The sequence below is a fragment of the Shinella oryzae genome (assembly GCF_023038235.1).
Lineage (GTDB): Bacteria > Pseudomonadota > Alphaproteobacteria > Rhizobiales > Rhizobiaceae > Shinella > Shinella sumterensis.
The window spans coordinates 3253664-3307994 of the sequence record NZ_CP081987.1 but is presented as its reverse complement, the minus strand read 5'-3'; the positions used below and the strand labels follow the sequence as shown (position 1 = coordinate 3307994).

The 54331-nt window shown below is 66.0% G+C and carries 60 protein-coding genes (2 of these 60 cut by a window edge); 37 read left to right on the top strand and 23 right to left on the bottom strand.

Translation table 11 applies throughout. The features are described 5' to 3' along the window. Positions 1–268, top strand: partial view of a VOC family protein gene (locus K6301_RS16120; protein ID WP_247218419.1) — the 3' portion only. Its footprint begins 131 nt before the window's first position; only the last 268 of its 399 coding nucleotides appear in the window; the start codon falls outside the window, past its left edge; the stop codon is at positions 266–268. Positions 269–447: 179 nt separating this feature from the next. Here K6301_RS16120 and K6301_RS16115 read toward each other — a convergent pair whose 3' ends face one another. The 4 genes from K6301_RS16115 to rsmI all read right to left on the bottom strand — a co-directional run bounded on the left by K6301_RS16115 (position 448) and on the right by rsmI (position 4495). Further along, the gene (locus K6301_RS16115; RefSeq protein ID WP_247218417.1) at positions 448–1977 is read right to left on the bottom strand and encodes a YifB family Mg chelatase-like AAA ATPase; all 1530 of its coding nucleotides are present in this window, start codon (positions 1975–1977) and stop codon (positions 448–450) included. 198 nt (positions 1978–2175) lie between these two features. Then, a complete protein-coding gene (gene gshB / locus K6301_RS16110) occupies positions 2176–3120 on the bottom strand; it encodes a glutathione synthase (RefSeq protein ID WP_247218415.1) in 945 nt (314 codons plus the stop codon). Positions 3121–3237: 117 nt separating this feature from the next. Continuing rightward, positions 3238–3606, bottom strand: coding sequence for a YraN family protein (locus K6301_RS16105; protein WP_247218413.1), 369 nt, complete (start codon positions 3604–3606; stop codon positions 3238–3240). Next, complete coding sequence (gene rsmI / locus K6301_RS16100) at positions 3596–4495, bottom strand: 16S rRNA (cytidine(1402)-2'-O)-methyltransferase (protein WP_425475408.1); 900 nt, start codon at positions 4493–4495, stop codon at positions 3596–3598. The genes K6301_RS16105 and rsmI overlap by 11 nt, the downstream gene beginning before the upstream one ends. 261 nt (positions 4496–4756) lie before the next feature. Between rsmI and dnaN the strand changes: the two genes are divergently transcribed. From dnaN to K6301_RS16065, 7 genes are all read left to right on the top strand, one after another. Continuing rightward, on the top strand, positions 4757–5875 hold the full coding sequence (gene dnaN / locus K6301_RS16095) for a DNA polymerase III subunit beta (protein WP_247218409.1): 1119 nt from the start codon (positions 4757–4759) through the stop codon (positions 5873–5875). 206 nt (positions 5876–6081) lie between these two features. After that, complete coding sequence (gene pmtA / locus K6301_RS16090) at positions 6082–6684, top strand: phospholipid N-methyltransferase PmtA (RefSeq protein WP_247218407.1); 603 nt, start codon at positions 6082–6084, stop codon at positions 6682–6684. A 9-nt stretch (positions 6685–6693) separates the two neighbouring features. Continuing rightward, complete coding sequence (locus K6301_RS16085; protein ID WP_247218406.1) at positions 6694–7275, top strand: histidine phosphatase family protein; 582 nt, start codon at positions 6694–6696, stop codon at positions 7273–7275. Positions 7276–7277: 2 nt separating this feature from the next. Next, on the top strand, positions 7278–7976 hold the full coding sequence (gene pyrF / locus K6301_RS16080; RefSeq protein ID WP_247218404.1) for an orotidine-5'-phosphate decarboxylase: 699 nt from the start codon (positions 7278–7280) through the stop codon (positions 7974–7976). A 16-nt stretch (positions 7977–7992) separates the two neighbouring features. Next, positions 7993–8280 (top strand): DUF1330 domain-containing protein, encoded by a 288-nt coding sequence (locus K6301_RS16075; protein WP_134648124.1) that lies wholly within the window; start codon positions 7993–7995, stop codon positions 8278–8280. Between the two features lie 120 nt (positions 8281–8400). Further along, the gene (locus K6301_RS16070) at positions 8401–9381 is read left to right on the top strand and encodes a complex I NDUFA9 subunit family protein (protein ID WP_247218401.1); all 981 of its coding nucleotides are present in this window, start codon (positions 8401–8403) and stop codon (positions 9379–9381) included. A 252-nt stretch (positions 9382–9633) separates the two neighbouring features. Continuing rightward, positions 9634–9783 (top strand): hypothetical protein, encoded by a 150-nt coding sequence (locus K6301_RS16065; RefSeq protein WP_167718928.1) that lies wholly within the window; start codon positions 9634–9636, stop codon positions 9781–9783. A 39-nt stretch (positions 9784–9822) separates the two neighbouring features. Here K6301_RS16065 and K6301_RS16060 read toward each other — a convergent pair whose 3' ends face one another. Further along, positions 9823–10629, bottom strand: coding sequence for an undecaprenyl-diphosphate phosphatase (locus K6301_RS16060; RefSeq protein ID WP_134648128.1), 807 nt, complete (start codon positions 10627–10629; stop codon positions 9823–9825). Between the two features lie 189 nt (positions 10630–10818). On the opposite strand from K6301_RS16060, the gene K6301_RS16055 reads away from it, so the two are divergent. The 13 genes from K6301_RS16055 (at position 10819) to guaA (ending at position 24214) form a co-directional block, all read left to right on the top strand. Further along, on the top strand, positions 10819–11511 hold the full coding sequence (locus K6301_RS16055; RefSeq protein WP_134648130.1) for a glutathione S-transferase family protein: 693 nt from the start codon (positions 10819–10821) through the stop codon (positions 11509–11511). Between the two features lie 10 nt (positions 11512–11521). Beyond that, on the top strand, positions 11522–12667 hold the full coding sequence (queG, locus tag K6301_RS16050) for a tRNA epoxyqueuosine(34) reductase QueG (protein WP_247218399.1): 1146 nt from the start codon (positions 11522–11524) through the stop codon (positions 12665–12667). After that, positions 12664–13539, top strand: coding sequence for an SDR family oxidoreductase (locus tag K6301_RS16045; RefSeq protein WP_247218396.1), 876 nt, complete (start codon positions 12664–12666; stop codon positions 13537–13539). The genes queG and K6301_RS16045 overlap by 4 nt, the downstream gene beginning before the upstream one ends. 362 nt (positions 13540–13901) lie before the next feature. After that, positions 13902–14264, top strand: a complete 363-nt coding sequence (locus K6301_RS16040; protein WP_134648136.1) for a septal ring lytic transglycosylase RlpA family protein — start codon at positions 13902–13904, stop codon at positions 14262–14264. A gap of 73 nt (positions 14265–14337) precedes the next feature. Next, positions 14338–15627: an RsmB/NOP family class I SAM-dependent RNA methyltransferase gene (locus K6301_RS16035; RefSeq protein ID WP_247218394.1), complete on the top strand. Its 1290-nt coding sequence runs from the start codon at positions 14338–14340 to the stop codon at positions 15625–15627. Positions 15628–15820: 193 nt separating this feature from the next. Further along, complete coding sequence (locus K6301_RS16030; RefSeq protein WP_247218392.1) at positions 15821–17098, top strand: imelysin family protein; 1278 nt, start codon at positions 15821–15823, stop codon at positions 17096–17098. Between the two features lie 48 nt (positions 17099–17146). Further along, positions 17147–18682, top strand: a complete 1536-nt coding sequence (locus tag K6301_RS16025) for a di-heme oxidoreductase family protein (protein ID WP_247218390.1) — start codon at positions 17147–17149, stop codon at positions 18680–18682. Next, on the top strand, positions 18682–19809 hold the full coding sequence (locus tag K6301_RS16020) for an imelysin family protein (protein WP_247218387.1): 1128 nt from the start codon (positions 18682–18684) through the stop codon (positions 19807–19809). The genes K6301_RS16025 and K6301_RS16020 overlap by 1 nt, the downstream gene beginning before the upstream one ends. Continuing rightward, on the top strand, positions 19809–20912 hold the full coding sequence (locus K6301_RS16015; RefSeq protein WP_247218385.1) for a DUF1513 domain-containing protein: 1104 nt from the start codon (positions 19809–19811) through the stop codon (positions 20910–20912). Before K6301_RS16020 ends, K6301_RS16015 begins: the two co-directional genes overlap by 1 nt. Before the next feature lie 42 nt (positions 20913–20954). Next, entirely contained in the window at positions 20955–21410 is a 456-nt protein-coding gene (locus tag K6301_RS16010; RefSeq protein WP_247218383.1) for a TspO/MBR family protein, read from the top strand. A 96-nt stretch (positions 21411–21506) separates the two neighbouring features. Continuing rightward, complete coding sequence (locus tag K6301_RS16005; protein WP_247218381.1) at positions 21507–21956, top strand: PaaI family thioesterase; 450 nt, start codon at positions 21507–21509, stop codon at positions 21954–21956. Continuing rightward, complete coding sequence (locus tag K6301_RS16000) at positions 21953–22597, top strand: 5'-methylthioadenosine/S-adenosylhomocysteine nucleosidase (protein WP_247218379.1); 645 nt, start codon at positions 21953–21955, stop codon at positions 22595–22597. Before K6301_RS16005 ends, K6301_RS16000 begins: the two co-directional genes overlap by 4 nt. A 54-nt stretch (positions 22598–22651) precedes the next feature. Next, on the top strand, positions 22652–24214 hold the full coding sequence (guaA, locus tag K6301_RS15995) for a glutamine-hydrolyzing GMP synthase (protein ID WP_247218377.1): 1563 nt from the start codon (positions 22652–22654) through the stop codon (positions 24212–24214). Positions 24215–24279: 65 nt separating this feature from the next. Here the strand turns inward: guaA and K6301_RS15990 are convergent, their stop codons facing one another. The 3 genes from K6301_RS15990 to K6301_RS15980 form a co-directional block, all read right to left on the bottom strand. Continuing rightward, positions 24280–24771 (bottom strand): hypothetical protein, encoded by a 492-nt coding sequence (locus K6301_RS15990; protein ID WP_247218375.1) that lies wholly within the window; start codon positions 24769–24771, stop codon positions 24280–24282. Between the two features lie 88 nt (positions 24772–24859). Continuing rightward, positions 24860–25438 (bottom strand): TetR/AcrR family transcriptional regulator, encoded by a 579-nt coding sequence (locus K6301_RS15985; protein WP_247218373.1) that lies wholly within the window; start codon positions 25436–25438, stop codon positions 24860–24862. A gap of 68 nt (positions 25439–25506) precedes the next feature. Next, positions 25507–26091, bottom strand: coding sequence for a methylated-DNA--[protein]-cysteine S-methyltransferase (locus K6301_RS15980; protein WP_247218371.1), 585 nt, complete (start codon positions 26089–26091; stop codon positions 25507–25509). 128 nt (positions 26092–26219) lie between these two features. On the opposite strand from K6301_RS15980, the gene K6301_RS15975 reads away from it, so the two are divergent. Next, positions 26220–27278, top strand: coding sequence for a M14 family metallopeptidase (locus tag K6301_RS15975; protein WP_247218370.1), 1059 nt, complete (start codon positions 26220–26222; stop codon positions 27276–27278). Between the two features lie 114 nt (positions 27279–27392). Next, positions 27393–28853, top strand: a complete 1461-nt coding sequence (locus K6301_RS15970) for a phospholipase D-like domain-containing protein (RefSeq protein ID WP_247218367.1) — start codon at positions 27393–27395, stop codon at positions 28851–28853. Here the strand turns inward: K6301_RS15970 and K6301_RS15965 are convergent. Both K6301_RS15965 and K6301_RS15960 read right to left on the bottom strand, forming a co-directional pair. Beyond that, positions 28825–29667 carry an endonuclease/exonuclease/phosphatase family protein gene (locus tag K6301_RS15965; RefSeq protein ID WP_247218365.1) on the bottom strand — a complete coding sequence of 281 codons (843 nt, stop codon included), beginning with the start codon at positions 29665–29667 and terminating at the stop codon, positions 28825–28827. The two genes, K6301_RS15970 and K6301_RS15965, sit on opposite strands and share 29 nt — an antisense overlap. An 85-nt stretch (positions 29668–29752) precedes the next feature. Further along, complete coding sequence (locus tag K6301_RS15960) at positions 29753–30232, bottom strand: Lrp/AsnC family transcriptional regulator (protein WP_247218362.1); 480 nt, start codon at positions 30230–30232, stop codon at positions 29753–29755. Positions 30233–30383: 151 nt separating this feature from the next. On the opposite strand from K6301_RS15960, the gene K6301_RS15955 reads away from it, so the two are divergent. From K6301_RS15955 to K6301_RS15945, 3 genes are read left to right on the top strand one after another with little or no spacing between them, the layout of a single operon-like run. Continuing rightward, a complete protein-coding gene (locus tag K6301_RS15955) occupies positions 30384–31553 on the top strand; it encodes an amino acid aminotransferase (protein WP_247218360.1) in 1170 nt (389 codons plus the stop codon). A gap of 7 nt (positions 31554–31560) precedes the next feature. Continuing rightward, positions 31561–32181 (top strand): YitT family protein, encoded by a 621-nt coding sequence (locus K6301_RS15950; RefSeq protein WP_247218358.1) that lies wholly within the window; start codon positions 31561–31563, stop codon positions 32179–32181. 46 nt (positions 32182–32227) lie between these two features. After that, positions 32228–32572 carry an ArsC family reductase gene (locus K6301_RS15945; RefSeq protein ID WP_247218357.1) on the top strand — a complete coding sequence of 115 codons (345 nt, stop codon included), beginning with the start codon at positions 32228–32230 and terminating at the stop codon, positions 32570–32572. Between the two features lie 3 nt (positions 32573–32575). Here K6301_RS15945 and K6301_RS15940 read toward each other — a convergent pair whose 3' ends face one another. Further along, positions 32576–33229: a sulfite oxidase-like oxidoreductase gene (locus K6301_RS15940; RefSeq protein ID WP_247218355.1), complete on the bottom strand. Its 654-nt coding sequence runs from the start codon at positions 33227–33229 to the stop codon at positions 32576–32578. A gap of 146 nt (positions 33230–33375) precedes the next feature. Here K6301_RS15940 and ybaK point away from each other — a divergent pair, with 146 nt between their 5' ends. Both ybaK and K6301_RS15930 read left to right on the top strand, forming a co-directional pair. Then, complete coding sequence (gene ybaK / locus K6301_RS15935) at positions 33376–33849, top strand: Cys-tRNA(Pro) deacylase (RefSeq protein WP_247220639.1); 474 nt, start codon at positions 33376–33378, stop codon at positions 33847–33849. Between the two features lie 82 nt (positions 33850–33931). After that, on the top strand, positions 33932–35176 hold the full coding sequence (locus K6301_RS15930; protein ID WP_247218353.1) for an aminopeptidase: 1245 nt from the start codon (positions 33932–33934) through the stop codon (positions 35174–35176). Positions 35177–35224: 48 nt separating this feature from the next. Here K6301_RS15930 and K6301_RS15925 read toward each other — a convergent pair whose 3' ends face one another. After that, a complete protein-coding gene (locus tag K6301_RS15925) occupies positions 35225–36109 on the bottom strand; it encodes an EamA family transporter (protein WP_247218351.1) in 885 nt (294 codons plus the stop codon). 85 nt (positions 36110–36194) lie between these two features. Here K6301_RS15925 and K6301_RS15920 point away from each other — a divergent pair, with 85 nt between their 5' ends. Next, entirely contained in the window at positions 36195–36677 is a 483-nt protein-coding gene (locus K6301_RS15920; protein ID WP_247218349.1) for a MarR family winged helix-turn-helix transcriptional regulator, read from the top strand. On the opposite strand, the gene K6301_RS15915 is transcribed toward K6301_RS15920, so the two are convergent. The 3 genes from K6301_RS15915 to K6301_RS15905 all read right to left on the bottom strand — a co-directional run bounded on the left by K6301_RS15915 (position 36678) and on the right by K6301_RS15905 (position 40794). Continuing rightward, positions 36678–37268, bottom strand: a complete 591-nt coding sequence (locus K6301_RS15915; RefSeq protein WP_247218347.1) for an NAD(P)H-dependent oxidoreductase — start codon at positions 37266–37268, stop codon at positions 36678–36680. Between the two features lie 7 nt (positions 37269–37275). Continuing rightward, complete coding sequence (xseA, locus tag K6301_RS15910; RefSeq protein WP_247218345.1) at positions 37276–38892, bottom strand: exodeoxyribonuclease VII large subunit; 1617 nt, start codon at positions 38890–38892, stop codon at positions 37276–37278. 69 nt (positions 38893–38961) lie between these two features. Next, positions 38962–40794, bottom strand: coding sequence for a hypothetical protein (locus K6301_RS15905; RefSeq protein WP_247218343.1), 1833 nt, complete (start codon positions 40792–40794; stop codon positions 38962–38964). 112 nt (positions 40795–40906) lie between these two features. On the opposite strand from K6301_RS15905, the gene K6301_RS15900 reads away from it, so the two are divergent. Further along, on the top strand, positions 40907–41905 hold the full coding sequence (locus K6301_RS15900) for a glycosyltransferase (protein WP_247218341.1): 999 nt from the start codon (positions 40907–40909) through the stop codon (positions 41903–41905). Continuing rightward, positions 41902–42291, top strand: coding sequence for a GtrA family protein (locus K6301_RS15895; protein ID WP_247218339.1), 390 nt, complete (start codon positions 41902–41904; stop codon positions 42289–42291). Before K6301_RS15900 ends, K6301_RS15895 begins: the two co-directional genes overlap by 4 nt. Here the strand turns inward: K6301_RS15895 and K6301_RS15890 are convergent. Continuing rightward, the gene (locus K6301_RS15890; RefSeq protein WP_247218337.1) at positions 42249–43049 is read right to left on the bottom strand and encodes a helix-turn-helix domain-containing protein; all 801 of its coding nucleotides are present in this window, start codon (positions 43047–43049) and stop codon (positions 42249–42251) included. The genes K6301_RS15895 and K6301_RS15890 overlap by 43 nt on opposite strands. A 123-nt stretch (positions 43050–43172) precedes the next feature. On the opposite strand from K6301_RS15890, the gene K6301_RS15885 reads away from it, so the two are divergent. Together K6301_RS15885 and K6301_RS15880 are read left to right on the top strand one after the other, a co-directional pair. Next, the gene (locus K6301_RS15885) at positions 43173–43583 is read left to right on the top strand and encodes a hypothetical protein (protein WP_247218335.1); all 411 of its coding nucleotides are present in this window, start codon (positions 43173–43175) and stop codon (positions 43581–43583) included. A gap of 111 nt (positions 43584–43694) precedes the next feature. After that, on the top strand, positions 43695–44720 hold the full coding sequence (locus tag K6301_RS15880; RefSeq protein WP_247218333.1) for a histone deacetylase family protein: 1026 nt from the start codon (positions 43695–43697) through the stop codon (positions 44718–44720). A gap of 43 nt (positions 44721–44763) precedes the next feature. Here the strand turns inward: K6301_RS15880 and K6301_RS15875 are convergent, their stop codons facing one another. After that, positions 44764–45198 carry a GNAT family N-acetyltransferase gene (locus tag K6301_RS15875; RefSeq protein WP_247220638.1) on the bottom strand — a complete coding sequence of 145 codons (435 nt, stop codon included), beginning with the start codon at positions 45196–45198 and terminating at the stop codon, positions 44764–44766. Positions 45199–45209: 11 nt separating this feature from the next. Next, positions 45210–46160, bottom strand: coding sequence for an aldo/keto reductase (locus tag K6301_RS15870; RefSeq protein ID WP_247218331.1), 951 nt, complete (start codon positions 46158–46160; stop codon positions 45210–45212). A 144-nt stretch (positions 46161–46304) separates the two neighbouring features. On the opposite strand from K6301_RS15870, the gene K6301_RS15865 reads away from it, so the two are divergent. After that, entirely contained in the window at positions 46305–47291 is a 987-nt protein-coding gene (locus K6301_RS15865) for a Gfo/Idh/MocA family protein (RefSeq protein ID WP_247218329.1), read from the top strand. 77 nt (positions 47292–47368) lie between these two features. On the opposite strand, the gene K6301_RS15860 is transcribed toward K6301_RS15865, so the two are convergent. Together K6301_RS15860 and K6301_RS15855 are read right to left on the bottom strand one after the other, a co-directional pair. Then, on the bottom strand, positions 47369–47596 hold the full coding sequence (locus K6301_RS15860; protein ID WP_247218327.1) for a DUF2188 domain-containing protein: 228 nt from the start codon (positions 47594–47596) through the stop codon (positions 47369–47371). A 54-nt stretch (positions 47597–47650) separates the two neighbouring features. After that, on the bottom strand, positions 47651–47848 hold the full coding sequence (locus K6301_RS15855; protein WP_247218326.1) for a hypothetical protein: 198 nt from the start codon (positions 47846–47848) through the stop codon (positions 47651–47653). A gap of 357 nt (positions 47849–48205) precedes the next feature. Here K6301_RS15855 and K6301_RS15850 point away from each other — a divergent pair, with 357 nt between their 5' ends. After that, positions 48206–48976 carry a hypothetical protein gene (locus K6301_RS15850; RefSeq protein WP_247218324.1) on the top strand — a complete coding sequence of 257 codons (771 nt, stop codon included), beginning with the start codon at positions 48206–48208 and terminating at the stop codon, positions 48974–48976. Between the two features lie 3 nt (positions 48977–48979). Here the strand turns inward: K6301_RS15850 and lepA are convergent, their stop codons facing one another. Further along, positions 48980–50812, bottom strand: a complete 1833-nt coding sequence (lepA, locus tag K6301_RS15845; protein ID WP_247218322.1) for a translation elongation factor 4 — start codon at positions 50810–50812, stop codon at positions 48980–48982. 61 nt (positions 50813–50873) lie between these two features. Continuing rightward, positions 50874–52124 (bottom strand): MFS transporter, encoded by a 1251-nt coding sequence (locus K6301_RS15840; protein WP_425475353.1) that lies wholly within the window; start codon positions 52122–52124, stop codon positions 50874–50876. Positions 52125–52260: 136 nt separating this feature from the next. Here K6301_RS15840 and K6301_RS15835 point away from each other — a divergent pair, with 136 nt between their 5' ends. Continuing rightward, the gene (locus K6301_RS15835; RefSeq protein ID WP_247218320.1) at positions 52261–52845 is read left to right on the top strand and encodes a helix-turn-helix domain-containing protein; all 585 of its coding nucleotides are present in this window, start codon (positions 52261–52263) and stop codon (positions 52843–52845) included. A gap of 7 nt (positions 52846–52852) precedes the next feature. Further along, a complete protein-coding gene (locus K6301_RS15830; protein ID WP_247218318.1) occupies positions 52853–53380 on the top strand; it encodes a GNAT family N-acetyltransferase in 528 nt (175 codons plus the stop codon). A gap of 779 nt (positions 53381–54159) precedes the next feature. On the opposite strand, the gene K6301_RS15825 is transcribed toward K6301_RS15830, so the two are convergent. Further along, positions 54160–54331, bottom strand: the 3' portion of a protein-coding gene (locus tag K6301_RS15825) for a pyridoxamine 5'-phosphate oxidase family protein (protein ID WP_247218316.1). 545 nt of this gene lie beyond the right edge of the window; 172 of the gene's 717 nt are visible here — the last part of the coding sequence; its start codon lies beyond the right edge, outside the window — the gene reads right to left on this strand; its stop codon occupies positions 54160–54162.

Genomic DNA, 54331 nt, shown 5'->3' with positions numbered 1-54331 from the left:
GGGTTACGGTTTCGCGGGCGGCGGCGACAAGCGCACCATCAAGGAACTTGGCGTCGCTGCGCATCCTCCCGGGCCGGGCTTCCACATCGCCTTCGCCGCGTCGAACCGCGCGGCCGTGGACCGTCTCCACGCGGCCGCACTGGCGGCCGGCGGCACCGACAACGGCGCACCGGGGCTTCGGGCGCAATATGGCCCGGACACTTATGCCGCCTTCGTCATCGACCCGGACGGGCACCGGATCGAGGCCGTCTTCAAGGGGCAGCCGTGACGACACGGCACGCCGCATGACCCGCTCGATACCGCGCGCCATCCTCCCGTTCACGCCGCCAGTCGCGGGCCCGGCGCTAGAGCATTTCCGGTGAACTCCGGTTCACCGGAAATGCTCTAGATTCCTGTTTTTACCGCATTGTCCGACGCCGAAGCGACTTCGCTTCGGCTGGAATTGCTCTAGGCCGCAACCATCCGCTCCCCCACGATGCGATAGGAAATGGCTTCCGCCAGATGGATCCGTCCGACGATCGGGGTTTCGTCGAGATCGGCCAGCGTGCGCGCGACCTTGAGAACACGATGATAGCCCCGCGCGGAAAACCGCATCTTCTCCGCCGCGTCGCGCAACAGTTGGAGGCCCGCCGGATCGGGCTCGGCCATGCGTTCGACGAGGGCGGTGGAGGCGCGGGCGTTGCTGGTCACCCGGGGCATGCCCAGACGGGCGAACCGGTCGACCTGCAGGGCGCGCGCGGCCGCGACGCGCCGGGCGACCGCTTCGCTCGGCTCGGTGGCCACGGGGCGGATGAGATCGCTTGCCGAAACCGCGGGCACGTCGATGCGGATATCGATGCGGTCCATGAACGGGCCGGAGACGCGGGCTTGGTACTCGCTCATGCAGCGCGGCCCGCGCGCGCAGCTGCGTCCCGGCTCGCCCGCCATGCCGCAGCGGCAGGGATTCATCGCCGCGACGAGCTGGAAGGCTGCGGGATAGCTGACGCGGTGGTTGGCCCGCGCGATGATGCATTCGCCCGTCTCGAGCGGCTGGCGCAAGGCATCGAGCGCCTGCGGCGAGAATTCCGGCAGCTCGTCAAGGAACAGCACGCCGTTATGCGCGAGCGACACCTCGCCGGGCCTTGCCCGCGATCCGCCGCCCACAAGGGCCGCCATGGTGGCGGAATGATGCGGTGTGCGGAACGGGCGCCGATCCGAAAGGCGCCCTCCGGAAAGCTGGCCGGCGATGGAATGGATCATCGAGACGTCGAGCAGTTCCGCCGGCGAGAGCGGCGGCAGGATGGCGGCCAGGCGCGCGGCAAGCATGGACTTGCCCGAGCCGGGCGGCCCGACCATCAGCAGATTGTGGTTGCCTGCCGCCGCCACTTCCAGCGCGCGCTTGGCGCTTTCCTGCCCGCGGATATCGGCAAGATCGGGCAGGCCGGCGGCCGCGGCGCGAATGGCCGGCGCCGGGCGCGACAGGACCTGGCTGCCCTTGAAATGATTGGCAAGCGCGATCAGGCTGCGGGGCGCCAGGATATCGAGACCGCCGCCGGCCCAGGCGGCTTCCGCGCCGTTTTCCGCCGGGCAGATCAGCCCCTTGCCCAGCGCATTGGCCGCCATGGCCGCCGGAAGCGCGCCGGCAACCGGCGCGATCGTGCCGTCGAGATTGAGTTCGCCGATGACGAGATAATCCTCCAGCGCATCGCCCGGCACCGCCCCCAGCGCCGTCATCAGACCAAGCGCAATGGCGAGGTCGTAGTGGCTGCCCTCCTTGGGCAGGTCGGCCGGGGCGAGGTTGATCGTGACCCGCTTGGGCGGCAGCGAGAGGCCGGAGGCGTGCAGAGCGGCCTGCACCCGCTCGCGGCTTTCGGCGACCGCCTTGTCGGCGAGGCCGACGATCTGCATGCCCACCTTGCCGGGCGCGACCATCACCTGCACATCGACAGGCACGCCCTCGATGCCCTGAAACGCTATTGTCCCGACACGCGCCACCATGACTGCCCCCGCTCGCTCCAGCCGAAAACGGACCATCAACCCGCCCCAGGGTTGCAACTGCAAATCTGGCATGGAATGCGGAATGAAACAAGAACAATTATAGAACTTGAGCGAGAATTATCCGCGCGCCGGTTGCGGGCGGTTGTATCGGCGGAACAAAGGCGGTGCGGCGGCGAACCGCGGGCCCCGCCGCCGGCGTCAGCGCTTGCTTTCGATGGCGTCCCACAGCAGGGCCGCTATGTCCGCGCCGCCGAACTTCTTCACCTCGCGCAACCCCGTCGGCGAGGTGACATTGATCTCCGTCATGTAGTCGCCGATGACGTCGATACCCACGAGCAGGAAGCCGCGCTCGCGCAGCGCAGGCCCGATGCGGGCGCAGATTTCCCTTTCGCGCGCCGTCAGTTCCGTCGGCTCCGGGCGGCCGCCGGCATGCATGTTGGAGCGCGCATCATGCTCGGCCGGCACGCGGTTGATCGCACCCACCGGTTCGCCATCGACAAGGATGATGCGCTTGTCGCCCTTGCGGACATCGGGCAGGTATTGCTGGGCGATGAAGGGCTCGCGGAACATCTGGCCGAACATTTCGAGCAGCGACGACAGGTTGCGGTCATCCTTGGTCGAATGGAAGACACCGGCGCCGCCATTGCCATAGAGCGGCTTGAGGATCATGTCGCCCATCTCGTCGCGGAAGCGGCGGATCTCGGCGGGATCGCGGGTGATGAGGGTCTTCGGCATCAGGTCGGCGAATTCGGTGACGAAGATCTTCTCCGGCGAATTGCGCACCCAGGCCGGGTCGTTGACGACGAGCGTCTTCGGATGGATCCGCTCGAGCAGATGCGTGGAGGTGATGTAGGACATGTCGAAGGGCGGATCCTGGCGCAGAAGAACCACGTCCATGGTCGAGAGATCGACGCGCTCGGCCTCGCCAAGCGTATAGTGGTCGCCCTTGATGTCGCGCAGCTCCATCGGCTCGACGCTCGCATAGACCTTGCCGTCACGCAGGCTCAGCCGGTCGGGCGTGTAGTGGAAGAGCCTGTAGCCGCGGGCCTGCGCCTCGAGGCTCATGGCGAAGGTGGAATCGCCGGCGATGCTGATGGTCGACACATGGTCCATCTGGACCGCGACGTTCTTGATCTTAGCCATGAAAGGTCCCCTCAGGAATGCCGCACACATTTAGGACGCCGCGGGCGCGAAGACAACGCCGGCCGGAGGCGAAATCCGCGGTGGTGTCGCCTGGATAAACTTCCCGTCTCTTTCTGTTCAGAACGCATCCACGAAATGCCTTGGAAGCCGCCATGGCCGCACCGCGACGATGTCGTAGCGCAGGGAAAGACGGTGGGCGTCGGGCTGGCGGGACAGCCAGATCTCGCTCGCAGCGCGGATGCGACGCTGGGCCGTGCCGGTCACCGCGAAGACGGCGCTGTCGACATCGCGGCGCGCCTTCACCTCCACGCAGACCACCAGATCGCCGCGCCGGGCGATGATGTCGATCTCGCCGGCCTTGGTGCGGTAGCGGATGGCCCGGATGCGATAGCCCTTGGCGAGAAGATAGAGCGCGGCGAGATATTCCGAGACGTGCCCGCGGCGGAAGGCCTTGAGCCGGGTCGGATCCGCCGGCCTATCGCGCATCGCCGTCCTTCAGGTCGAGAAGGCGCTGGTAGAGATCGCGCCGCGGCAGGCCGGTCTGGCGGGCCGCCTCGGTCGCCGCCTTGCCGGCCGGCATGTCCCGGACGAGCTGCGCAAGCAGGCGGTCGACGTCTTCCGCCCCGGGTGCGGCCGCCTCGCCCGGCGGGCCGATGACCAGCACGATTTCGCCCTTAACCGCGCCGGCCTCGGCATAATGCGCGGCAAGCTCGCCCAGCGTGCCGCGGCGGAATTCCTCGAAGGTCTTGGTCAGTTCGCGGCAGACGCAGGCCGGCCGGCTTTCACCCAGCACATCGGCCGCGGACACCAGCGTGGCGGCGATGCGATGGGGCGATTCGAAGAAGAGAAGCGTGGCGGGAACGCCGGCAAGCTCGGCCAGCCGGTCGCGCCGGGCCTTGTCCTTCGATGGCAGGAACCCTGCGAAGAAGAAGGCATCGTTCGGAAGACCCGCACCGACAAGGGCGGCCAGCGGCGCCGAAGCGCCGGGAATGGGCACGACACGGTGACCAGCCTCGATGGCGAGCAATGCGAGGCGATAGCCGGGGTCGGAGACGAGCGGCGTGCCGGCATCCGACACCAGCGCGACGGATTTGCCCGCATCGAGCGCCGCGATCAGGCGCGGGCCCACCTCGTCGGCATTGTATTCATGATAGGCGTAGGGCCGGTTGACGATGCCGTAGCGGTCGAGCAGCACGCGGGTGACGCGCGTGTCCTCGCAGGCCAGCACATCGGCGCCGGCCAGCGTTTCGAGCGCGCGAAGCGTGATGTCGGAGAGGTTGCCGATGGGGGTCGCCACGAGATAGAGCGCCGGCTCCAGCGGCCGGGCGGGCACCACGGCATTGTGCAGGCGGAACGTCCTGCCGCCTTCGCCCATCCCGCTTGCCACGCTTTCGTCCCGCATCGATCCCACGCCTTTCCGGCCGCGTGAACGGCCGTGCATTCCACCCCTTATGGTCGAGCACCGGCACGCTCGCAAGAGACGACGGTTGACTATCGCGTGTCGCGCACCGTTAGCACTTGCAATCCGTCGCGAAATTCTGCCATTTTGCCCGTCCCATCTTTCCGGCCTGGCCGGAATTTCAAGGCAATGCCGCGCCGGTTTCCGGCGTGCCAGCGGTCGAAAGCGGTACAGTTCATGCGCATTACTCTCGAGCGGTCCAATCTCCTGAAGTCGTTGAACCACGTTCATCGCGTGGTCGAGCGGCGCAACACGATCCCGATCCTCTCGAACGTTCTGCTGCGCTGCGACGGCGCCAGCCTCGACATGAAGGCGACGGACCTCGACCTCGAGATCACCGAGGCGACGCCCGCGCAGGTCGACCAGGCCGGCGCCACGACCGTTCCGGCCCACCTGCTCTACGATATCGTGCGCAAGCTTTCCGACGGTTCGGAAGTGGCACTCGCCACCAATGCCGACGGCTCGTCCATGTCGGTCACGTCGGGCCGCTCGAAATTCTCGCTGCAGTGCCTGCCGCAGTCCGATTTCCCCGATCTCACCGCCGGCAGCTTCTCGCACACGTTCCGCCTCAAGGCGACGGACCTCAAGATGCTGATCGATCGCACGCAGTTTGCGATCTCGACGGAGGAAACCCGCTATTACCTCAACGGCATCTTCATCCACACCATCGAGAGCGGCGGCCAGCTGAAGCTGCGCGCCGTCGCCACCGACGGCCACCGCCTCGCGCGCGCCGACGTGGAAGCGCCCTCGGGCTCCGAGGGCATGCCCGGCATCATCATCCCGCGCAAAACGGTCGGCGAGTTGCAGAAGCTCGTGGACAATCCCGAGCTCGTGGTCACCGTCGAGGTGTCGGATGCGAAGATCCGCTTCACCATCGGCTCGATCGTGCTGACCTCCAAGCTGATCGACGGCACGTTCCCGGATTACCAGCGCGTGATCCCGACCAACAACGACAAGGAACTGAAGATCGACTGCCAGTCCTTCGCGCAGGCCGTCGACCGCGTCTCCACCATCTCGTCGGAACGCGGCCGCGCCGTGAAGCTGGCGTTGGCCGAAGGGCAGCTGACGCTGACCGTCAACAACCCGGATTCGGGAAGTGCCACGGAAGAACTGCCCGTCGGCTACGACAACGATCCGCTCGAAATCGGCTTCAACGCGAAGTACCTGCTCGACATCACCGCGCAGCTTTCGGGCTCGGAAGCCGTGTTCATGCTGGCCGATCCGGGCTCGCCGACGCTCGTGCGTGATCTCGCCGGCGACGACGCGCTATACGTTCTGATGCCGATGCGCGTCTAGGGCCGATCGCGCGGCATCGGGAAACCGTTCAGGAACCCGCTGGCCGCCGGCGGGTTCTTTTTTACCCGATCGCTGACCGGAAACGCCTGACAGCGACGCAATCAGACTTGTTTTTGACGCAAACCGCGTCGCATATTCGCCGGGCCGTTGAGTCGAGGGGGAACAACCCGCCAGCGGCTTGCGGATGAACCATGAAGGGGAACGACATGACGCTTCGCATGAAGGTGAAGGAACGCTTCGGCAAGAAATTCGACGACGAGATCCGTTTCTTCAAGGGTTGGGTGAGCAACACCAAAGCGGTCGGCGCGATCATCCCGACCTCTTCCGTCACCGCCCGGCGGATGGCGAGCGTCGTCAACCCCGCCTCCGGCCTTCCGGTCCTCGAGCTCGGCCCGGGCACGGGCGTCATCACCAAGGCGATCCTCGGCGCGGGCATCGCCCCGGACAAGCTGGTTTCCGTGGAATTCTCGACGGATTTCTACAACCACCTCGTCGAACGCTTCCACGGCGTCAACTTCATCAACGGCGACGCCTTCGATCTCGACAAGACGCTCGGCGATCTCAAGGATATGACCTTCGACAGCGTGGTTTCCGCCGTGCCTCTGCTCAATTTCCCCATGCACCGCCGCGTGGAACTGATCGAGGACCTCCTGTCGCGCATCCCGGTCGGCCGGCCCGTCGTGCAGATTTCCTACGGTCCGCTCTCGCCCGTCGTCGCCATGCCGGATCGCTACCAGATCAGCCATCTCGACTTCGTCGTGCGCAACATCCCGCCGGCGCAGCTCTGGACCTACCGCCGCACCCATTGAGGTGTTGCGGTGTTCGCCGTCTACATCACCCATCCGCAGGTTGCCATCGACCCGGCCGTGCCGGTGCCGGACTGGGGCCTTTCCGAAAAGGGGATAGAGAGGGCGCGGCTTGCGGCTTCCTCCGGCTGGGCGGCGCAGATCGGCCGCTTTGCCGCGAGCACCGAGCGCAAGGCCATCGAGACGGCCGAAATCCTCTCCACCAGGCGCGTCGCGATCGAGACGGACCACGCCATGGGCGAGAACGACCGTTCCGCCACCGGCTACCTGCCACCCGACGCCTTCGAGGACGCCGCAAACTGGTTCTTTGCGCATCCTGAGGAGAGCTTCAAAGGCTGGGAGCGGGCGGTGGATGCGCAGGCGCGTATCGTTATGGCCGTCGAGCGGGCGCTGGCCGGGCACGATCCCTCCGTCCCCATCGCCTTCGTCGGCCATGGCGGGGTCGGCACGCTGCTCAAATGCCACCTCCAGGGCAGGCCGATCGCGCGCGACCGGGACCAGCCCGCCGGCGGCGGCAATCTTTTCGCTTTCCGGCTTGCGGACCGCACCGTCACATGCGACTGGACGGCAATGGAATCTTGGAAAGGGTTTTGACCATGTCCGCGCGCGACCGCCTGATCGTTGGCCTCGATGTACCGACCATCGCGGAGGCGGAACGGGTGGTCAGGACATTGGGCGACACCGCCCTCTTCTACAAGATCGGCTACCAGCTGGTATTCGCCGGCGGCCTGGAATTCGCCCGCGATCTTGCCAAGGACGGCAAGAAGGTCTTCCTCGACATGAAACTGCTCGACATCGACAACACCGTGGCCAAGGGCGTCGAGAACATCGTGAAGATGGGCATGTCGATGCTGACTCTGCATGCCTATCCGAAGGCGATGGCCGCCGCGGTCGCCGCGGCAAAGGGCTCCGATCTCTGCCTGCTCGGCGTCACCGTGCTCACCTCCATGGATGCCAAGGACGTCATCGACGCCGGCTATGAATACGATCCGCACACGCTGGTGCTGCGCCGCGCCGAACAGGCCCGCGTCGCCGGCATGGGCGGTGTGGTCTGTTCCGCCGAGGAAGCGCGCGCCGTGCGCAAGATCGTCGGCGCGGACATGGCCATCGTGACGCCCGGCATCCGCCCGGCCGGTGCCGAGCCCGGCGACCAGAAGCGCGTGATGACGCCCGCCGATGCCTTGAAGGCCGGCTCCAGCCATCTCGTCGTCGCCCGCCCCATCGTCAAGGCCACCGATCCGCTCGCCGCTGTCAAGGCGATCCTCGCCGAGATGGACGGTGCGCTGACGGCATAACCACAGGGAGAGAACCATGGCGAAGGGTTACTGGATTGCACGGGTCGATGTGCGCGATGCCGAGCGCTACAAGGATTATGTCGCCGCCGCCAAGCCGGCCTTCGAGAAATACGGTGCCAATTTCCTCGCCCGCGGCGGCGCTTTCGAGCCGCTGGAAGGCCAGGTGCGCGCCCGCAACGTGGTGATCGAGTTCCCCTCGCTCCAGGCCGCCGTCGACTGCTACAATTCGCCGGAATACCAGATCGCCGCCGCCATCCGGCAGGAAGTGGCCGACGCCGAGATGGTCGTCGTCGAGGGCATCTGAGCATCCGGCGGGCCGACGCCTGAAAAACCGGCGCGCGAGACGCTTCGCCGCGCTTCACCTTGCCGATGCTTTGGGATATGTAGGCCTCACCTACCGATCCTATTTCTCAGGAGCAGCCTCATGACCTTGTCCAACCTTCCGCCGCTCGTCACCGTCTTCGGCGGCTCGGGCTTCGTCGGGCGTCATGTGGTGCGTGCGCTGGCGCGCCGCGGCTACCGCATCCGCGTCGCCGTGCGCCGTCCCGATCTCGCCGGTTTTCTTCAGCCGATGGGTGGCGTCGGGCAGATTTCCTTCGTCCAGGCGAACCTGCGCTACCGGCTGTCGGTCGACCGCGCGGTGGCGGGCTCGGACCACGTCATCAACTGCGTCGGCCTGCTTCTCGAAAGCGGCCGCAACACCTTCGACGCGGTGCAGGATTTCGGCGCGCGCGCCGTCGCCGAGGCCACCCGCGCGGCCGGTGCGACGCTGACCCACATCTCCGCCATCGGTGCGGATGAAAAATCCGCCTCCACCTATTCCCGCACCAAGGCGCGCGGCGAGGCCGCCGTGCTGCGCGCGGTTCCGGATGCCGTCATCCTGCGCCCGTCCATCGTCTTCGGTCCCGAGGACGGCTTCTTCAACAAGTTCGCCACCATGGCGCGCTTCTCACCCGTCCTGCCGTTGATCGGCGGCGGCCACACGAAGCTCCAGCCGGTCTATGTCGCCGATGTCGCCGAGGCCGTCGCGCGCTCCGTCGACGGCACGATCGCACGCGGCCGCATCTATGAACTCGGCGGCCCGGAGGTCCTGACCTTCCGCCAGTGTCTCGAGACCATGCTGCGCGTGACGGACCGCAAGAACCCCTTCGTCTCGCTTCCCTTCGGCGTCGCGTCGCTGATCGGCTCCATCGCCTCGCTGGTGCCCTTCGTGAAGCCGCCGCTCACCTCCGATCAGGTGACGCTGCTGCGCGCCGACAACATCGTCTCGCAGGCCGCCATCAGCGAGGGGCGCACGCTGGAAGCCATCGGCATCGAGCCGGCGCTGGTGGAAGCCATCCTGCCGAGCTACCTCGTCCGCTATCGCCAGCAGGGCCAGTTCACGCGCCTCGACCGCACCGCCTGAGCGCGGATTTCCCACAGGAAAACGGCCGCCGTGCGAGGTCTCGCGCGGCGGCCGTTTCGTTTCTCGCAGGGGGCTTTGCGGCCGCTGTTGCACTTATGCAGCGGTTAAAAAAAGCGTTGCGGCATTTACGCGGGATTCAGCATGTCGCGATATTGCTTGTGTCAGGGTCAGAGAATAAACACCGCCCCCGTCGCGTCCTGCAGGAAAGCAGCGTGCGGCGTATTTCAGCACCTCGAGAGGCTTTCGGCGCAAATGGGCAAGGCAATTGCAATCTTCTTCGGATTTTCGGCTCTGATCATCGTGGCCGGATCCTTTGCCGCGCCCACGACGGTTTCCGCCGGCAAGCACGGCTGCACGCCGGCCTACGGCGTCGATCCCTGCACGACCTCGTCGGTCAAGTAAGCTTCGGCCCGCCTGAAGCGACCGGCCGAAGCCGGTCTTTCAACCCCAGATCAGAAGGGCAATCAGGCCCAGCGTTCCCACGATGATCCGCCAGATGGCGAAGATCGTGAAGCCGCGGCGCGACACGAAGTCGAGCAGCGAGCGCACCACGAAAAGGCCCGCGATGAAGGCCGCGATAAAGCCGACGCCGATGATCAGGATGTCGTCGGAGGACAGCGCGTCGCGGTTCTTGTAGAGGTCGAGCGTGAAGGCGCCCAGCATGGTCGGCATCGCCAGGAAGAACGAGAACTCCGCCGCCGAACGCTTGTCCGTGCCCATCAAAAGCGCGCCGGCAATGGTGGCGCCCGAGCGCGAGGTGCCGGGGATCATGGCAAGGCACTGGCAAAGGCCGATCTTGAAGGCGAGCGACGGCGGGTACTTCATCGCATCCGTATAACGGGGCTGAAGCGGCATGCGGTCGATGACGTAGAGGATGACGCCGCCGATGATCAGCACGATGCAGATCAGCATGGGCGTTTCGAACAGCACCGTCTTGATGAAATCGTGCGCGAGCATGCCGATGACGACGGCCGGCAGGAAGGCCACGAGGACGCTGATGACGAAGCGCCGCGCCTCCGGGCTCGACGGCAGCGCGACGGCGACCTTCCAGAGCTTTGCCGCATAGACGGACAGGATCGCCAGGATCGCGCCGAGCTGGATGAGCACGGCGAAGGTGTTGCCCGGCGACTTGAAGCCGAGGAAATGCCCGGCGAGCAGGATATGGGCGGTCGAAGACACCGGGATGAATTCGGTCAGGCCCTCGATAAGGCCGAGGATGAGGGCGCTGACGATGGACTGGTCTGCCATGAAACTTCCTTGAGTCTTTGGGAGGAAAGGCGAGAAGCGAAAGCGGGCTTGCAGCACGAGGCCCGATTCGCTTGTGTTTGTACCACCAAATTTCTATAGGTTCGTCAAATCAGCCGTGGCCAAATCAGTTCCGCATGAGTCGGCGGGCCCGGCGCATTCCTTTCCGCACGATGAGTAAAAGCCGCGTTCATGCCAACACTCTATCATCACCCGATGTCTGCCGCCTCCCGCTTCGTCCGCCTCATCCTTGCGGAATACGGGTTCCAGACGGAGCTCGCCGAGGAGCAGCCCTGGGAGAACCGGCGCGACTTCCTCGCGCTCAACCCGGCCGGCACGCTTCCCGTCTATGTCGATGACAGCATGCGCGCGCTCTGTGGCGCTAGCATCATCTCGGAATATCTCGACGAGACCCATGGCGTCCTGAAGCGCGACCGCCGCCTGCTGGCGGAAGACCCGTTCCAGCGCGCGGAGATCCGCCGCCTGACCGAATGGTTCCTGCAGAAGATGGAGCAGGACGTCACGCGTCCCCTGGTGCGCGAGCGCATCTTCAAGCTCCAGATGACATCGGACCAGGGCGGCGGGCCGCCCGACAGCAAGATCCTGCGCAACTCGCGCGCCAATATCCGCCAGCACATGAAGTACCTGTCCTGGCTGGCCGGCTCGCGCACTTATCTGGCCGGCGACCGCCTCTCCTATGCCGATCTCGCCGCCGCGGCCTGTCTTTCGGTTCTCGACTATATGGGCGAGATCAACTGGACCGAGGCGCCGCAGGCCAAGGACTGGTATCAGCGGCTGAAATCGCGCCCCTCCTTCCGGCCGCTGCTGGCCGAGCGCGTGCGCGGGGTCACGCCGGTCTCGCATTACGCGGACCTGGATTTCTGAGGACCTGATCATGTCGGGCGACGAGAAGATCCGGCGCCGCCTGACCGATTTCATCAAGGCGGAAACGGCCGACAAGGGGTTCGACCTCTGTCGTATCACCGCACCGGATTCCATTCCGCAAGCGCCTGCCCGGCTCGCCGATTTCCTCGCCGCCGACTACCACGGCACCATGGACTGGATGGCGGAGACGCAGGCCCGCCGCGCCGATCCGCGCGTCCTGTGGAGCGACGTGCGCTCCATCGTGCTGTTCGGCATGAACTACGGCCCGGCGCATGATCCGCGCGACGTGCTCGCCCTGCCGGACCGGGCGGCGATCTCGGTCTATGCGCAAAACCGCGACTATCACGACATCATCAAGGGCAAGCTGAAGGAAGTGGCGACCCGCTTTGCCGCGCGCGGCGGAGAGGACGTCAAGGTCTTCGTCGATACAGCACCCGTCATGGAAAAGCCGCTCGCCGCGGCCGCGGGGCTCGGCTGGCAGGGCAAGCACACGAACCTCGTCAGCCGCACGCATGGCTCCTGGCTCTTCCTCGGCAGCCTGTTCACCACCGCCGACCTCCTGCGCGACGAACCGGAGCGCGATCATTGCGGCTCCTGTCGCGCCTGTCTCGACGCCTGCCCGACGGATGCCTTTCCTGCGCCCTACAAGCTCGATGCGCGGCGCTGCATCTCCTATCTCACCATCGAGCACAAGGGCGCGATTGCACCCGACATGCGCGAGAAGATCGGCAACCGCATCTATGGCTGCGACGATTGCCTCGCCGCCTGCCCGTGGAACAAGTTTGCGGCGGCGGCCTCGGAAATGAAGCTCGTCGCGCGCGAGGAGCTGAAGGCGCCCGCCATCGCCGATCTGCTTGCGCTCGACGATCCGGCGTTCCGCAGCCATTTCTCCGGTTCGCCAGTCAAGCGCATCGGGCGAGACCGCTTCGTGCGCAACACGCTGATTGCCGCCGGCAATTCGCGCGACCGCGGCCTGATCGCCGCGTGCCTCCGTCTCGCCGACGATGCGGCGCCCATGGTGCGCGGCATGGCCGCATGGGCGCTGTCGCGGCTGATGGATGCTGGCGAATTCGCAAGATTTGCGGCAGGAAGGGTCGAAGACGCGGACGAGGACGTGCGCGCGGAATATGAGAGAGCAAAGGCAGACGCGCGTTGAAGCACCTCCTGATCCTCGGCGCCGGGTTTTCCGGCAAGGCCATCGCCGAAACCTTCCGGGCGGCGGGCTATACGGTTTCCGGCACCACCCGCTCCGAGGAGAAGGCGGAAAGCCTCCGTGCGCTGGGTATCGAACCCGTCCTCTACGACGGCAACGACCTGTCCGATGCGCTCGTCGCCGCCATGGCGCGCGCCACGCATGTCGTGCAGTCCATCGCGCCGGGCCGGGATGGCGACCCGTTGTTTCGTGCCGGAAGCCCCGCGCTTTCCGCATTGATGCCGAAGCTGGCATGGGCGGGCTATCTCTCCACCGTCGGCGTCTACGGCGATCACAAGGGCGCCTGGGTGGACGAGGACACGCCCTTGAACCCGGTCTCCACCCGTTCCATCGAGCGTGTCGAGGCCGAGAACCACTGGCTCGCCTTCGGGCAGGCTTCCGGCCTCCCGGTCGCGGTGCTGCGCCTGTCGGGCATTTACGGGCCGGGCCGCAACGCGCTGCGCAACATCGAGGACGGCACCGCCCGCCGCCTCATAAAGAAGGACCAGGTGTTCAACCGCATCCGCGTCGAGGATATCGGCGGGTCGGCCCTCTTCCTTGCAGACCGGAGCCTTGGCGGCATCTGGAACATCACCGATGACGAACCGGGCCCGCCGCAGGACGTCGTTGCCGAGGCCGCCCGCCTGATGGGCTATCCCGTGCCGCCGGACATTTCTTTCGAAACGGCGGAACTTTCTCCCATGGCGCGGTCTTTCTATGGCGAGAACAAGCGCGTTTCGAATGCGAAACTGCGCGCCGCGGGCTTCGGTTTTCAATATCCGAATTACCGCATTTCGCTTGCCGAACTCCATTCCTCCGGCCGCTGGCGCGGCTGAGGGCCGGAGGCGGCGAGCCTGTCCTTTTGCGATTTCATGCAACCTGAAATTTATCTGCCACATTATTGCCGCCGAATTCCTGTGCGATTCCGGCGGATATTGAAAGTTTTTTCCGAAAAATTGCTCTAATGCCGGAAGACCATTCCGCTTTTCAAGTCGAAACAGTTTATCGACTGATTCCAAAGAACTTTTCCAAAGCCATTAACGAAGGTTAAAGATCCATCGCGGGCGATGGACTGTATATCCGGCGGGCTTGCGCCAGCAAGTGTGGCCGGTTGAGGCACGTTTTTGCCATTTTTGCTTCCTCATAGGGCGCCGGTCACAGCGAAAGCCTACAACCTGCCCTGAAGGTCCACCGATATATGACGTCCAAGCTCTCCAGCATCGCCATTGCCGCGCTCGTCGCCGCTTCCTCTTCCTTCGTGTCGTTCTCCGATGCGCAGGCCGCCGGTTGTGGCCGCGCCTCCTGGTATGCGCTGCACTCGCGCACCGCCTCGGGAGAGCGCATGAACCCCAACCTCATGACCGCCGCCCATCGCAGCCTGCGCTTCGGCACCAAGGTCAAGGTGACCAACGCCAACAACGGCAAGAGCGTCGTCGTTCGCATCAACGATCGCGGCCCGTTCATCCGCGGCCGGGTTCTCGATCTCTCCAAGGCGGCCGCTTCCAACATCGGCATGATCCGCTCCGGCCATGCCAAGATCTGTTACGAGGTCATCGGCTGATCCCGAATTCTACCGGCTCCGGCTTGCTCTTGCTGCATTCCGCCGCTACCACGACGCAAAACGGAGTAAACGGATGCGATTGGGTGGGCGGCTCTCGGGAGCCATCGAGGTTTTGACGGATATCGAGACGCGGCGACGCCCCGTCGCCGATGCGCTCAAGGACTGGGGCCTCTCCCATCGGTTCGCCGGCTCCGGCGACCGCGCCGCCATCGGCAATATCGTCTACGACGCGCTGCGCATGAAACTGTCGCACGCCTATCTGATGGACGATGACAGCCCGAACGCGCTGGGCCACGCTGTCCTGCTGCGCCAGTGGGGCCTCACGCCCGAAACCCTTGCGGCGGAATTCGACGGCGACCGCTTCGCGCCGGAACCGCTCGGCGCGGAAAAGCTCGCCGCCTTCTTTGCCCGCAATCTCGACGCTGCCGCGCCCCACGTTCAGGGCGATATCCCCGAATGGATCCAGCCCGCCTTCGAGACGAATTTTGCCGCCGACTGGCTGGATGAGGCCAAGGCGCTCGCTGGCCGGCCGACGCTCGACCTTCGCGCCAACACGCTCAAGGCCGACCGCGAGAAGGTTCTGAAGGCGCTGGAGCGCAACGGCGCCGTCGCCTCCGCCATCGCCCGCCAGGGCATCCGCATTCCTGCCGGCGAGGGCGCCTCGCGCCTGCCGAACGTCACCGCCGACCTCGCCTTCCAGAAGGGCTGGTTCGAGGTGCAGGACGAGGGCTCGCAGATCGTCGCCGATCTCGTCGTGCCGCGCGAAGGCGAGCAGGTGCTCGATTTCTGCGCCGGCGGTGGCGGCAAGACGCTTGCCATGGCCGCGGCCATGCACAACAAGGGCCAGGTCCATGCCTATGACACGGACCGCAAGCGCCTTGCCCCCATCATCGAGCGGCTGAAGCGTGCCGGCACCCGCAATGTCCAGGTCCACGAGGACCTTTCCAGCCTCGCGCCCCTGAAGGACCGTTTTGACCGCGTGCTGGTCGATGCGCCGTGCACGGGCACGGGCACCTGGCGGCGCCGCCCCGATACCAAGTGGCGTCTCACCGAAAAGAACCTGGAGGAGCGCCTTGCACAGCAGCGGGAAGCGCTTGCCAATGCGAGCGTCTTCGTGCGCCCCGGCGGTTTCCTGTTCTACGTCACCTGTTCCATCCTGCCGCAGGAGAACGAGGCGCAGGTCCACGCCTTTTGCGAGGACCATCCCGGCTTCGAAATCCTGCCGGCCACCGAGACCTGGAGCACGCTTTTCGGCAAGGACAAGCCGCAGCCCCGCTCGCGCGACGGCAAGACGGTGACGCTGACCCCGGCGACCACCGACACGGACGGTTTCTTCTTCTGCGCCATGGCGCGCAAGCCCTGAAGATTGCGTTGTGTCAAAAGCGCGGAACAGCTTGAAACCGTTCTAAACTATACACTTTGACACTAGTTTTTATTTGGTCCATGACATCAAGGCCTGAACAGACCCGGCCCCGGTTTTGAGGGCCGTCCGGACTGCGGCCATCGGCTGCTGCCCGGCGTCGGGGGACACGCCAAACAGGACACCAGGAGACGTCATGACCACTTCCTTCCTTCGCGCGGCCGTCTTTGCACTCGCCACCGCGACATCCGGCCTTGCCATCGGCACGGCGCATGCGGCTGCCGATCCGGCCGCCATCGTCAAGCATTATGCCGAGATCGCGCACGCGAAGTTCTCGGACTCGCTCGATGCCGCCAAGGCGCTCGATGCCGCCGTCGACGCGCTGATCGCCAAGCCGAGCGACGAAACGCTGAAGGCCGCGCGCGCGGCATGGCTCAAGGCCCGCGTGCCCTACCAGCAGACGGAAGCCTACCGCTTCGGCAACCCGCTCGTCGACGAATGGGAAGGCAAGGTCAACGCCTGGCCGCTCGATGAAGGCCTGATCGACTATGTCGACGCGAGCTATGGCACCGAGAGCGACACCAACGCGCTTTTCGTCGGCAATGTCATTGCCAATCCGAAGCTCGAAATCGCCGGCAAGACCATCGACGCCACGACCATTACGCCCGAAGTCCTGCAGGAACTGCACGAGGCCGGCGAAGTCGAGGCGAATGTGGCGACCGGCTACCACGCCATCGAGTTCCTGCTGTGGGGCCAGGACCTGAACGGCACCGGCCCCGGTGCGGGCAACCGCCAGGCCAGCGACTATGACACGGCCAATTGCACCAACGGCAATTGCGACCGCCGCGCCGCCTACCTGAAGGCCGCCGCCTCGCTGCTCGTCACCGATCTCGAGGAAATGGTCGCCGCCTGGGCGCCGGAGGGCGACGCCACCAAGAACGTGACCGCCGACCCGAAGGCCGGCATCACCGCCATGCTGACCGGCATGGGCTCGCTCTCCTATGGCGAGCTTGCCGGCGAGCGCATGAAGCTCGGCCTCCTGCTGCACGATCCGGAAGAAGAACACGATTGCTTCTCCGACAACACGCACAACTCGCATTACTATGACGTCGTCGGCATCCAGACCGTCTATACGGGCGAATATACCCGCCCTGACGGCACCAAGATGACCGGCCCGTCGCTGCACGAGCTCGTCGCCGAAAAGGACGCGGCACTCGACAAGGAGATGACCGAGAAGCTCGACGCCAGCCATGCAGCCTTCAAGGCGCTGGTGGACCGCGCGGAAGGCGGCGAGGCCTATGACCAGATGATCGGCGAGGGCAATGCCGAGGGCAACAAGGTCGTGCAGACCGCCATCGACACGCTGGTCGACCAGACCAAGACGATCGAGCGCGTCGTTGCGTCGCTCGATCTCGGCAAGATCGAGCTTGAAGGCTCCGACAGCCTGGATAATCCTAACGCTGTCTTCAAATAAGAAAGAAGGCGGGCCGCCGTTCCCGGGAACGGTGGCCCGATTTCACGCATGACGAAACGCCCTGCCCGCCGTCTGCTCGCGGTTTTCGCCGCGGTCGCCGTGTCGGCGGGCGTTTTTGCGCTGGGGGCGGCGCATTCCTCCGGGCGCGCCCGTGACGATCTCTCCGCAAAGGACGAAAAGCGCGTCGAGGCGGCGACTGCACTCACCACCGATTTTTCCAAGGCGGAGCAGTACGAGGCGATGTCCGGCGGGGCCGCGACGTCGCTCGCCCGCACGGACATCAACAGCTTCTCGCATTTTTCCGAAAACATCACCTTCGAGGAACGGGAGAGCTTCAAGCTCGGCAACGCTCTCTTCCAGAAGCTCTGGGTCTCCTCGCCCTCCTCAACGCAGGCCTCCGACGGGCTCGGCCCGCTCTACAATGCGCGCTCCTGCCAGACCTGTCACATCCGCGACGGCCGCGGCCATCCGCCGGAAGGCGCGGCCGATGCCACCTCCATGTTCCTGCGGCTTGCCCGTCCCGCGCGCGCGCAAGACGAAAAGGCGGCCCTCGCCAGTTTCGGCCAGATGAGCCTGCCTGATCCCATCTACGGGCGCCAGCTGCAGGATCAGGCCGTGCCCGGCCTCAAGGCCGAGGGGCGCATGGCCGTCACCTATACCGAAGAACCGGTGACGCTTGCCGGCGGCGCAGTGGCTATGCTGCGGCGGCCCCATTATTCCGTCACCGATCTCGCCTATGGCGATCTCGACCCGGCCACGACGCTCTCGCCGCGTGTCACCCAGCCGATGCTCGGCCTCGGGCTGATCCAGGCGATCCACGAGGCCGATATCCGCGCGCTTGCCGACCCTGACGACGCGAACGGCGACGGCATCCGCGGCCGCGCGGCCATCGCCATCGATCCCGCGACCGGCAAGCGGGCGCTCGGCCGTTTCGGCTGGAAGGCGCAGTCCGCCACGGTGCGCCGGCAGAGCGCGGAAGCCTTCGCCTTCGATATCGGCATCTCGACGCCGGACGTGCCCTTGCACCAGGGCGATTGCACGCCCGCGCAGGCCGCCTGCCTGGAGCGGCCAAACGGCGTGCAGCCGCGCCTCGGCGACGTGGAAGCGCCGCCGCCGGTCATGGACCTCGTTACCTTCTATGCCGAAAACCTCGCCGTGCCCGCCCGGCGCAAGGCGAGTTTCCCCGAAACGCTGGCCGGCAAGCGCGTTTTCTACGAGACAGGCTGCGTGTCCTGCCACCACCCGAAATTCGTGACGCGGCGCGATGCCGACAACAAGGCCCATGCCTTTCAGTTGATCTGGCCCTATTCCGATTTCCTGCTGCACGACATGGGCGACGGCCTTGCCGACGGGCAGGCTGTCGGCCTTGCCACCGGCCGCGACTGGCGCACGCCGCCGCTCTGGGGCATCGGCCTTACAAAAACCGTCAACGGTCATACGTTCTTCCTGCATGACGGGCGCGCCCGCAACCTCACCGAGGCCATCCTCTGGCACGGCGGGGAGGCACAGACGGCGCGCGACCGCTTCGCCGCGCTGGAAAAACAGGACCGCGACGCCCTTCTTAAATTCCTGGAGAGCCTCTGATGACCCGGCGCCTGTCCCTTGCCCGCTTCCTGCCCATGCTTGCGGGCGGTCTTCTTTTGTCGGCCACGCTTCCGGCGCTGGCGCAGGAGGGCACCGCGCCCGTGCCGCCTGACCTCACCGACGAGAATGTCGTCGGCGTGATGACCAAGGCTGTGGACGAGGTCATCCGGCCTGGCTATCGTGCCTTCCACACCGCCTCGGGCGCGCTCGCCAAGGCGACCGACGCCTTCTGCGCGGCCCCGTCCGCCGAAACGCGGCAGGCGGTCGATACGGCGTTTCGCCAAGCCGTCGTCGACTGGGGCCGCATCGAGATCGTGCGCATCGGCCCCGTGCTCGACGACAACCGCTTCGAACGCATCCTCTTCTACCCCGACCGCAAGAGCACAGGCCTAAAGCAGGTGCAGGCGCTTCTTCAAAAGCAGGATCCGGCGGATGCCGATGCCGCCACGATGGGCGCCAGAAGCGTCGCCATCCAGGGTTTTGGCGCGCTGGAATTCGCGCTCTACGGCACGGGCGCCGACGCGCTGATGACCGGGCCGGACGGCTTCCGCTGCCGCTACGCCGCCGCCGTCGCCAGCCATATCGAGAAGACGGCGGGGCAGTTCGTCGCCGCCTGGGATGCACCCGACGGCGTGCAGCAGCACTGGAAACATCCCGGCCCGCAGAACCCGGTCTTCCGCACCGGCCGCGAGGCCATGACCGCGCTCCTCGGCATCCTCGTGCATGGTGCGGAGGCGGTGCGCGACCAGCGCATCGAGACCTTCTACCGGCACGGCGGCATCGCACGCCCGAAATCGGCGCTGTTCTGGCGCTCCGGCAACACCTGGGTGTCGATCGGCGCCAATATCGAAGGGCTGCGCGCGCTGTTCGACACGTCGGGCATGGCCGGCCTTATCGATCCCGGCTTCGTTTCCATCGGCGGCAATATCGATTTCGTGCTGAAAGCGCTGGCGCGCGTCACGCCGACCATCGATCCGGATATCGAAAAGGCCGTATCGACGCCCGAAGAGCAGCAGAAGATCGCTTTCCTGCTCGTCAATTCCCGTGACCTCATCGAGCGGTTGAACGGCGAATACGGCACGGCCATGGGGCTGGGCGCCGGCTTTTCCTTCGCGGACGGCGACTGATGCGCGCGGCGGGCCGGTCCAGTGCGACCATCGAGCGCCGCGCCTTCCTGCGCATGGCGGGCGTGGCCTTCGTCGCCGCGCTCGCGCCGCGCCCGTCCTTCGCCCTGTCGCGCACCGATGCGGTCTTCGCCTCCGGCTACCGCGACCGCGACGGCACGTTCGGCATCGCCGTGCTTACCGAGGACGGCACCGTCATCGACCGCACGCCGCTTCCCGCCCGCAGCCACGGTATGGCCTTTTCGCCCGCAACCGGCCATCTCGTCGCCTTCGCACGGCGGCCCGGCACCTTCGCGCTGGTGATCGACCGCACGGGCAGGGCCGAGCCCGTTACCATCGCGGCCGCTGAGGACCGGCATTTCTTCGGTCACGGCTGCTTTTCGCCGGACGGGCGGCTGCTCTATGCCAGCGAGAACGATTTCGACAACCGCCGCGGCGTCATCGGCCTTTACGACGCCCGCGACGGCTATCGCCGCATCGGCGAATATCAGACCTACGGCATCGGCACCCATGATCTCTCGGTCAGCGACGACGGCAAGCTGTTGATCGCGGCCAATGGCGGCATCGAGACCCACCCGGATTTCGGCCGCACCAAGCTCAATCTCGACCATATGGAGCCCTCGCTCGCCCTGATCGACGCGGCGAGCGGCGCGCTCATTGAACGCCATGCCCTGCCGGAAAAGCTGCGCCAGCTTTCGACCCGCCACATCGGTCTCGACGACAAGGGCCGCATCTGGTTCGCCTGCCAATACGAGGGGCCACGCAACGACCTGCCGCCGCTCGTCGGCCATTTCGGCAAGGGCGAGGACGTGACATTCCTCTCGCTGCCGGCGGAAACGACGATCGGGCTTGCCAACTATGTCGGCGCCATCGCCGTCAACCGGAGCGAGGGCCTCGTCGGCCTCACCTCGCCGAACGGCGGGCGCTTCGTCGTGCTGGAGGCCGACAGCGGCCGGGTCATCCGGGACGAGGCCGTCGCGGATGCGGCCGGCATCGCCGCCGCGCCGCACGGTTTTGCCGTCTCCTCCTATGACGGCGACTTCGCCGGACGGCGCGAGCCCGTGGCCTGGGACCAGCACATCGCGAAACTCTCGGCCATCAGCTGAAGCCATATGGACGATGCGCCGGAGCGCGCTACTTTGCGCAGCATGAGCAACAAGACCCTGACCTATCTCGTCTTCATCGTCGTCGTTCTCGGCGGCGGCCTCTTCATCGGCGCCAACAACGTGCCGGGCGAATGGTATCAATCCCTTGCCAAGCCGTCGTTCAACCCGCCGAACTGGGTCTTCGCGCCGGTCTGGAGCATCCTCTATGTCATCATCGGCGCGGTCGGCGCGCGGACATGGCTTTCCTTCCGCCGCACGATGGCGATGCGGCTGTGGTTTGCCCAGCTCATCCTCAACTTCGCCTGGTCGCCGCTGTTCTTCGGCCTGCGCGATCCCTCCTCCGCGCTCATCGTCATCCTCGGCCTCTTGGTCGCGGTCATCGGCTTCATGGCTGCCTCCTGGCGGCAGGATCGCACGGCATCCCTGCTGTTTACGCCCTACCTTGCCTGGGTCGCCTTCGCGATGGCACTCAACACCGCCATAGTCGTGCTGAACTGACACGCGTTCCATCATGACGCTTGCAGTGCAGCATCGGCCATGCAACCTTCCGCCTGTCTCGCTTTCGGCCGGCGCGCCGGCAACCGTGTGAGTATCATGACAGGCTTTCCACCGTCGGGTTTCGCCGACCGCATCGCCAGGAGTTTCGAGCGTCAGGCCGCCATGCGCCTGATCGGCGCTGAGCTCACCCGCGTTTCCCACGGCACGGTGGAAATCGAGCTTCCCTTCGACGAGAAACTGACGCAGCAGCACGGCTTCCTGCATGCCGGCATCATTTCCGCCGCGCTCGATGCGGCCTGCGGCTACGCTGCCTATTCCGTCATCGATCCCGATGCCTCGATCCTCACCATCGAATTCAAGGTCAACCTGATGTCGCCGGGGCGCGGCGAGCGCTTCCTGTTCCGCGGCGAGGTCACCAAGCCGGGCTCCAACATCATCGTCGCCGACGGGCGCGGCTATGCCGTGTCCGATGGCCCGGCCAAGCTGATCGCGTCCATGACGGGCACGATGATGGTGGTACGCGGACGCGAGGACGTTGCAGGATGAGCTTCACCATCAAGTCCGTCGGCAACCATCGTGTCCTCTATGTCATGGCCGTGAATGCCGAATACGGCCCGCATCTGAAATCGCGCATCACGCCGCTCCTGACCGGCGTCGGCCCCGTCGAGGCCGCCGTGCAGCTGACCTTGGCGCTCAGCCATCTCGCGGCGGAAGCGCGCCTGCCGGATTTCGTCATCTCGCTCGGTTCGGCCGGCTCCGCCACGCTGAAGCAGACGGGCATCTACCAGGCGACCTCGGTGTCCTATCGCGACATGGACGCCTCGGCCATCGGCTTCACCAAGGGCGCCACGCCCTTCCTCGCCCTGCCGGCGGAGGTGCCGCTTCCCGCGCGCATTCCCGGTATCGCCGAAGCACGGCTTTCCACCGGCGCCAATATCGTCTCGGGCGCCGCCTATGCCACCATCGATGCCGACATGGTGGAGATGGAAACCTATGCGTCGCTGCGCGCCTGCCAGGCCTTCGGCGTGCGGCTCATCGGCCTGCGCGGCATTTCCGACGGCAAGACCGAGCTCAGCCATATCGGCGACTGGACGCAGTATCTCGGCGTCATCGACGAAAAGCTCGCCGTGACGGTCGACCGGCTGGAAGCGTCGTTGCGCGACGGCACGATCGTGCTGAAAGGCTGAAAATCCGGCCTGTCCCCGGTTGCGCGTCGCACGGATATTCATTAAAGGCTCGCCATGACCCAGACAGCCCATCCCGACAGCGTTCTCATCATCGATTTCGGCAGCCAGGTGACCCAGCTCATCGGGCGGCGCGTGCGCGAAGCAGGCGTCTACTGCGAGATCATCCCCTTCCAGTCGGCGGAAGAAGCCTTCCACCGCATGAAGCCGAAGGCGATCATCTTTTCCGGCGGCCCCGCCTCGGTTCTCGATCAGGGCAGCCCCCGCGCGCCGCAGGTGGTCTTCGATTCCGGCCTGCCGATCCTCGGTATCTGCTACGGCCAGCAGACGCTGAGCCTGCAGCTCGGCGGCACCGTCGAAGGCGGCCATGCCCGCGAGTTCGGTCGTGCCGATGTGGAAATCCTGAAGTCCAGCCCGCTTTTCGAGGGCTTCTGGGAGGTTGGCAACAAGTATCCGGTCTGGATGAGCCACGGCGACCGCGTCACCGTCGCGCCCGAAGGCTTCGAGATCATCGGCACCTCGGAAAACGCGCCCTTCGCCATCTGCGTCAACGAGGCGAAGCGCTACTACACCACGATGTTCCACCCGGAAGTGGTGCACACGCCCGATGGCGCCAAGCTGCTCTCCAATTTCGTGCACAAGATCGCCGGCATCAAGGGCGACTGGTCGATGTCGGCCTACCGCGCCCGCGCCGTGGAAGCGATCCGCGAACAGGTCGCCGACAAGCGCGTCATCTGCGCGCTGTCGGGCGGCGTCGACAGTTCCGTTGCGGCACTGCTCATCCATGAGGCCGTCGGCGAGCAGCTCACCTGCATCCTCGTCGACCACGGCCTGATGCGCAAGAACGAGGCGGCCGATGTCGTCGCCATGTTCCGCGAGCACTACAACCTGCATCTCATCCATGTCGATGCCGTCGACCGCTTCGTCGGCGAGCTGGAAGGCGTTTCGGATCCCGAGACCAAGCGCAAGATCATCGGCCGCCTGTTCATCGAGGTGTTCGAAGAGGAAGCGAAGAAGCTCGGCGGCGCGGAATTCCTCGCGCAGGGCACGCTCTATCCCGATGTCATCGAAAGCGTGTCGTTTACCGGCGGCCCTTCGGTCACGATCAAGTCGCACCACAATGTCGGCGGCCTGCCCGAGCGCATGAACATGAAGCTCGTCGAGCCGCTGCGCGAGCTCTTCAAGGACGAGGTGCGCGTGCTCGGCCGCGAACTCGGCCTGCCCGACTCGTTCATCGGCCGCCACCCGTTCCCGGGTCCGGGCCTTGCCATCCGCTGCCCGGGCGGCATCACCCGCGACAAGCTGGAGATCCTGCGCGAAGCCGACGCGATCTACCTCGACGAGATCCGCAAGGCGGGCCTCTACGACAAGATCTGGCAGGCCTTCGCCGTGCTGCTCCCCGTCCAGACCGTCGGTGTCATGGGCGACGGCCGCACCTACGAATTCGTCTGCGCGCTGCGCGCCGTCACCTCCGTCGACGGCATGACCGCCGACTTCTACCACTACGACATGAACTTCCTCGGCCGTGCGGCAACCCGCATCATCAACGAAGTCCGCGGCATCAACCGCGTCGTCTACGACGTCACATCGAAGCCGCCGGGCACGATCGAGTGGGAATAATGGTTTTGTCCCGGCGATAATCTCCCATCGCCGGGACAAACGTTAGCGGGCCATGGCTTTGCGGCTCATGCGCCCACGACAACCCTGTTCTGCCGCCGCAGGAAAAGGATCTGCGCGGCCAGGCCGATGATCAGGATGGCGAGCAGCGTCGCCTGTGCGCCGAGCAGCAGCGGCGAATTCAGATTGGGCGCCAGCGGGTGTCCGTCCGGAACCCGGCGCAGGATTTCGGTAATGGTCGGCAGCATCAGAAGAAACGCGCTCAGGGTGAGACAGATCGTCTCGACATATCGCGCAAGGCGCGTCGGGCCGAACAGGCGCTGCGCCCCGTAACCTGCGGCCAGGAACAGAATCGTCGCGCCGGCGATACCGTAGCTCACGGGCTGGTGCGCGACGAGGAAGGCGGTCAGAGCGCCGATCAGCATGGAAACGAGATAGACCATGCCCGCGCGCGAGCGCGGGACGACGCGGCCGTGCCGGGCGAACATATAGAGCGCCACGGGAATGGCCGGCAGGCTGCCGAGCGTGTGGACCCAGCCGAGGGGAGAAATTCCGAACATCAAACTGTCCTTTCTGGTGTGAGCGGTTCAGCTATCTACTAGTTGGTAGGCGATTGATGTAAGCATCATGCCATTGGATTTATCGGTTTCAGGCGGCGATGCGCTCCAGCAGGGAGCGGGAGACCGTGGCGAACGCGGCAGGCTCGCCATAGGCGCGCGCCGAAAGCATCGCACCGTGCACGGCGGCCATGAACAGTTCCGCATTATCGCCAGCCGTGCCGGCCAATGTAAAGCGGCCCTCTTCGGCGCCGCGCGCGAGCACGGCGGCGAGCCAGCCCGAGAGGTGCCGGAAATGGCCGCGCACTTCGAGCGCCACCGCCTCGGGCAAAAGCTGCATCTCGGTGGCGAGCAGCGCGCAGACGCAGAAGGGATGGGACGCATCCGCAATGCAGGCCTGCCAATAGCCGAGATAGGCTTCGACCTGCGCGCGCGGGTCGACGACAGCCTGTTCCAGGTTCGCCAGCCCCTGTCGCACCTCCTCGCGATACTGCGCGACGACCGCCCGGACGAGATCGGCCTTCGCCGGAAAATGATGGTGGATGCTGGCCTTGCGGATGCCGACGACGGCGGCGATATCGGCATAACTGAAACCGTTATAGCCGCCGCGCACGAGGAGCGTGCGGGCGCAGCGGAGAATGTCGTCGGCGGTGGAAGGAAGATTGCTCATGCCGCAACCTACCAACTAGTAGGTCGAAATGCAAGTCCCATCATCCTGCCGCATCGCCGTCGACGTTCCTAGAAGCCGAAGGACTGCTGCGCCGGCGCGGGCGGTGCGAAGGAGATGCCCTCCAGCGCCAGCATCTTCAGCTTGGAGGATGAGCCGCCCGGCGCGGAGAAGCCGCCGACCTTGCCGCCGGCGGCCAGCACGCGGTGGCAGGGAATGATGAGCGCGACGGGATTCTTCGCCATGGCCTGGCCGACCTCGCGCGCCATTTCCGGGCCAGCACCCAGATCGCGGGCTATCGTGCCGTAGGTCGTCGTTCCGCCCCATGGCACCCGGCGCGCGGCTTCATAGACCTTCAGGAAGAAATCGCTCTGGCCCGTAAGGTCGAGCGCGACGCCGTTAAAATCGACCGCCTCGCCTGCGAAATAGCGCCTCACCGCATCCACGGCGCGGGCGACATCCGGCGGCGGCGCGCCGGCCTCGGCCCCTGCGTCAGTCTGGATCTCGGTCTCTGGCAGGCGGCGCAACAGCAGGCGGCGCGTCGTCGCGGCGTCCTCGCCCGGCAATTGGAAGCGCACGATGCCGGCCGCGGTCCAGGCGATGCCGCAGGGGCTGCCAGCCGTGTCGAAGATCAGATAGCGGATATCGCCGGGCATGATCGGTTCCTTTCCGTTTCACCGAAGATCGGGCTTTGGCCCGCCGCTTTCAACCCGATTCTTGCCGGGCTTGCGGAACGCGCCGTCCCTTCGCATAACCGGGCGAAACGAAGCAGCGAGGGCATGACGTGGAACGGACAGAGATCATCATCGGCGGCGATACGGCCGGCATCGAATGGCGCGCGCCGGTCTTCCGCTTCGAGGGCAGCGATGCGACGGCGCCCTCCGTCTATATCCAGGCCGCCCTCCACGCCAATGAACTGCCCGGCGTCGCGGTGGCGCATTTCCTCCTCGAAAAGCTGCGCGCGGCGGATGCTGCGGGCACCATTCGCGGCGACATCACCGTCATCCCGCAGGCCAATCCGATCGGGCTTGCCCAGTCGCATTTCGGCGAGATGGAAGGCCGGTTCGACCTGGGTTCGCGCACCAATTTCAACCGGGATTTCCCGCTCGTGGCGCTGGCAGAGCGCGATACGCTCATCGCCGACCTGGACCGCCGCAGCGCCGTCGACCGGCTGAAGCGCACGCTGCTCCACACCGCACTCGGCCACGACCTCGTGCTCGACCTGCATTGCGACGACGAATCCCTGCAATATGCCTATATCGACGATGCCTTCTGGCCGGAGGCGGCCGATCTCGCCGCAGCCCTCGACATGCAGGCGGTCTTCCTTTCCGATGGCGAAAGCACCGCCTTCGAGGAAGCCGTCGGCCATGCCTTCAAGCATCAGGGCGGCGACAAGCTGAAAACCGTGCCCGGACGCCTTTCCGTGACCGTGGAACTGCGCGGCCGCCGCGACGTCTATGCCGGCATGGCCGCCCGCGATGCCGACGGCCTCTGGGCCTTCCTCGCCGGGCGCGGTGTCGTCGCCGATCCCGCGCTCAGCGTGCGCGCCTATACCGGCCCGGCCGTGCCGCTCGACAATATCGAGATGGTCAAGGCGCCCGCGCCCGGCACCATCCTCTTCCACCGCGATATCGGCGAGACGGTCAAGGCGGGCGACATCCTCGCAACCCTCATTACCCGCCCCGGCGAGGCGGACGGCACGATCACCTTGGCCGCCCGCCATGACGGGCTGATCGCCACCCGCAGCTCCGCCCGCTATGCGCGGCGCGGCGACGACCTCATGAAGATCGCCGGCCACGAGGCGACGCGACGCGATCGCAAACCCGGCACGCTGGAGGATTGACGCCAGGGCGGAAAATCTTTCCGCCAAGCGGCAAAACACCCTCTCGCATTCGCATCATCCGGGGCAATATATAGCGGGGCGGGCTTGCCGCCCGCGGGATGAGCCGAACGCATCATGTTTGACACTTTCGCCGCCTATTGGCCGCATATCCTCGTCGCGCTGTCCATCGCGCTGGGCGTTCCGGCCGCGATCCACGCGACCATGACGAAGGAGGAGGTGCGCGCCGCCATCGGCTGGGTCGGCGTCATCGTGCTCTCGCCGGTCGTCGGCGCGCTCATCTACTACGTCGCCGGGGTGAACCGCATCCGCCGCAAGACGCTCAGCCTGAGCCGGGAGGGACTGCTGGCCTCCGGCTGGGAGCACCGCGCCGAATACGACGTGTCCAACGAGCATGTGCAGGTGGCCTTCGGCGGGGCGCTCGCCGCCATGCAGCGGCTCGGCGACACGGTCGGCCGCTTCCGGCTGACCTCGGGCAACCGCATTAGCCTCCTGTCGAGCGGCGACGAGGCCTACGCCACCATGCTGGCCGCCATCGATGCCGCCGAACGCTCCATCCTGCTGGAAACCTACATTTTCGACCGGGACGATGCCGGCGGCCGCTTCGTGGCGGCACTTGCCGATGCGGTGGAACGCGGCGTAGAGGTGCGCGTGCTGATCGATGCCGTCGGCGCGCGCTATTCCATTCCCTCCGTCGTGTCGGAACTGAAGCGGGCGAACGTGCCAGTCGACGTGTTCAACGGCAATATCGTCATGGGCCTCCGGCTGCCCTATGCGAACCTGCGCACCCACCGCAAGATCCTCATCGTCGACGGCAGCGTCGCCTTCACCGGCGGGCTCAACATCCGCGCCGGCTTCTGCACGGAATTCGCCGGCGCGGCGGCGGCGCTCGATACGCATTTCCGCGTCACCGGCCCCGTGGTGGGCGATCTCTTCCGCCTCGCCTACGAGGACTGGCGCTTTTCCGGCGGCGACGAGCTTTCCGGCGAGGCCTGGCATATCGCACCGCCGCCGGATGCGCCGGGCAGCGGCATGCTGGCCCGCGTCGTACCGTCAGGGCCGGACAAGAGCCTGGAAACCAACCATCGCGTGCTGATGGGCGCGGTGTCCGTCGCCAAGAAGCACATCCGCATCATGTCGCCCTATTTCCTGCCCGACCGCGAACTGATCAGCGCCATTCTCACGGCCGCGCGGCGCGGGGTCAGGATCGATATCGTCGTGCCCTATTCCAACAACCTGAAACTGGTCGACCTCGCCATGAGCGCCCAGTTCGACCAGATGCTCAAACACGGCTGCCGCATCTGGCGCGCCGCCGGCGTGTTCAACCATTCCAAGCTCACGGTGGTCGACGACGCCTGGACCTATATCGGCTCGTCGAACATCGATCCGCGCTCGCTCCGGCTGAATTTCGAGGTGGATATCGAGGTGGTGGATAAAGGCTTCGCCAGCCTCATCGGCGAGCGCATCGACACCGCCCTTGCCGGTGCCCACGAGGTGACGCTGGAGGAAATCAGGGCGCGGCCCTTCGTCCAGCGCCTCGTCGAGCACATTACCTGGCTTGGCTCGCCCTATCTGTAGGGTCCGCCGCGCGGCTCGACACGGCTTCCAGGTCGATATGCGCCTTGATCGGCAGGTGGTCGGAGGCGATGCGCGCCAGCGGCGTGTCGTGCACTTCCACGGAGGTGACGAGGTCATGCGGATGGCCGAGCGCCCGGTCGAGCGCCAGAACCGGAAAACGCGAGGGAAAGCTCGGCACCGCGCCCGACGCCGGGTCGAAGGTCGGCTGGAGGCGTGCGAGCGAGGAGCGCCGTCCGACGCGCCATTCGTTGAGATCGCCGACGAGCAGCGTGGGCATGGCCTCCTCCTCGGCCACCGAAGCGAGGATTGCCATGGCCTGCTGCTCGCGCGAGCGCTTGAGCAGGCCGAAATGGGCGGCGACGAGCCGGAGCTTGCCGCGCGGCAGGTCGAGCGTCACGACGAGCGCGCCGCGCGGTTCCACGCCCGGCAGCTTCAGTTGCCGGACGCCGCCCACCACGCCCTTGCGCATCATGATCATGTTGCCGTGCCAGCCGTGGCCGGAGGACGAGAGTGATGTGATCGGCACCGCCACCAGCCCGCAATCGCGCTCCAGTGCCTCGAGGTTCAGCAGGCCCGAGCGCTCGCCGAAACGCTTGTCCGCCTCCTGCACGGCGATCACGTCCGCGTCGATCTCGGCAATCACGCTTGCCGTGCGTTCGGGATCGAAGCGCCGGTCGACGCCGATGCATTTGTGCACGTTGTAGGAGGCGATCACCGTGTCGCCCGGGCGATTGCTTTCCGGCGGCCGATGACCGCGGCGATTGCGGATGGCCGTCAGCAATGTGGCGGATGTCGTCCTGCTGTTCCTGTCCAATGCACCTTCCTCGTGGCACCCATTCATCATATGGGCGCGCGCGCCTTTCCGGCAACAGCCCGGCGGCGGGAAGGTTCCGGAAAAATCACGGCAGCGGGCTCACCTGCATCTTCGGGCTGTCGAGCAGGATGGTCGAGCGCAGCGTCTTGATCTCGCCCATGCGCTCGAATTCGCTCCACAGCAGCCGACGGTAATCCCCGGCGTCCTTCACGGCGATCTTCAGCAGGAAATCGAAACTGCCGGCAACCGTGTGGCATTCCACCACCTCCGGCATGCGCCGCACGAGATCGATGAACCGTTCGCCGACACGCGGGCCGGTGCGCTCGAGCGACACTTCCAGAAAGGCCTGGAAGCCGATGCCGGCAGCACGCGGATCGACGATCACCGTGTGCCGGATGACACCGCTCGCTTCAAGCCGCGCAAGCCGGCGCGACAGCGGTGCGGGCGACAGGCCGACCTTTTCGGCGAGCTGGTTGTTGGAGAGGCCCGCATCCTCGACGAGCAGACGGATGATGCGCCTGTCCGTCTGGTCCAGCACGACGTCGTCGGCAATCTTTCTGTCCATATCGGCCCCATCAGCAAAAACCGGGATCAATCTAGCTGAAATGCGCAAGAAGATAAAAGTACCTTGCGCGATGCCCGCAAAATCATGGTCGATTTTGCGGGACGTTTCCCCTACACCACGACCATTGCCACCCCAGACAGGATCCCCTGACATGTTCGATGCCCTCGCCCGCCAGCCCGACGATCCGCTGCTTGCGCTGATCGGCCTTTTCCGCACGGATGCGCGCGTCGGCAAGGTGGATCTCGGCGTCGGCGTCTATCGCGACGAGACGGGCGCGACCCCGATCTTTCGCGCCGTCAAGGCCGCCGAGCGCAGCCTTGTCGAGACGCAGCCGACCAAGGCCTATGTCGGCCCCGAGGGCAACCCGGTCTTTCTCGATCATCTCTGGACGCTGACGACGGGCGAGGCCGGCAAGGGCCGCGCCACCGCCGCCCTCCAGACGCCGGGCGGATCCGGCGCGCTTCGCCTCGCCGCCGATCTCATGGCGCTCATGGGCACCAAGCGCATCTGGCTCGGCCTGCCGAGCTGGCCGAACCATGCCGCGATCTTCAAGGTCGCCGGGCTGGAGGTCGTCGGCTATCCCTTCTTCGACGTCCCCTCCCAGACCGTGCTGTTCGATCGCATGATGGAGGCCCTGTCCGGGGCGTCTGCCGGCGATGCGGTCCTCCTGCATGCCAGCTGCCATAACCCCACCGGCGCCAACCTCACCGGCGACCAGTGGCGCGCCGTCTCCGATCTCATCGCCGCGCGCGGCCTGCTGCCGCTCGTCGACATCGCCTACCAGGGTTACGGCCGCGGGCTGGAGGAGGATGCCGCAGGGCTGCGCACGCTGCTTTCAGCCGTTCCCGAGACGCTGGTTGCCGTCTCCTGCTCCAAGTCCTTCGGCCTCTACCGCGAGCGCACCGGCGCGATCTATGCCGCCTGCGGCAATGCCGAAACGGCGCTCTCCGTGCGCAGCAACCTCGCCTCGCTCGCCCGCACCAACTATTCCATGCCGCCGGACCATGGCGCGGCCGTGGTCGCCACCATTCTCGGCGATGCCGCGCTCAAGGCCGACTGGATGGCGGAACTGGAAACCATGCGCCAGCGCATCACCTCGATCCGCGAACGCCTCGCCGCCGGCCTTTCCGCCCGCTGGCAGGTGCTGACGGCGATGCGCACGCAGGAAGGCATGTTCTCGCTGCTGCCGCTGGAAGAAGCCGACGTCATGAAGCTGCGCGCCGAGCACGCCCTCTACATGCCCGCCTCCGGCCGCATCAACATTGCCGGCCTCAAGTCGGCCGAGGTCGATGCCGTCATCGAAAAATTCCTGAGCCTGTGAGGCCTCCATGACGACCGGGACCCCGACCTCGCCGGAACGGCACTCCGTCTATGAGGATATCATCGCCATCCTCATCGGCACGCTGTTCGTGGCGCTCGGCGTTGTGATCTACACCAAGGCCGTGCTGCTGACCGGCAGCACGTCGGGTCTAGCGCTCCTGCTGCAATATGCGACGGGCATCGGCTTCTGGTGGCTGTTCTTCCTCATCAACCTGCCGTTCTACGTGCTGGCGGTGAAGAAGCTCGGCTGGGCCTTCACGCTGCGCACCTTCTCGGCGGTCACGCTCGTCTCCGTGCTCAGCCGGCTGACCTCCGAGCTCGTCGGCTTTTCCCATCTCGATCCGCTCTATGCGGCCGTCATGGGCGGAGCGCTCGCCGGCACCGGCCTGCTCATCCTGTTCCGCCACCGCACGGGGCTCGGCGGGATCAACGTCCTCGCCATCTACCTGCAGGATCGCTTCGGCCTGCGCGCCGGCTATTTCCAGCTTGCCGTGGACCTCGCCATCCTCGCCGCCGCCTGGTTCGTCATCCCGGCCGACCGGCTCGCGCTGTCGCTGATCGGCGCCGTCATCGTCAACATGACGCTCGCCATCAACCATCGCCCGGGCCGCTATCTGGGCGTGACGTGAGCGCCGTCGCGGCTTAAGAAGGCGCAAACGACAGAAGGAGGCATGCGTGACCGTCACCATCTACGGCATCAAGAACTGCGACACGATGAAGAAGGCCCGCACCTGGCTGGACGCCAAGGGGGTGACCTACCGGTTCCATGACTACAAGGCCGAGGGCATCGACGCGGAGAGCCTGAAGCGCTGGGTGGACACGCTCGGCTGGGAAACCGTGCTCAACCGCTCCGGCACGACCTTCCGCGCCCTGCCGGATGCCGACAAGCAGGACCTCGATGCCGGCAAGGCCGTCGCCCTGATGCTCGCCCAGCCCTCGATGATCAAGCGCCCGATCCTCGATCGCGACGGCGCGCTGACCGCCGGCTTCAAGCCGGAGATCTACGAAACCCTGTTCTGAGCCTCAGTCGTCAGAGTAGCGCTCCTCGGCCCAGGGATCGCCGCGCATGTGGTAGCCGTTGCGCTCCCAGAAACCGGCCTGGTCGCCGGGCAGGAAGTCGATGCGCGTCAGCCATTTGGCGCTTTTCCAGAAGTAGAGGTGCGGCACGACGAGCCGCATCGGACCGCCATGCTCGACGGAGAGCGGCTGGCCCTCCCAATGGGTGGCGAGGATGGCGTCCTCGGCGGCGAAATCGGCAAGCGGCAGGTTGGTCGTGTAGCCGTCATAGCTCGTCAGCATCACAAAATGCGCCTCCGCCCGCGGCATGACGAGCGCCAGCAGGTCGCGCGTCGCCACACCCTGCCAGCGGTTGTCGTAGCGCGACCAGGTGGTCACGCAGTGGATATCGGTGAGCCGGTCGCTCTGCGGCAAAGCGAGGAAGGCCGCCCAGTCGAAGGACATCGGGTTTTCCGCGCCGCCCTTCACGTCCAGCCGCCAGCTTTCCGGCCGGATCACCGGCTGCTGGCCGAGGTCGAGCACCGGCCAGTTCTTCACGAGATGCTGGCCGGGCGGCAGGCGGTCGGTCTCGGGGCGGGTGATGCGCCCGGTGAGGAACCGGCCCTCGCCCGCCCACTGGCGCTTGGTGCGGGTGAGCTTGCTCTCGTCGTCGTCGCTCATGGCGCTCTCCTGTTGTCCGTCCGAGAGTTGGGAATGCGCGGCACGCTGTCAAGATGACGCGGTGCGACGGCCCGCGCATTGACAGGCAGGCCCGCCACCTGCCACCCATGGCAGACATTCTCTTCAGCTTCGATGACGGCAGCCCCATGTCCAAGACCACGCGCGCCACCCAGGCCCTCAGCAAGGCCGGCGTTTCCTTCACCCTCCACACCTACGATTACGACCCCAGTGCCGACCGCGTCGGCCTCCAGGCGGCGGAAGCGATCGGCGAGCACCCGTCGCGCGTCCTGAAGACGCTGATGGCTGAGGTGGACGGCAAGCCGGTCTGCGTGATCGTGCCCTCCGACCGCGAGGTCAGCATGAAGAAGCTCGCCGGCGCCTTCAAGGGCAAGTCGGCCGCGATGATGAAGCCGGCGGACGCCGAGCGGCTGACCGGCTTCGTGGTGGGCGGCATCAGCCCCTTCGGCCAGAAGAAACAGGTGCCGACGGCCATCGAGGCGGAGGCGCTGGCGCATGAGGCCGTCTATATCAACGGCGGCCAGCGCGGCCTTCAGGTGCGGCTTGCACCGCGCGACGTGGTGGCGGCGCTCAAAGCCATCGCCGCGCCCGTGATTGCCTGAGACACCTTCTCATCTTCCCTCCTTCTCATTGCCCCTTTGGCACACTAAGTTTGCCCTATCCATCGCAACAGACAGGCATGCCATGACCCATCCCGCCTCCCCCGTCGATCCCGTCAAACTCGACAAGCTCGCCGAAGTGGCCGTGCGCGTCGGCCTCCAGCTCCAGAAGGGGCAGGACCTCGTGATGACGGCGCCGATCGCCGCCCTGCCGCTGGTGCGGCTCATCACCAAGCACGCCTATATGGCCGGTGCCGGGCTCGTCAGCACCTTCTATGCCGATGAGGAAGCGACGCTTGCCCGCTACCGCCACGCGCCGGACGAAAGCTTCGACCGCGCCGCGGACTGGCTCTACGAGGGCATGGCCAAGGCCTATGCCAATGGCGCGGCGCGTCTCGCCATTGCCGGCGACAACCCGATGCTGCTGGCCAACGAGGACCCTTCCAAGGTCGCGCGCGCCAACAAGGCAAACTCCATGGCCTACAAGCCGGCGCTGGAGAAGATCGCCAATTTCGACATCAACTGGAACATCGTCTCCTATCCCAACCCGTCCTGGGCGAAGCAGGTCTTCCCTGATGACCCTGAAGACGTAGCGGTCGAAAAGCTCGCCAACGCCATCTTCGCCGCGTCGCGCGTCGATGTCGCCGACCCGGTCGCGGCCTGGGCCGCGCACAATGCCAACCTCGCCAAGCGTTCCGCCTGGCTGAACGGCGAGCGCTTCTCCGCCCTCCACTTCACCGGCCCGGGCACCGACCTGACGGTCGGACTGGCCGACGGTCACGAATGGCACGGCGGCGCCTCCACGGCCAAGAACGGCATCACCTGCAATCCGAACATTCCCACCGAGGAGGTCTTCACCACGCCGCATGCCCTGCGCGTCGAAGGCCATGTCTCCTCCACCAAGCCGCTTTCCCACCAGGGCACGCTGATCGACGATATCCGGGTGCGCTTCGAGGGCGGCCGCATCGTCGAGGCGAAGGCGTCGAAGGGCGAAGCGGTGCTCAACAAGGTTCTGGATACCGACGAGGGCGCGCGCCGGCTCGGCGAAGTGGCGCTGGTGCCGCATTCCTCGCCGATCTCGGCGAGCGGCATCCTGTTCTACAACACCCTGTTCGATGAGAACGCCTCCTGCCACATCGCGCTCGGCCAGTGCTATTCGAAGTGCTTCCTCGACGGCGCGAGCCTGACACCGGAACAGATCCGCGCGCAGGGCGGCAATGAAAGCCTCATCCACATCGACTGGATGATCGGCTCCGACAAGGTCGATATCGACGGCGTGCGCGCCGACGGAAGCCGCGTGCCCGTCATGCGCGCCGGCGAATGGGCCTGACCCCGACAGGACACGAAACGGCCGGCGTTGATGACGCCGGCCGTTTCCTCAATGCGCCGGGCTTGTCGCGCGCGGCAGCGGCGCGGGCGCGGCCTGTGCCTTCTGGCTGAGCCAGACACTTCCCAGGATCACCAGCATTCCGGCAATCTGCAACGGGCGCAGGTCCTGCCCGAGCAGCGCCCAGCCGAGAACGACCGCCACCATCGGGCTCAGGAAGCCGAGCGGCGAGATCGTCGCCGGGCCGAGCTGCGACAGGCCGCGGAACCAGACGATATAGGTCAGCGCCGCCCCGATCACGCCGAGATAGAGGAAGCCGATGAGGTTATCCGCCGTCGGCACCGGCAGGGCCGGCTCGAGGAGCAATGCGACGGGCACCAGGAGCAGGCCGCCCGCCGTGAGCTGCCAGGCGGTGAAGGTGAGCGGCGGCACCGGCGGCTGCCAATGGCGCGACAGCACCGTGCCGAAGGCCATCGACACCGCGCCTGCAAGACCCGCGAGAACGCCGATCGGATCGAGGCTTGCCGCCGGTGTCAGCACCAGCAACGCAACGCCGCCGATGCCGCCCAGACCGGCGAGCACCGCAAGCGGCCGGACCGCCGTGCCCATCACCGCGCGGGACAGTGCGAGCACGATGAGCGGCTGGATCGCACCCACCGTCGCCGCTACGCCGCCCGGCAGGCGATAGGCCGAGACGAAGAGCATGGCCCAGAAGAACGAGAAGTTCAGCGCGCCCAGCAGGAAGCTGCGCGGCCACCAGATCCCGCGCGGCAGTTGCCGTACGATGATCAGGAGAAGGAGGCCGGCGGGCAGGGCCCGCAGCATGGCGACCGTCAGCGGATAGCCGGCAGGAAGCAGCTCCGTGGTCACGATATAGGTGCTGCCCCAGATGGCGGGGGCAGTTGCCGTCAACAGGATGTCGGAAGCGCGGGACATGAATTTATCTCTAAACAAAGAATCTTGATATCAAGATATATGGGATTATCTTGACGTCAAGATAATTTATCTCTTTAGTCGCGCCATGGATCACGTCGACAGAATTACCGCGCAATGGAACCGCGAACGCCCGGACCTCGACACCGGGCCGATGGGCCTGCTCGGCCGCCTCGCGCGCCTGCGCAACCACCTTGCCCGCGAGACGGAAAAGGTCTTCGCCGGCCACGGCATCAACATGGCGGCCTTCGACGTGCTGGCGACGCTTCGCCGTTCCGGCGCGCCCTACAGGCTGTCCCCGGGCGATCTCCTCGCCACCACCATGGTCAGCTCCGGCACCATGACCAACCGGCTCGACCAGCTGGAAAAGGCGGGCCTCATAGAACGCACGCACAATCCGGACGATCGGCGCGGCGTGATCATCGCGCTTACGGACAAGGGACTGGCGCTGGTCGATGCGGCGGTCGAAAGCCATGTGCAGAACCAGCACCGGCTGGTCGCCGCGCTGAGCGCCGACGAACGCGACGCGCTCGACGGCCTGCTCCGGACCTTCCTTTCGAAATTCGAATGATCAGATGCGGCCGACGAGCTTTTCGACGCGCGCGACATGCGCCCTGCGCCTGCCCTCGTCCACGCGGTCCATGTCGTAGAGATTGACCATGCGGAAATCGAGGCCTTTGGCGCAGAAGGCGGCGATGCCGCGCTTCAGCAGCCGCCTGACCGGATTGCCCATATAGAGGTTGACGACCCACCAGGGCGAGCCCGTTGTGGTGAAGGCCCAGAACAGGCGGATATTGCCAAGCCGCGGCCGGATGCGCCCGCCGGCCGGATCGTTCTCGAAGGCGACGCCGGGCACGAAGACCCGGTCGAAGAAGCCCTTCAGGATGGCCGGGAAATTGAACCACCATTGCGGGAAGACCAGTATTATCCCGTCCGCCTGCTTCAGGCGCGAGACGAAGGGCTCGGCCTCGGCGGGGTCGTAATCCGGCGCGAAGTAGCGCGCCCGCTCGCTTTGGCTCAGCCGCGGATCGAAATCCTCGCGATAGAGGTCCAGCAGGTCGACCGTATGACCGTTTTTCGTCAGCGTCCTGCGCGCCGTTTCCGCGATGCTTGCGGCGAAACTGTCTTCCAGCGGGTGGGCGAGCACGAGCAGGATGCGCATGGCGGCCTCAGAACAGCGAGCCCTGGCGCGGCGCGGGTTTTGCCGCGTCCGTTTCCGGTCTGGCCGGCTTCTTGCGCTGCGGCGCGCCGCCGCCGCCTGAACCCGTGCCAGAGCCCGTAACAGGGCCCGTGACGGCATCGACCACGCCGTCGGCGAACTCGATGGCGATGGCGCGGCCGGGGCCGAGTTCGCCCGCCCCCTTCACCGGCGCGCCGTCCTCGTCGCGCACCAGCGCATAGCCGCGCTTCAGCACGTTGCGGTAGGAGAGCGATTGCAGCACGCGGTCCTGCGCCTGCAAGAGCGCGCGCCGGCGCGCCAGATCGCCGGCAAGCGCGCTTTCGCCGCGCATCGCGAGGCCCTTGAGCCTGTCGCGCGAACGCTCGGTCTGCGTCGTGATGCGGGCGGGTGTCGCCCGCAGGGACACGTCGAAGGCCGAAAGCCGCGCGCGCAGCTGGTCGAGCCGACGCTCGATCACGCGCTCGGCCCGCAGCAGCCGCTCGTCGACGCGCTGTCGACGCTCGGCGATGCGCGTCACCAGCATGTCGGGGCGCAGATGCGCCGCCACCCGCTCGAAGCTGCGGCGCTTGTTGACGGTGTTCATGTGCAGCCCGCGGCCGAGACCGGCGGCGGCTTCATCGAAGCGGCGGCGCGGCAGGGCCAGAAGCTGGTCGAGCGAGGGCAGCGCGCGGGCAAGCGCGCGCACGCCCTGGCGACGATTGTCCATCTGGCGCGCCATCGCGCCGCCGAGCCGTGCGGCAAGCGAGGCGATCTCGGCCTGGAGATCGGCCTTCACGGGCACCGCCATTTCCGCCGCCCCCGTGGGGGTGGGCGCGCGGCGGTCGGCGGCGTGGTCGATCAGCGTCCAGTCCGTTTCATGCCCGACGGCGGCGATCAGCGGGATCCGCGAGGCCGCCGCGGCCCTGACGACGATCTCGTCGTTGAAGCTCCAGAGGTCCTCCAGGCTGCCGCCGCCGCGTGCGACGATCAGCACGTCGGGCCGCGCGATCGGCCCGCCGGGCACAAACGCATTGAACCCCTCGATGGCGGCGGCCACCTCCTGGCCCGATCCCTCGCCCTGCACCTTGACCGGCCAGACCACGACATGAACCGGGAACCGGTCGGCGATGCGGTGCAGGATATCGCGGATGACGGCGCCGGTCGGCGAGGTCACGACGCCGATCACCTTCGGCAGGAAGGGCAGCGGCTTCTTGCGCTCCGCATCGAACAGGCCTTCGGCGGCGAGCTTGCGGCGGCGTTCCTCCAGAAGCGCCATCAGCGCTCCCGCGCCGGCCGGCTCCAGCGTCTCGATGACGATCTGGTATTTCGAGGAGCCCGGGAAGGTGGTGATCTTGCCTGTCGCGATCACCTCCATGCCCTCTTCCGGCTTGAAGCGCAGGCGCGAGAAGCTGCCTTTCCAGACGACGGCATCGATGCGCGCCCGATCGTCCTTTAGCGAAAAATAGGCATGCCCCGATGAATGCGGGCCGCGATAGCCGGAAATCTCGCCGCGCACGCGCACCTGGTCGAAGGCCTGCTCGACCGTGCGCTTGATGGACCCGGACAGTTCCGACACCGAGTATTCGGCAAGGTTGCTGGGCGAATCATTGTCCGAAAAGAAGCTCATGCCGCCAAGTCTAGTGCGTTTGCCGGCAGATGACAGGCCGGTGCGGGCCATGTCCCCAGCGCAGTGCCGCTATTGCGGCCTTACCCGAAAGAGCTGCAAGGCGGCGTTCTCGGTTCCCGCGATCGGCTCCAGGTAATCCGGCACCCGCCCCTTCAAAAGATCGGCATAGAGGCCTTCGGGCTCCGCCTTGGCGAGGTCGCGGGTCTGGGTGTCGTCGGGGCAGAAGGCGACGAGCGTCACATGCGCGCCGCGCAGGAAGGCTTCCGCCTGGTGCGGGTTGGACAGGCCGATATGCAGCTCCGTCAGCATGCCGCCCTGGTTGCGGTGGTAGGGCGCCGAAAGCACCCGGTGCGGCGTGTAGCGCAATATCTGCACGCCGAGATTGGACGGGCCGGACACGACGCCCGCCGGCTCGCCTGCCAGCGGCGCGATGGAGGACTGCGCCGTGCAGGCGGCACGCACCTTCGCGGTGCCGGCAAGGCCGGCCTGCAGCTTCTCCTGCGAGCGGCCGGGCAAAAGCGCGCCGGCAAGCGCCCAGGTCGCGGGCACGGCGGCGAGCGTCAGGCCGGCAAAGGCGAGGCCGAGCCCGAGGTTTCTCGGATGGGCGTTCGAGGCCCGGCGCAGGTCGGCGATGGCAAAGCCGAGCGGCAGTGCCGACACCAGGTTGCTGAAGATCGCGCCGCGGATCTGGATGAGCGAGACCGCGAAGGCGACGCCGATCAGCGCCAGTATCGTCAGGTGCCCGCCCACGGCCTCGCCACGGCGGATGCGCCACAGGCAGACGACGAGCGCGAGCAGGGCCGGCGCGTAATAGGTCCCGATGGAGGCCGGCTCCAGCCGGAACTGCGCGACGGCCGACTGCGCCTCGATGACGCCCGACAGCCAGAAAGTCTTCAGCAGCGGATCGAGCGTGTCGAGCGGATTGGCGAGGCAGCCGGGCGCGATGACGAGGACCGCGCCTGAAATCACCGCACCGCCTATGGCGAGGGCGGCGAGCCGGCCGCCGAAGGCCCGGTTGCTGGTAAGGGATGCGACCAGGAACAGCATCGCACCGCCGAAGGTGGCGAGCGCATAGAAGCCGTAGGACAGGCTGTCGCAGGTCACCTGCGTGTAGCGCGACGGCGCGACCGTGGCGAAGAAGGCGAGCGTCACCGTCGCCGCCAGCGCCAGCCCGAAGGCGGCCGCGGCCGCACGAAATGCCGCGCCCAGCCAGAGCCAGCGCAGCGCCACGACGAGGCAGACCGCGCCGATCAGCGGCGTGGTTTCCGCACCGATGGCGATGGCGAAGCCCGCCAGCGCGCCGGCCACCGCATGGTCGCGTGCACGCAGGCCCGGATCGAGCAGCATGGCGGCAATGCCGGCGACGATGGCGAGCTGCACATTGTGGTGGTCGATCGACCCCGGCTGGAAGCGGTTGAGCGCCACGACGAAGATCGTCGTCAGGATCAGCGTCGCATGCATGGCGGCGGTGCCGCCCAGCCGGGAGCCGGCCAATCCCATGAAGAACAGCACCGGCACGACCAGCGTGAGCGGCCAGACCGCCAGCGCCAGCGCTTCCGCGCGCGGCTGTTCGACGAAAAGCGAGAAGAAGCCGATCAGGTTGGCGATAGGCAGGTCGATGAACCGCGACCAGTGCATGAAGGTGCCGCCGTCGAGGCCGAGGCGATATTGCGTCATGTCGAACCAGCCCTGGCCGGCCATGAGGTCGCGCACCATGACGAGGCGCATCGTGTCGTCGTTGTCGGCGCCGACATAGTCGGTGGCAAACGGCAGCGAGACGGCAAGCAGGAGCACGATGGCGATGGCGGCGTAGAGCGCCAGCACGCCTGTCGTCATGCCCTGGCGGCGCGGCGGCGCGACGGCGGCTGCGAGCGGCAGGGCCGAGGGCGTGGTTTCCGGCATGTCCTGACCCTTTCGTGCAGCGTTCGAAGCCGCCCGAAACCTAGCCTTAACCTTCTCAAGAAATAGTAAAACGGCGCCCGCATGAGGCGGCGTGGACGGGAGACTGCACCCCATGACGGAAGCCCTGATGGAAGACCTCGATATCGCCGTGCTCCTGCCCTGCTACAACGAGGCCCAGACGATAAGCGACGTCGTCGCCGCCTTCCGCGCCACGCTGCCGATGGCCCGCATCTACGTCTATGACAACAATTCCACCGATTCGACCGCGCTGCGGGCCGCCCTTGCCGGCGCGACCGTCGTGCGCGAGCGCCGCCAGGGCAAGGGCAATGTGGTGCGCCGCATGTTCTCCGACATCGAGGCCGACATCTACATCATGGCCGACGGCGACGGCACCTATGCCGCTTCCGATGCGCCGGAACTCATCCGCACGCTGATCACCGAGGGCGCCGACATGGTGGTGGGCACGCGCCGCGGCGTGCGTGCCGATGCCGGCCGCCAGGGCCATGCCTTCGGCAACCGGATCTTCAACACGCTCTACCGTTCGCTGTTCGGCAACGATTTCTCCGACATCTTCTCCGGCTACCGCGCCTTCTCGCGCCGTTTCGCGAAAAGCTTCCCGGCCGTTTCCGGCGGCTTCGAGATCGAGACGGAGATGTCGGTGCATGCCTCGCGGCTGCGCCTGCCCGTGGCCGAGCTGGAGCTGGATTACGGCCGGCGCCCGGACGGCTCGCATTCCAAGCTCTCCACCTTCCGCGACGGCGGAAAGATCCTGTGGATGTTCGCCATGCTGATGAAGGAAACCCGGCCCTTCACCTTCTTCGGCGCGATCAGCGGCGGCTTCCTTCTGGCAAGCCTGATCTTCATGGCGCCGGTGCTGGTCGCCTATTTCGAGACCGGCCTCGTCGAGCGCATGCCGACCTGGGTCTTCTCGCTCGTCCTGATGCTCATTTCCTTCCTCGTCTTCTCCGCCGGCATGATCCTCGATTCGCTTGCCCGCGCCCGCGCCGAGCAGCTGCGCATCCACTACATGAACCTGCCGGCCGGTCATGCCGGCCATCGCCATCGCGCCCCCGCGACGCAGCATCCCGCGGAGCGGCCGCGCGCGGCATGAGGCGTCTCCTGCTCTTCGCGGCCACCGGCATTGCCGGTTTCCTCGTCGACGCCGGCACGCTGGCGCTGCTGTTGTGGGCCACGCCGCTCGGGCCGCTCACGGCACGGCTCATCGCCATCGCGCTTGCCATGCTGTTCACGTTCTGGGTGAACCGCACCATTACCTTCGGTCGCAGCGCGCGTGGCCTCGTGGCGGAAGGCGCACGCTATGGCGGGGTCGGCCTCTTGGCCTCCGTACTGAACTATGCGCTCTATTCCGCCCTCGTCGTCGCCTTCCCGACCTTTCCCCCCGTGCTTGCCGTCGCCGTGGCCTCGCTTTGCGCGATGGCCTGGTCCTTCCTCGGCTATTCCCGTTTCGTCTTCGGCCCCGCCCCACCCTCGAAATGAGCTCGCGTCTCCGCATCCGCGGGGAAGAAGCTTTCGATGAGCACGCCCTGCACGAGGGCATCCTGCGCGGAGCCGAAGGAGGTGAGCGTGGTGATCCAGCTGAAGTGCTTCGCGCCGATCCGCATCTCGATCGGCAGCACGGGCAGCCGTTCGGTGGCGGGAAAATCGTCAAGCGCCGCCCGGACATCGTCCGCCGCCGCCAGCCGCTCGATGCGTTTGAGGAGCGGGCTGCGCGGTCCCTGGAGACGGGCTTCCGCGCGGATGCGGTTGACGAGGTCGGCGGCCGAGCGCGGCCAGTTCACGACGATGGAGCGCAGCGGCGTGGGGCCGAGATAGGCATCGAGAAAATTGTCGCCGGGCGAAACGGCAATCCCCGCCATGCCGGCAAGGCCCATGAAGGCCTGGTTGGCCGTCAGCACGTTGTATTCATGGTCGAACACCACGCCCGGATAGGGATCGTGCCGGTCCAGGATGAGGCCGATGGCCTCGACCACCGCCGCCGGAAGGGCGGCGAGGCTGGCCGACGGCGTCGTGGCGAAACGCGGCCGGAAGCCGGCGGCGGAAAACAGCGCGCCCTGGTCGCGCGCGGGAATGTCGAGCACGGCCGAAAGCCGCAGGATCATGCCTTCCGACGGGCGCGAGCGGCCGGTTTCCAGAAAGGACAGATGGCGCGCCGAAATGCCGGCCTCGCTTGCCAGCTCCAGCTGGCTCATGCGGCGGTGGCCGCGCCATTCCCTGAGATGATCGCCGAATTCCATGCTTTCCTCCAGACCGGCGCGCAGTAAACAGGAGGTGGCGCATGATTTCCATTACCTCCGAGGTAATTGGTTTGCTGCACCATGGCCGGCAGGATGGCGCCATCGACAACGAAGGAGCCCATCATGTTTTCCGCCCTCAACCGCAATCTCCTGCAATCCGTCCTCTTCGCCGACGGCGTCTTCTCGCTGGCCGTCGCCGTCCTGTTCTTCGGGATACCAGGCCCGGTCGGAGCGCTCGTCGGACCGTTCGCCACGCCCGCGCTCGTCGCCGGACTGGCGGCATTCTTCCTGCTGTGGGGCCTGTTCCACCTCGCGCTCGGGCGGCAGGTGCCGCCTTCGGCCACCGCGGTCCGCCTTGCCATCGCCGGTGACGGGCTGTGGGTCGTCGGCAGCATCGCCGTCCTCGTCGCCGGCCGCGACGGCCTGACGGTGACGGGCATCGCCTTCATCGCCGTGGCCGCCGTCGCCGTCGCGGATATCCTGCTTCTCAAGCAGATCGGCCTTGCGCGGCAGCAGCGCGCCGCCGTGGCCTGAAGGCCGGTGCGGATGAAGGGGAAACAGAAAACATCTCCCCTTCATCCCGCCGATTCCCCTTGTGTAAAAAATGCACTACCGTCGCGCCCGAATGAAAATGGGGAGCCCTTCATGCGCGTTATCTTTTCCGAGGACCACAAGCTCAGGAACGCCCGCAGCGAACTTCACGGCGGCGAGCTGGTGCCGCCGTTCGAGGCGCCGTTCCGGGCAGAATGGATCCTGGCGGCCGTCAAGGATGGTGGTTTCACCGACATCGCCGCCCCTGACGATTACGGTCTCGAAACCGCGCTGAAGGTGCACGACGCCGGCTACCTGTCCTTCCTCGAAACCGCCTGGGACCAGTGGAAGGCGGCCGGCTACCGGGGCGAGGCCATCGCCACCTCCTTCCCCGTGCGCCGCACCTCGCCGCGCATTCCCACCCAGATCGACGGCCTGCTCGGCTACTACTGCAACGCCGCCGAGACGGCGATCTCGCCGGGCACCTGGGAGGCGGCGCTTTCCTCCATGCGCACCGCGCTGACGGCCACCGATATCCTCGCCTCCGGCGCAAAGGCCGCCTTCGCGCTCTGCCGCCCGCCGGGCCACCATGCCGGCATCGATTCGTTCGGCGGCTACTGCTTCATCAACAATGCGGCCGTGGCCGCCCAGCGGCTGCTCGACAAGGGCGCGAAGAAGGTCGCCGTTCTCGATGTCGACTTCCACCATGGCAACGGCACGCAGGACATCTTCTACGAGCGCGACGACGTCTATTTCGCCTCGCTGCACGGCGATCCGGCCGAAGCCTTCCCGCATTTCCTCGGTTATGCGGAGGAGACCGGCAAGGGCGCCGGCGAAGGCACGACGCAGAACTATCCGCTGCCGCCTGGCACGCCCTATGCCGTGTGGGAGCAGGCCCTGCACGACGCGCTGAAGCGCATTTCCGCCTTCGGCGCGGAGGCGATCGTGCTGTCGCTCGGCGTCGACACCTTCGAGAAGGACCCGATTTCCTTCTTCAAGCTGACGTCACCGGATTACGTGACGATGGGCCGGGCGGTCGCCGCCAGCGGCGTGCCCGTCGTCACCATCATGGAAGGCGGTTACGGCGTGCCGGAAATCGGCCTCAACGTCGCCAACACGCTGAAGGGCATCGCCGGCTGACCGGCCGGCATTGGTGTCGAACCGGCCCCGATGCGGGGCCGGCCTATGTCTTCAGGCGGTAGCGCACATAGCCGTCGGCCGGGGCATAGCTGTCGTAGAGCCTGCGGGCGCGGGCATTGTCGCCGTTGGTGTGCCAGTAGATGCCGCGCCAGCCGTGGCGTTTCGCAAGGGCGATGAGATCGTCCACCAGCGCCCGGCCGATGCCCTTGCCGCGCACCGTCTCATCGACATAGAGGTCCTCGAGATAGCCTTCCGGCGCGATGTCCCAGGTGCAGTCGTGATAGTGGTGGATGGCAAAGCCCACGAGCTGCCCGTCCCCTTCCGCGACACGCATGGTGACCCGCGAGGAGGGATCGAGGATGCGCGCCCAGGTGAAGGCCGTCACCTCCTCCGGCACGCCGGCCGCGTAGAAGGTGAGATAGCCGGCCCAGAGCGCCCGCCACGCCGTCTCGTCCGCTGCCACCGCGTCGCGGATCATCAGGCCGGCGGTCACGCCCCTGCCCTGTCGAGCAGCGCGACCTGATCGGCCGAGAGCGAAAGCGATGCCGCCCTGGTGAGGCTCGCCAGCTGCGAAAGGCTGGTGGCGCTGGCGATCGGTGCGGTCACGGCCGGCTTGGCCATCAACCAGGCAAGCGCGATTTCGGCAGGCTTCGCGCCGGTCTCGGCGGCCACCTGGTCGAGGGCGGCGAGGATGCGCAGGCCCTTGTCGTCGAGGTAACGCTGCGCGGCCTCGCCGCGCGCCGTGCCTTCCGTGTCCGCCTTGCTGCGGTACTTGCCGGTCAGGAAGCCGGACGCGAGGCTGAAATAGGTGATGACGCCGATATCCTCCTTGCGGCAGAGATCGGCAAGCGCGCCTTCGAAACCGTCGCGGTCGTAGAGATTGTATTCCGGCTGGAGCACCCCATAACGCGGCAGGCCCGCCTTGTCGGCGGCGTCGAACGAGGCCTGCAGCTGGTCCGCATCGAGGTTGGAGGCGCCGAAGGCACGCACCTTGCCGGCGGCGACAAGGCTCGCATGCGCTTCCAGCGTTTCCTCATAGGGCGTCGCGTCGTCCGGCCAGTGCGAGAGATAGAGGTCGATATGGTCGGTCTGCAGGCGCTTCAGCGAGGCCTCGACTTCCTCGAGGATCCACGACTTGCGCAGGTCGCGCCGGCCCTGGCCCATATCAGAGCCGACCTTGGTGATGATCACCACCTTGTCGCGCGCCACGCCCGTGCGCTTCAGCCACTTGCCGATGATCGTCTCGGACTCGCCGCCCTTGTTGCCCGGCACCCAGCTCGAATAGACGTCGGCCGTGTCGATGGCGTTGAAGCCGGCATCCGTGAAGGCATCCAGGAGGTCGAACGAGGTCTTCTCGTCGGCCGTCCAGCCGAAGACATTGCCGCCGAAAACCAGCGGTGCGATGGACAGGCCGGTCTTGCCGAGGGGTCGAAACTGCATGGGATCCTCCAGGGTACGTTCTCAAATCGTTGCGCCGAACATAGGACGCCGCGGCGGGCTTTGCACGCGGCGCGGCGGATTTTTCCGAACTTGCAGGCGGACGGCGGCGCGACTAGTCTCTCGCCGCAATCAGGGAGTGACATCATGCTGCGTTTCGGAATCCTGTCGACGGCCAAGATCGGCCGCGAACTCGTCGTGCCCGCCATCCAGGACGCGGAGAACTGCGTCGTCACCGCCATCGCGAGCCGCGACCTTTCCAAGGCCCGCGCCATGGCCGACCGCTTCTCCGTGCCGCATGCCTTCGGCTCCTATGAGGAGATGCTGGCCTCCGACACGATCGACGCCGTCTATATCCCGCTGCCGACGGCGCAGCATGTCGAATGGTCGATCAAGGCGGCGGATGCCGGCAAGCATGTGCTGTGCGAAAAGCCGATCGCGCTTCACGCCGGCGAGATCGACGCGCTGATCGCCGCGCGCGACCGCAACAAGGTGCTGATCTCCGAAGCCTACATGGTCACCTACAGCCCGGTCTGGCGCAAGGTGCGCGCGCTCCTTTCGGAAGGCGCCATCGGCCGCCTGCGCCATGTCCAGGGCGCCTTCACCTATTTCAACCGCGATCCCGGCAACATGCGCAACGTGCCGGCACTCGGCGGCGGCGGCCTGCCCGATATCGGCGTCTACCCGACGATCACCACCCGCTTTTCCACCGGCAAGGAGCCGGTCCGCGTGCAGGCCACGACCGACCGCGACCCGGAATTCGGCACGGACATCTATTCGAGCGTGCGCGCCGATTTCGGCGATTTCGAACTGTCCTTCTACGTCTCCACCCAGCTCGCCCAGCGCCAGGTCATGGTGTTCCACGGCGACAAGGGTTTCATCGAGGTCAAATCTCCGTTCAACGCCGACCGCTACGGCGCCGAGGAACTCGAACTGACCAACCAGAACCACGCCGAAAGCCAGATCTTCCGCTTCCAGGATGCCCGCCAGTACCGCCGCGAGGTCGAGGCCTTCAGCAAGGCGGCGCGCGGCGAAAACGAGGAGATCGTGCCGCTGGAAAGCTCCGTCAACAACCAGAAGCTCATCGACGCCATCTACCGCGCCAGCGAAAAGGACGGCTGGGAGGCGGTATAACTACGGGTTTCGCTTCCGAGCCGTAGAGGACCCTCTCACCAAGCCAGAGGGTCCTCTATGGTATGCGCTTTCTCCGTTCAGCCCTTCGGAGGATAAGGGTCACTGCCATAGGAGTTACGTTCGCGAATGCGACCGTTTTCTCCATGGATCAGCATTTCAGTTCCCTGATTCTGCGCGATACCGCGTGCGATGCCTATTGCTTCGCGCTGGGTTTCGACGACCTTGGTCGCGCGCTCGGAGCCGGCACCTTTCACGGCCCAGCCATCGGCGTGGGGTACGACGTGTTGATTGCGTCCTTTGGACATGATGGTAATTCCTTTCAGAATGGAAAAAGGCCGACGCTTGGCGCCGGCCCGTTGTTACGCACTGCGCTTGGCAAGTGCCGCTTCGCGACTGCCGATGAACTTCCGTTCCTTGAGAACTTCGTTCACGCGTCCCGGATTGACATCGAAACTGGCGGCAATCCGGTTCTGAAACTCGCCACTCCAATGGCGAAGCCAAATCTGAACAGCGTTATCGAAGGTGAGCGTATAGCTCGGCATATTGTCGTTGGTCATCATGACCTCCGTTTACGACATTATGCCCTCTTGAAACGGAGGCCAGGAAGTGCGATTCTGAAAATGCAAAAGGTTCAGAGATCGGCATTCCCAGTCACTCCGTCCAACGGATTCGGGCTTGTCCGCTGACACCACGGGTCACATTTCACTCCGACTGGTACTCGGCGTGTTTTGTGGCCCTTTCCTTTTACCGCCAACCGCGACGGTGCTCGATGGTGCGGTTGGCTATACCTCTTCTCATCATAGTGTTCTCCTTTCTCGCGCAGCATAACTGACGCAAGTTGCACGCGCAATATAGCCTTGCAAAAATAAGCTGCAAAATATAGCTTGCAGTCAGCAAGTATTAGGAGAGCCGCCATGAGTCGCGTAAGGAGCCCAAGCTACCCCAGCATAAATATTGAGCAAGCCATTGCTTTTGCTGAAAAAATACATTCCTCCAATCGGACAAATCCGATTGACCGCGAAGCGGCCGTACGGGATATGGGGTACAGCGGAATAACTGGCCATTCCGGAAAAATGATAGCTAGTATGCTGCAGTATGGCCTTCTCGAAAAGTTTGGGAAAGGAGAAGTGCGAATCAGTACGCGTGCGGTCGACATTCTACATCCTGATGTAGCAAGTGACCGCTTGTTCGCTTTGAATTCGGCTGCATTTGAGCCTGAGCTTTTCAGCCGTTTACGCATTAGGTTCGCCGATGGTGTACCGTCAGAAAATAATCTGCGCTCATTTTTAGTCCGCGAGGGCTTTTCGGACGTTGCTGTTGGGCCGGCCGTCTCAAGTTATCTGGAAACTTGCCGCTTTCTTCAGCTAGAAAATGCCTATGACCTGAGCAAGGGGGCGTCAGAGGACAAAGCTTTGGCAATACGCGACGCGCAGGAAGGTGGCGATGTAGGTGGAGAGCAATCTATGTTGCCTGTCACTACGTCCGCGGCATCTGCGACGTTATCAAGGGTAACGCCAGTTCTAAGCATTGCCCAATCAGAGCGTATCGTTCTTACCGAGGAGAGCGAGCCCGGTCAGTACATCAAGCTTATAGCCAGTGGTGATATTGACGAAGGTCTTATTGAGGCGCTGGAGGATTTCATAAAGCGACAGCGGAAGAGGCTGAATTCCAAACAGCCTCTTTAGCCCTCACTCATCGCCCATCTTCAGCGCCGCGATGAAGGCTTCCTGCGGGATCTCCACCTTGCCGAACTGGCGCATGCGCTTCTTGCCGGCCTTCTGCTTGTCGAGCAGCTTGCGCTTGCGGGTGGCGTCGCCGCCGTAGCACTTGGCGGTCACGTCCTTGCGCAGCGCCGAGATGGTTTCGCGGGCGATCACGTTGCCCCCGATGGCGGCCTGGATCGGGATCTTGAACATGTGCTTGGGGATCAGCTCCTTGAGCTTCTCGCACATTTCGCGGCCGCGCTTTTCGGCGGCCATGCGGTGCACCATCATCGAGAGCGCATCGACCGGCTCGCCGTTGACCAGGATCGACATCTTCACCAGATGGCCTTCCTTGTGGTCGGTGATCTGGTAGTCGAACGAGGCATAGCCCTTGGAGATCGACTTCAGGCGGTCGTAGAAGTCGAAGACGACTTCGTTGAGCGGCAGGTCGTAGGTCAGCATGGCGCGCGTGCCGACATAGGTCAGCTCGATCTGGATGCCGCGGCGGTCCTGGCAGAGCTTCAGGATGCCGCCGAGATAATCGTCGGGCGTGAGGATCGTCGCGCGGATCCACGGCTCGTGTATTTCCGAAATCTTCACGACGTCGGGCATGTCGGCCGGGTTGTGCAGCTCGCGCATCGTGCCGTCGGTCATGTAGAGCTGGTAGACGACCGAGGGCGCCGTCGCGATCAGGTCGAGGTCGAATTCGCGCTCCAGGCGCTCCTGGATGATTTCGAGGTGAAGCAGGCCGAGGAAGCCGCAGCGGAAGCCGAAGCCCAGCGCCGCCGACGATTCCATTTCGAAGGAGAAGGAGGCGTCGTTGAGGCGCAGCTTGCCCATCGCCGAGCGCAGGTCCTCGAAATCGGCCGCATCGACCGGGAAGAGGCCGCAGAACACCACCGGCTGGGCCGGCTTGAAGCCCGGCAGGGCTTTTGCCGTCGGGCGCTTGTCCTCGGTGATCGTGTCGCCGACGCGCGTATCGGCCACTTCCTTGATCGAGGCGGTGATGAAGCCGATCTCGCCCGGGCCGAGGCTGTCCATCGCCACCATCTTGGGCGTGAGCACGCCGACGCGCTCGACGGTGTATTTCGCGTCCGTTCCCATCATACGGATGGTCTGGCCCTTGGTGAGCCGGCCCTCGATGATGCGCACGAGAACCATGACGCCGAGATAGGTGTCGTACCAGCTGTCGACCAGCAGCGCCTTCAGCGGCGCCTTGTCGCCGCCCTCGCTCTTCGGCGCGGGCAGGCGCTTGACGATGGCTTCCAGCACATCGGGAATGCCGAGCCCCGTCTTGGCCGAGATCAGCACGGCATCGGAGGCGTCGATGCCGATGACTTCCTCGATCTGGTCCTTGATGCGCTCGGGCTCGGCGGCCGGCAGGTCGATCTTGTTGAGCACGGTCACGAGCTCGTGGTTGTTGTCGATCGCCTGGTAGACATTGGCGAGCGTCTGGGCTTCCACGCCCTGAGAGGCATCCACGACCAGAAGCGAACCCTCGCAGGCCGACAGCGAACGAGAAACTTCGTAGGCGAAGTCGACGTGGCCGGGCGTGTCGATGAGGTTCAGGACATAGGTCTCGCCGTCATTGGCCTTGTAGTGCAGGCGCACGGTCTGGGCCTTGATGGTGATGCCGCGCTCGCGCTCGATGTCCATGTTGTCGAGGACCTGCTCCGACATCTCGCGTTCGGCAAGGCCGCCGGTCGACTGGATCAGCCGGTCGGCGAGCGTCGACTTGCCGTGGTCGATATGGGCCACGATCGAGAAGTTGCGGATATGGTCGAGGGGCGTGGAGGAATTGGTGCTCATGCGCGCCATATAGCAGCGCGCACGACTCGCGAAAAGCGGTAAATGAAGGGTTTCCGAACGGCAAGCGCCGCTATTCCGGGGCTTTGTCGCCTTCTACCAGCGCGCCGGCATTGGGCACCTGCGCGCTTCTGATCTCGAAACCCTCGCGCGCCTGCGTCGGCACGGTCTCGCGCAGCCGCAGGCGCTGCGCCACGAAGGCGATATAGGCGAGCGCGACGGCGATCACCGCATAGATGAAGGTCTGCGGCCCGAAGCTCGGCGTGAGCGCCGTCACGGCGAGCGGAACGAGCGTCGCGGAGACCGACCAGGCCACCAGCAGCGTGGAGGCGAGCGGCACGAAATCGTCGGGGTCCGTGCGGTCGTTGGCGTGGGCGTTTGCGATGGAATAGACGCTCTCCACCGCGCCCGCCCACAGCGCGAAGACCAGCATCAGCACGAAAAGCGCCTGGAAGGACACGAACAGCGCGGCGACGGCCGCCCCCGTGATGAGCAGGCAGGTGACGATCAGCACGACGCGGCGGTCGATGCGGTCCGAAAGCGTGCCGAGCGGATATTGCACAAAGATGAGGCCGAACTGCATGACGAGCATGAGCAGCGCCACGTCCTGCTGCCCGACCTTGTTGGTCGCCGCATAGATCGGCGTGAAGCCCTGCACGACCATGGAAAGCCCGCCGGCGGCGAGAACGCCGATCAGCGCGACGGGCGAATTGCGCCAGGCCATGGCGAAATCCACGCTGACGCGGGCGGGGGCCGGCGGTGTCGGCAGGCGGGTCAGGCCGATCGGCAGGATGGCGAGCGTGGTGACGAAAATGGTGAAGAGCGGCGCGAGATTGCCATCGGCCGGCATGCGGCCGAACAGCCAGGCCCCGACGCCGAGCCCCAGCACATAGGCCATGTAGAAGAACGACATGGCCTTGCCGCGCCAGCGGTTGTCGGCCGCGTGGTTCAGCCAGCTCTGGGCGATGATGAAATTGGCATTGCCCGCCACGCCATAGATGCCGCGCGCCACGATCCACAGGATGGGATGGACGCCGAGCGCGATGAGGAAGGCTGCTATGAGCACCAGCGCCATGGAACAGGAAAAGGCCCGCGCGTGGCCGACGCGGCGAATGACGGGCCCGGCCAGGATGCAGCCGAGCAGGCCGCCGAAGGCGATCGCCGTGACGGCGGCGCCCGGCGTCCAGGACGGTGCGTCGGCGCGCGACAGCACATAGGGCACATAGGCGAGCATGATGCCGTTGCCGATCGCGACGAGCGTCATCGAGACGACGATGGCCGTGATGGAAAAGAGCGACGATGCCCGCTGTATCCCGTCCGTCATCTGCGCCGCCCCTCCATTGCCCTCACGGCAACTTAGCGCCGCGGCTCATGTCGCATTGTCGCCTTAGCGCCATGGCGGAGAATTATTTCGGGATGGGTTGATGCCGGTTGACTCCATTATGCGGGAGGAATATTCCATGATAATGGAAAATACGAACGACCCCCTGGAAAGCGCCATCGGCGAGCGGCTGCGGTTGCTGCGCGGCGCGCGCGCCATGACGCTGGACGATCTCGCGGGCGCTTCGGGCGTCAGCCGGGCGATGATCTCGCGCATCGAGCGCGGCGAGGCGAGCCCGACGGCGCAGCTTCTGTCACGGCTGTGCGCCGCGCTCGATCTGACGCTTTCGGCCTTCTTCGCCTTTTCCGAAGGCACGGACGATCCCGTCTCGCGGCACGAAACGCAGACGGTCTGGCGCGATCCCGAAACGGGCTATCAGCGCCGCGCCGTCTCGCCGCAGGGCACCCCGTCGCGCGTGGAGGTCATCGACGTGACCTTTCCCGCCGGCGCGCGCATCGCCTATCCGCCGGAAACGGCCAAGGCCGGCATGACGCAGCATGTCTGGCTGTTTTCCGGCAGCCTGCGCATGACGGTCGGCGACGCCGTGCATGATCTTCGCCCCGGCGATTGCCTCTACATGAGCATCACCGAGGGGCATGTCTTCGAAAATCCCGGCGACACGCCGGCCCATTATGCCGTGGTGCTGGACCGCGGCCGACCTTGAGGAACCGATGAGCGAGATCAGAAGGCTCGATCCTGCCGAAGCGCAAGCCCGCATCGGCGAACTCTGCGACGTCCTGGCCGATTGCGTGACCGGCGGGGCCTCCGTCGGCTTCATGGCGCCCTATGGCCCCGCCGATGCCGTGCCGTTCTGGCAGGGCGTGATCGCGGCGGTCGCGGATGAAGCGACGCTGCTTTTCGTGGCGGAACGCGATGGCCGCATCGTCGGCACGGTGCAGGTCGGCATCCGCCAGATGCCGAACCAGCCGCATCGGGCGGATGTGAAGAAGCTGCTGGTGCTGGAAAGCGAACGCGGCCGCGGGCTTGCCCGTGCGCTGATGACGGCGGCGGAGGCCGAAGCGGCGCAGTACGGCAAGACCGTTCTGGTGCTCGACACTGCGACCGGCAGCCCCGCCGAGACGGTCTACGAGCGCCTCGGCTGGCAGCGCGCCGGCGTCATTCCCGACTACGCGCTCTATCCCGACGGCCGCTATTGCGCGACGACGTTCTTCTACAAGCGCATCGGGGCGGCGGCGTAGCTCTTGGGGTCGAGAACGGGAACAGCAAAGAAATTAGCCGGCTAATTAAATGTCCGGCACGCGCCACCGCTGCGGCATGCAGGGACGTTCCCTTCGCTCCGGCACATCTCTCCTGGCGTCATCCTCGGGCTCGACCCGAGGACCACATCCGCATGCGCCGCTGGCTTCACCGCCCCGGGGACGTAAACGCATCGCGCCCGCTGATTTTCCAACAAAATCCCACGCCGATTTCCCCGCCTTCACCAACCATGCCTACAATGCCCCCATCCCGCTCTCGGATACACCGCAAGGCGTTGCGGCGAGGCGGGGTCGGCGCGGGGCGTGAAGGAAGGACGCAGGACTTCACACACCGGGCCTGCGGAAAATGGTCTCCCTCCGGCGACACGGGGGAAATGGCGGGATGTCGGACCGATCCTGTCGTTTCATGCCCCGAACGGCGCGCCGGGCGTGCCTGTGCGGCACACAAGGGGATCGGCATTGGCGGATGCGTCGGCATCGTCCGCCGGCATGGAGAAAGGCCGGGAGGTGGAGACACCTTTCACGGAGCGCCAAGGCGTGCGCGACGGTTGTCAAACGGCACTGGCCATTCCGGAAACCGGCGAAGGACACCGCCTTTTCGATCCTTGCAGAGAGACCGGAGTCGCGGGCAAAAACCGCCGAACGGGACGCCGGAAGGTGTCACCTAATACTTTTCAGTCGAGGCAGCTTCCGGCGCCCCGTCCGAATGCTTTTTGACACCACGGGCGAAACCGCCGCGTGGATATCAGTGCTGGTGGCCGTCAGCCGTCCTCGTAGAGGCGCTGGCCGGCCAGCAGCGCGTCGTCCAGGCGGCCGTTCTCGGCAAAGATCGACAGGCCTTCCGGCGGCGCGACGCCCGCCACCAGCCGGGGGCAGGTTTCCACCGCGCCGAGCACCGTCGTCACGGGGATGACGCCCGCCCAGATCGGCAGG

Excerpts from the sequence above, each read along its gene's own strand:
- ybaK (WP_247220639.1), top strand. The coding sequence starts at position 33,376 with ATGTCCAAGACCACGCGCGCCACCCAGGCCCTCAGCAAGGCCGGCGTT.
- K6301_RS15840 (WP_425475353.1), bottom strand. The coding sequence starts at position 52,124 with ATGACGGACGGGATACAGCGGGCATCGTCGCTCTTTTCCATCACGGCC.
- xseA (WP_247218345.1), bottom strand. The coding sequence starts at position 38,892 with ATGAGCTTCTTTTCGGACAATGATTCGCCCAGCAACCTTGCCGAATAC.
- K6301_RS15835 (WP_247218320.1), top strand. The coding sequence starts at position 52,261 with ATGATAATGGAAAATACGAACGACCCCCTGGAAAGCGCCATCGGCGAG.
- K6301_RS15890 (WP_247218337.1), bottom strand. The coding sequence starts at position 43,049 with ATGGAATTCGGCGATCATCTCAGGGAATGGCGCGGCCACCGCCGCATG.
- K6301_RS15985 (WP_247218373.1), bottom strand. The coding sequence starts at position 25,438 with ATGAGCAATCTTCCTTCCACCGCCGACGACATTCTCCGCTGCGCCCGC.
- K6301_RS16105 (WP_247218413.1), bottom strand. The coding sequence starts at position 3,606 with ATGCGCGATAGGCCGGCGGATCCGACCCGGCTCAAGGCCTTCCGCCGC.
- K6301_RS15950 (WP_247218358.1), top strand. The coding sequence starts at position 31,561 with ATGACGACCGGGACCCCGACCTCGCCGGAACGGCACTCCGTCTATGAG.
- dnaN (WP_247218409.1), top strand. The coding sequence starts at position 4,757 with ATGCGCATTACTCTCGAGCGGTCCAATCTCCTGAAGTCGTTGAACCAC.
- K6301_RS15885 (WP_247218335.1), top strand. The coding sequence starts at position 43,173 with ATGTTTTCCGCCCTCAACCGCAATCTCCTGCAATCCGTCCTCTTCGCC.
- K6301_RS16115 (WP_247218417.1), bottom strand. The coding sequence starts at position 1,977 with ATGGTGGCGCGTGTCGGGACAATAGCGTTTCAGGGCATCGAGGGCGTG.
- K6301_RS15960 (WP_247218362.1), bottom strand. The coding sequence starts at position 30,232 with ATGGACAGAAAGATTGCCGACGACGTCGTGCTGGACCAGACGGACAGG.
- rsmI (WP_425475408.1), bottom strand. The coding sequence starts at position 4,495 with ATGGGCGAAGGCGGCAGGACGTTCCGCCTGCACAATGCCGTGGTGCCC.
- lepA (WP_247218322.1), bottom strand. The coding sequence starts at position 50,812 with ATGGCGCGCATGAGCACCAATTCCTCCACGCCCCTCGACCATATCCGC.
- K6301_RS16070 (WP_247218401.1), top strand. The coding sequence starts at position 8,401 with ATGACCTTGTCCAACCTTCCGCCGCTCGTCACCGTCTTCGGCGGCTCG.
- K6301_RS16075 (WP_134648124.1), top strand. The coding sequence starts at position 7,993 with ATGGCGAAGGGTTACTGGATTGCACGGGTCGATGTGCGCGATGCCGAG.
- K6301_RS16020 (WP_247218387.1), top strand. The coding sequence starts at position 18,682 with ATGACCCGGCGCCTGTCCCTTGCCCGCTTCCTGCCCATGCTTGCGGGC.
- K6301_RS16060 (WP_134648128.1), bottom strand. The coding sequence starts at position 10,629 with ATGGCAGACCAGTCCATCGTCAGCGCCCTCATCCTCGGCCTTATCGAG.
- pmtA (WP_247218407.1), top strand. The coding sequence starts at position 6,082 with ATGACGCTTCGCATGAAGGTGAAGGAACGCTTCGGCAAGAAATTCGAC.
- K6301_RS15895 (WP_247218339.1), top strand. The coding sequence starts at position 41,902 with ATGAGGCGTCTCCTGCTCTTCGCGGCCACCGGCATTGCCGGTTTCCTC.
- K6301_RS15905 (WP_247218343.1), bottom strand. The coding sequence starts at position 40,794 with ATGCCGGAAACCACGCCCTCGGCCCTGCCGCTCGCAGCCGCCGTCGCG.
- K6301_RS15940 (WP_247218355.1), bottom strand. The coding sequence starts at position 33,229 with ATGAGCGACGACGACGAGAGCAAGCTCACCCGCACCAAGCGCCAGTGG.
- K6301_RS15915 (WP_247218347.1), bottom strand. The coding sequence starts at position 37,268 with ATGCGCATCCTGCTCGTGCTCGCCCACCCGCTGGAAGACAGTTTCGCC.
- K6301_RS16015 (WP_247218385.1), top strand. The coding sequence starts at position 19,809 with ATGCGCGCGGCGGGCCGGTCCAGTGCGACCATCGAGCGCCGCGCCTTC.
- K6301_RS15855 (WP_247218326.1), bottom strand. The coding sequence starts at position 47,848 with ATGACCAACGACAATATGCCGAGCTATACGCTCACCTTCGATAACGCT.
- K6301_RS15870 (WP_247218331.1), bottom strand. The coding sequence starts at position 46,160 with ATGCAGTTTCGACCCCTCGGCAAGACCGGCCTGTCCATCGCACCGCTG.
- K6301_RS16010 (WP_247218383.1), top strand. The coding sequence starts at position 20,955 with ATGAGCAACAAGACCCTGACCTATCTCGTCTTCATCGTCGTCGTTCTC.
- K6301_RS16000 (WP_247218379.1), top strand. The coding sequence starts at position 21,953 with ATGAGCTTCACCATCAAGTCCGTCGGCAACCATCGTGTCCTCTATGTC.
- K6301_RS15925 (WP_247218351.1), bottom strand. The coding sequence starts at position 36,109 with ATGTCCCGCGCTTCCGACATCCTGTTGACGGCAACTGCCCCCGCCATC.
- K6301_RS15990 (WP_247218375.1), bottom strand. The coding sequence starts at position 24,771 with ATGTTCGGAATTTCTCCCCTCGGCTGGGTCCACACGCTCGGCAGCCTG.
- gshB (WP_247218415.1), bottom strand. The coding sequence starts at position 3,120 with ATGGCTAAGATCAAGAACGTCGCGGTCCAGATGGACCATGTGTCGACC.
- K6301_RS15900 (WP_247218341.1), top strand. The coding sequence starts at position 40,907 with ATGACGGAAGCCCTGATGGAAGACCTCGATATCGCCGTGCTCCTGCCC.
- K6301_RS15980 (WP_247218371.1), bottom strand. The coding sequence starts at position 26,091 with ATGCCCGGCGATATCCGCTATCTGATCTTCGACACGGCTGGCAGCCCC.
- K6301_RS16040 (WP_134648136.1), top strand. The coding sequence starts at position 13,902 with ATGACGTCCAAGCTCTCCAGCATCGCCATTGCCGCGCTCGTCGCCGCT.
- K6301_RS15875 (WP_247220638.1), bottom strand. The coding sequence starts at position 45,198 with ATGATCCGCGACGCGGTGGCAGCGGACGAGACGGCGTGGCGGGCGCTC.
- K6301_RS16030 (WP_247218392.1), top strand. The coding sequence starts at position 15,821 with ATGACCACTTCCTTCCTTCGCGCGGCCGTCTTTGCACTCGCCACCGCG.
- K6301_RS15880 (WP_247218333.1), top strand. The coding sequence starts at position 43,695 with ATGCGCGTTATCTTTTCCGAGGACCACAAGCTCAGGAACGCCCGCAGC.
- K6301_RS16025 (WP_247218390.1), top strand. The coding sequence starts at position 17,147 with ATGACGAAACGCCCTGCCCGCCGTCTGCTCGCGGTTTTCGCCGCGGTC.
- K6301_RS16055 (WP_134648130.1), top strand. The coding sequence starts at position 10,819 with ATGCCAACACTCTATCATCACCCGATGTCTGCCGCCTCCCGCTTCGTC.
- K6301_RS16065 (WP_167718928.1), top strand. The coding sequence starts at position 9,634 with ATGGGCAAGGCAATTGCAATCTTCTTCGGATTTTCGGCTCTGATCATC.
- K6301_RS15850 (WP_247218324.1), top strand. The coding sequence starts at position 48,206 with ATGAGTCGCGTAAGGAGCCCAAGCTACCCCAGCATAAATATTGAGCAA.
- pyrF (WP_247218404.1), top strand. The coding sequence starts at position 7,278 with ATGTCCGCGCGCGACCGCCTGATCGTTGGCCTCGATGTACCGACCATC.
- K6301_RS15860 (WP_247218327.1), bottom strand. The coding sequence starts at position 47,596 with ATGTCCAAAGGACGCAATCAACACGTCGTACCCCACGCCGATGGCTGG.
- K6301_RS16035 (WP_247218394.1), top strand. The coding sequence starts at position 14,338 with ATGCGATTGGGTGGGCGGCTCTCGGGAGCCATCGAGGTTTTGACGGAT.
- guaA (WP_247218377.1), top strand. The coding sequence starts at position 22,652 with ATGACCCAGACAGCCCATCCCGACAGCGTTCTCATCATCGATTTCGGC.
- K6301_RS15865 (WP_247218329.1), top strand. The coding sequence starts at position 46,305 with ATGCTGCGTTTCGGAATCCTGTCGACGGCCAAGATCGGCCGCGAACTC.
- queG (WP_247218399.1), top strand. The coding sequence starts at position 11,522 with ATGTCGGGCGACGAGAAGATCCGGCGCCGCCTGACCGATTTCATCAAG.
- K6301_RS15830 (WP_247218318.1), top strand. The coding sequence starts at position 52,853 with ATGAGCGAGATCAGAAGGCTCGATCCTGCCGAAGCGCAAGCCCGCATC.
- K6301_RS15955 (WP_247218360.1), top strand. The coding sequence starts at position 30,384 with ATGTTCGATGCCCTCGCCCGCCAGCCCGACGATCCGCTGCTTGCGCTG.
- K6301_RS16005 (WP_247218381.1), top strand. The coding sequence starts at position 21,507 with ATGACAGGCTTTCCACCGTCGGGTTTCGCCGACCGCATCGCCAGGAGT.
- K6301_RS15930 (WP_247218353.1), top strand. The coding sequence starts at position 33,932 with ATGACCCATCCCGCCTCCCCCGTCGATCCCGTCAAACTCGACAAGCTC.
- K6301_RS15970 (WP_247218367.1), top strand. The coding sequence starts at position 27,393 with ATGTTTGACACTTTCGCCGCCTATTGGCCGCATATCCTCGTCGCGCTG.
- K6301_RS15920 (WP_247218349.1), top strand. The coding sequence starts at position 36,195 with ATGGATCACGTCGACAGAATTACCGCGCAATGGAACCGCGAACGCCCG.